General features: G+C 59.0%; 48 protein-coding genes, 3 tRNA genes and 2 riboswitches (2 of these 53 running past the window's edge). Of the genes, 27 read left to right on the top strand and 24 right to left on the bottom strand.

Going from position 1 to position 57,671, the window contains the following annotated elements:
• On the bottom strand, positions 1 to 1,615 hold the 5' end (the start) of the coding sequence (gene metH, locus GIW69_RS12745) for a methionine synthase (protein WP_236482986.1). 2,096 nt of this gene lie to the left of the window's left edge; 1,615 of the gene's 3,711 nt are visible here — the first part of the coding sequence; the start codon lies at positions 1,613 to 1,615; the stop codon falls past the left edge of the window.
• Positions 1,616 to 1,769: 154 nt separating this feature from the next.
• Between metH and GIW69_RS12740 the strand changes: the two genes are divergently transcribed.
• From GIW69_RS12740 to nfuA, 3 genes are all read left to right on the top strand, one after another.
• Positions 1,770 to 4,052, top strand: coding sequence for a fatty acid cis/trans isomerase (locus GIW69_RS12740; RefSeq protein ID WP_236482984.1), 2,283 nt, complete (start codon positions 1,770 to 1,772; stop codon positions 4,050 to 4,052).
• Positions 4,053 to 4,145: 93 nt separating this feature from the next.
• Positions 4,146 to 5,180, top strand: coding sequence for an acyltransferase family protein (locus GIW69_RS12735; protein WP_236482982.1), 1,035 nt, complete (start codon positions 4,146 to 4,148; stop codon positions 5,178 to 5,180).
• Positions 5,181 to 5,238: 58 nt separating this feature from the next.
• Entirely contained in the window at positions 5,239 to 5,823 is a 585-nt protein-coding gene (gene nfuA, locus GIW69_RS12730; protein WP_236482980.1) for a Fe-S biogenesis protein NfuA, read from the top strand.
• 104 nt (positions 5,824 to 5,927) lie between these two features.
• Here nfuA and cobM read toward each other — a convergent pair whose 3' ends face one another.
• The 4 genes from cobM to GIW69_RS12710 all read right to left on the bottom strand — a co-directional run bounded on the left by cobM (position 5,928) and on the right by GIW69_RS12710 (position 8,081).
• Positions 5,928 to 6,674: a precorrin-4 C(11)-methyltransferase gene (cobM, locus tag GIW69_RS12725; protein ID WP_236482979.1), complete on the bottom strand. Its 747-nt coding sequence runs from the start codon at positions 6,672 to 6,674 to the stop codon at positions 5,928 to 5,930.
• 80 nt (positions 6,675 to 6,754) lie between these two features.
• Positions 6,755 to 7,168: a cobalamin biosynthesis protein gene (locus GIW69_RS12720; protein WP_236482977.1), complete on the bottom strand. Its 414-nt coding sequence runs from the start codon at positions 7,166 to 7,168 to the stop codon at positions 6,755 to 6,757.
• Entirely contained in the window at positions 7,165 to 7,872 is a 708-nt protein-coding gene (locus tag GIW69_RS12715) for a CbtA family protein (protein WP_236482975.1), read from the bottom strand. Before GIW69_RS12715 ends, GIW69_RS12720 begins: the two co-directional genes overlap by 4 nt.
• Before the next feature lie 11 nt (positions 7,873 to 7,883).
• On the bottom strand, positions 7,884 to 8,081 hold the full coding sequence (locus GIW69_RS12710; RefSeq protein ID WP_236482973.1) for a CbtB domain-containing protein: 198 nt from the start codon (positions 8,079 to 8,081) through the stop codon (positions 7,884 to 7,886).
• 121 nt (positions 8,082 to 8,202) lie between these two features.
• Positions 8,203 to 8,423: riboswitch (cobalamin riboswitch) on the bottom strand.
• A 109-nt stretch (positions 8,424 to 8,532) separates the two neighbouring features.
• Positions 8,533 to 8,744: riboswitch (cobalamin riboswitch) on the top strand.
• A gap of 96 nt (positions 8,745 to 8,840) precedes the next feature.
• On the opposite strand from GIW69_RS12710, the gene cobW reads away from it, so the two are divergent.
• The 5 genes from cobW (at position 8,841) to GIW69_RS12685 (ending at position 17,477) form a co-directional block, all read left to right on the top strand.
• A complete protein-coding gene (cobW, locus tag GIW69_RS12705) occupies positions 8,841 to 9,914 on the top strand; it encodes a cobalamin biosynthesis protein CobW (protein WP_496570913.1) in 1,074 nt (357 codons plus the stop codon).
• 3 nt (positions 9,915 to 9,917) lie between these two features.
• A complete protein-coding gene (gene cobN, locus GIW69_RS12700; RefSeq protein WP_236482971.1) occupies positions 9,918 to 13,766 on the top strand; it encodes a cobaltochelatase subunit CobN in 3,849 nt (1,282 codons plus the stop codon).
• 78 nt (positions 13,767 to 13,844) lie between these two features.
• Positions 13,845 to 14,858, top strand: a complete 1,014-nt coding sequence (locus GIW69_RS12695; RefSeq protein WP_236482969.1) for an AAA family ATPase — start codon at positions 13,845 to 13,847, stop codon at positions 14,856 to 14,858.
• Between the two features lie 2 nt (positions 14,859 to 14,860).
• Complete coding sequence (locus GIW69_RS12690) at positions 14,861 to 15,523, top strand: VWA domain-containing protein (RefSeq protein WP_236483007.1); 663 nt, start codon at positions 14,861 to 14,863, stop codon at positions 15,521 to 15,523.
• A 394-nt stretch (positions 15,524 to 15,917) separates the two neighbouring features.
• Entirely contained in the window at positions 15,918 to 17,477 is a 1,560-nt protein-coding gene (locus GIW69_RS12685) for a TerC family protein (protein ID WP_236482967.1), read from the top strand.
• 96 nt (positions 17,478 to 17,573) lie between these two features.
• Here GIW69_RS12685 and GIW69_RS12680 read toward each other — a convergent pair whose 3' ends face one another.
• A complete protein-coding gene (locus GIW69_RS12680; protein WP_236482965.1) occupies positions 17,574 to 18,005 on the bottom strand; it encodes a thioredoxin family protein in 432 nt (143 codons plus the stop codon).
• A gap of 609 nt (positions 18,006 to 18,614) precedes the next feature.
• Between GIW69_RS12680 and GIW69_RS12670 the strand changes: the two genes are divergently transcribed.
• From GIW69_RS12670 to GIW69_RS12635, 8 genes are all read left to right on the top strand, one after another.
• A complete protein-coding gene (locus GIW69_RS12670) occupies positions 18,615 to 19,463 on the top strand; it encodes a transporter substrate-binding protein (protein WP_236482963.1) in 849 nt (282 codons plus the stop codon).
• 50 nt (positions 19,464 to 19,513) lie between these two features.
• Positions 19,514 to 20,176, top strand: coding sequence for an amino acid ABC transporter permease (locus tag GIW69_RS12665; protein WP_236482961.1), 663 nt, complete (start codon positions 19,514 to 19,516; stop codon positions 20,174 to 20,176).
• A 9-nt stretch (positions 20,177 to 20,185) separates the two neighbouring features.
• Complete coding sequence (locus GIW69_RS12660) at positions 20,186 to 20,848, top strand: amino acid ABC transporter permease (RefSeq protein WP_236482959.1); 663 nt, start codon at positions 20,186 to 20,188, stop codon at positions 20,846 to 20,848.
• On the top strand, positions 20,845 to 21,642 hold the full coding sequence (locus tag GIW69_RS12655) for an amino acid ABC transporter ATP-binding protein (RefSeq protein WP_236482957.1): 798 nt from the start codon (positions 20,845 to 20,847) through the stop codon (positions 21,640 to 21,642). The genes GIW69_RS12660 and GIW69_RS12655 overlap by 4 nt, the downstream gene beginning before the upstream one ends.
• Before the next feature lie 32 nt (positions 21,643 to 21,674).
• Entirely contained in the window at positions 21,675 to 22,064 is a 390-nt protein-coding gene (locus GIW69_RS12650; RefSeq protein ID WP_236482955.1) for a RidA family protein, read from the top strand.
• Positions 22,065 to 22,201: 137 nt separating this feature from the next.
• Positions 22,202 to 22,966, top strand: coding sequence for an IclR family transcriptional regulator (locus GIW69_RS12645; protein WP_236482953.1), 765 nt, complete (start codon positions 22,202 to 22,204; stop codon positions 22,964 to 22,966).
• Positions 22,967 to 23,005: 39 nt separating this feature from the next.
• Complete coding sequence (locus tag GIW69_RS12640) at positions 23,006 to 24,223, top strand: amino acid deaminase (protein ID WP_236482951.1); 1,218 nt, start codon at positions 23,006 to 23,008, stop codon at positions 24,221 to 24,223.
• A gap of 152 nt (positions 24,224 to 24,375) precedes the next feature.
• A complete protein-coding gene (locus GIW69_RS12635) occupies positions 24,376 to 25,308 on the top strand; it encodes a sugar kinase (RefSeq protein ID WP_236482949.1) in 933 nt (310 codons plus the stop codon).
• 126 nt (positions 25,309 to 25,434) lie between these two features.
• Here GIW69_RS12635 and GIW69_RS12630 read toward each other — a convergent pair whose 3' ends face one another.
• Positions 25,435 to 25,710 carry a peptidylprolyl isomerase gene (locus GIW69_RS12630; protein WP_236482947.1) on the bottom strand — a complete coding sequence of 92 codons (276 nt, stop codon included), beginning with the start codon at positions 25,708 to 25,710 and terminating at the stop codon, positions 25,435 to 25,437.
• A 52-nt stretch (positions 25,711 to 25,762) separates the two neighbouring features.
• Positions 25,763 to 28,300, bottom strand: coding sequence for a PAS domain S-box protein (locus GIW69_RS12625; RefSeq protein ID WP_236482945.1), 2,538 nt, complete (start codon positions 28,298 to 28,300; stop codon positions 25,763 to 25,765).
• Between the two features lie 131 nt (positions 28,301 to 28,431).
• Here GIW69_RS12625 and GIW69_RS12620 point away from each other — a divergent pair, with 131 nt between their 5' ends.
• Entirely contained in the window at positions 28,432 to 29,544 is a 1,113-nt protein-coding gene (locus GIW69_RS12620) for a PilT/PilU family type 4a pilus ATPase (RefSeq protein ID WP_236483005.1), read from the top strand.
• 125 nt (positions 29,545 to 29,669) lie between these two features.
• Entirely contained in the window at positions 29,670 to 33,455 is a 3,786-nt protein-coding gene (locus GIW69_RS12615) for a hypothetical protein (protein ID WP_236482943.1), read from the top strand.
• 10 nt (positions 33,456 to 33,465) lie between these two features.
• Here the strand turns inward: GIW69_RS12615 and GIW69_RS12610 are convergent, their stop codons facing one another.
• The 10 genes from GIW69_RS12610 to GIW69_RS12565 all read right to left on the bottom strand — a co-directional run bounded on the left by GIW69_RS12610 (position 33,466) and on the right by GIW69_RS12565 (position 46,526).
• Complete coding sequence (locus GIW69_RS12610) at positions 33,466 to 35,421, bottom strand: acetoacetate--CoA ligase (protein WP_236482941.1); 1,956 nt, start codon at positions 35,419 to 35,421, stop codon at positions 33,466 to 33,468.
• Positions 35,422 to 35,556: 135 nt separating this feature from the next.
• Entirely contained in the window at positions 35,557 to 36,330 is a 774-nt protein-coding gene (locus tag GIW69_RS12605; RefSeq protein WP_236482939.1) for a 3-hydroxybutyrate dehydrogenase, read from the bottom strand.
• A gap of 7 nt (positions 36,331 to 36,337) precedes the next feature.
• Positions 36,338 to 37,729, bottom strand: coding sequence for a GntP family permease (locus GIW69_RS12600; protein ID WP_236482937.1), 1,392 nt, complete (start codon positions 37,727 to 37,729; stop codon positions 36,338 to 36,340).
• Positions 37,730 to 38,008: 279 nt separating this feature from the next.
• Entirely contained in the window at positions 38,009 to 39,424 is a 1,416-nt protein-coding gene (locus GIW69_RS12595; RefSeq protein ID WP_236482935.1) for a sigma 54-interacting transcriptional regulator, read from the bottom strand.
• Between the two features lie 153 nt (positions 39,425 to 39,577).
• Positions 39,578 to 41,152, bottom strand: coding sequence for an ABC transporter ATP-binding protein (locus GIW69_RS12590; RefSeq protein ID WP_236482933.1), 1,575 nt, complete (start codon positions 41,150 to 41,152; stop codon positions 39,578 to 39,580).
• Between the two features lie 11 nt (positions 41,153 to 41,163).
• The gene (locus GIW69_RS12585; RefSeq protein ID WP_236482931.1) at positions 41,164 to 42,186 is read right to left on the bottom strand and encodes an ABC transporter permease; all 1,023 of its coding nucleotides are present in this window, start codon (positions 42,184 to 42,186) and stop codon (positions 41,164 to 41,166) included.
• Positions 42,186 to 43,244, bottom strand: coding sequence for a microcin C ABC transporter permease YejB (locus GIW69_RS12580; RefSeq protein WP_236482929.1), 1,059 nt, complete (start codon positions 43,242 to 43,244; stop codon positions 42,186 to 42,188). The genes GIW69_RS12585 and GIW69_RS12580 overlap by 1 nt, the downstream gene beginning before the upstream one ends.
• Positions 43,244 to 45,112 carry an extracellular solute-binding protein gene (locus tag GIW69_RS12575; RefSeq protein WP_236482928.1) on the bottom strand — a complete coding sequence of 623 codons (1,869 nt, stop codon included), beginning with the start codon at positions 45,110 to 45,112 and terminating at the stop codon, positions 43,244 to 43,246. The genes GIW69_RS12580 and GIW69_RS12575 overlap by 1 nt, the downstream gene beginning before the upstream one ends.
• A 132-nt stretch (positions 45,113 to 45,244) precedes the next feature.
• Positions 45,245 to 45,526 carry a peptidylprolyl isomerase gene (locus tag GIW69_RS12570; RefSeq protein WP_160058220.1) on the bottom strand — a complete coding sequence of 94 codons (282 nt, stop codon included), beginning with the start codon at positions 45,524 to 45,526 and terminating at the stop codon, positions 45,245 to 45,247.
• Between the two features lie 121 nt (positions 45,527 to 45,647).
• Entirely contained in the window at positions 45,648 to 46,526 is an 879-nt protein-coding gene (locus GIW69_RS12565) for an esterase/lipase family protein (RefSeq protein WP_236483003.1), read from the bottom strand.
• 335 nt (positions 46,527 to 46,861) lie between these two features.
• Between GIW69_RS12565 and GIW69_RS12560 the strand changes: the two genes are divergently transcribed.
• A complete protein-coding gene (locus GIW69_RS12560; protein WP_236482926.1) occupies positions 46,862 to 47,956 on the top strand; it encodes a hypothetical protein in 1,095 nt (364 codons plus the stop codon).
• 24 nt (positions 47,957 to 47,980) lie between these two features.
• Here the strand turns inward: GIW69_RS12560 and GIW69_RS12555 are convergent, their stop codons facing one another.
• A complete protein-coding gene (locus tag GIW69_RS12555) occupies positions 47,981 to 49,057 on the bottom strand; it encodes a 3-deoxy-7-phosphoheptulonate synthase (protein ID WP_236482924.1) in 1,077 nt (358 codons plus the stop codon).
• A 337-nt stretch (positions 49,058 to 49,394) separates the two neighbouring features.
• Positions 49,395 to 49,523, bottom strand: coding sequence for a hypothetical protein (locus GIW69_RS26220; RefSeq protein WP_268945509.1), 129 nt, complete (start codon positions 49,521 to 49,523; stop codon positions 49,395 to 49,397).
• A gap of 141 nt (positions 49,524 to 49,664) precedes the next feature.
• On the opposite strand from GIW69_RS26220, the gene GIW69_RS12550 reads away from it, so the two are divergent.
• From GIW69_RS12550 to GIW69_RS12515, 8 genes are all read left to right on the top strand, one after another.
• The gene (locus GIW69_RS12550) at positions 49,665 to 50,105 is read left to right on the top strand and encodes a GNAT family N-acetyltransferase (RefSeq protein WP_236482922.1); all 441 of its coding nucleotides are present in this window, start codon (positions 49,665 to 49,667) and stop codon (positions 50,103 to 50,105) included.
• A 127-nt stretch (positions 50,106 to 50,232) separates the two neighbouring features.
• Positions 50,233 to 50,874, top strand: a complete 642-nt coding sequence (gene gacA / locus GIW69_RS12545) for a response regulator transcription factor GacA (RefSeq protein WP_008015884.1) — start codon at positions 50,233 to 50,235, stop codon at positions 50,872 to 50,874.
• Positions 50,875 to 50,876: 2 nt separating this feature from the next.
• Complete coding sequence (gene uvrC / locus GIW69_RS12540) at positions 50,877 to 52,700, top strand: excinuclease ABC subunit UvrC (protein WP_236482920.1); 1,824 nt, start codon at positions 50,877 to 50,879, stop codon at positions 52,698 to 52,700.
• A gap of 32 nt (positions 52,701 to 52,732) precedes the next feature.
• On the top strand, positions 52,733 to 53,293 hold the full coding sequence (pgsA, locus tag GIW69_RS12535; protein ID WP_236482918.1) for a CDP-diacylglycerol--glycerol-3-phosphate 3-phosphatidyltransferase: 561 nt from the start codon (positions 52,733 to 52,735) through the stop codon (positions 53,291 to 53,293).
• Between the two features lie 59 nt (positions 53,294 to 53,352).
• A tRNA-Gly gene (locus tag GIW69_RS12530) sits at positions 53,353 to 53,428 on the top strand.
• Between the two features lie 267 nt (positions 53,429 to 53,695).
• Positions 53,696 to 53,995 (top strand): hypothetical protein, encoded by a 300-nt coding sequence (locus tag GIW69_RS12525; RefSeq protein ID WP_236482916.1) that lies wholly within the window; start codon positions 53,696 to 53,698, stop codon positions 53,993 to 53,995.
• 284 nt (positions 53,996 to 54,279) lie between these two features.
• Positions 54,280 to 54,353: transfer RNA gene (locus tag GIW69_RS12520), tRNA-Cys, on the top strand.
• 195 nt (positions 54,354 to 54,548) lie between these two features.
• Positions 54,549 to 54,635: transfer RNA gene (locus GIW69_RS12515), tRNA-Leu, on the top strand.
• A gap of 240 nt (positions 54,636 to 54,875) precedes the next feature.
• Here GIW69_RS12515 and GIW69_RS12510 read toward each other — a convergent pair.
• The 4 genes from GIW69_RS12510 to modB all read right to left on the bottom strand — a co-directional run.
• Positions 54,876 to 55,106: a hypothetical protein gene (locus GIW69_RS12510; protein ID WP_236482914.1), complete on the bottom strand. Its 231-nt coding sequence runs from the start codon at positions 55,104 to 55,106 to the stop codon at positions 54,876 to 54,878.
• Positions 55,107 to 55,313: 207 nt separating this feature from the next.
• On the bottom strand, positions 55,314 to 56,357 hold the full coding sequence (locus GIW69_RS12505; protein ID WP_236482912.1) for a DNA topoisomerase IB: 1,044 nt from the start codon (positions 56,355 to 56,357) through the stop codon (positions 55,314 to 55,316).
• Positions 56,358 to 56,429: 72 nt separating this feature from the next.
• Positions 56,430 to 57,509 carry a molybdenum ABC transporter ATP-binding protein gene (gene modC, locus GIW69_RS12500; RefSeq protein ID WP_236482910.1) on the bottom strand — a complete coding sequence of 360 codons (1,080 nt, stop codon included), beginning with the start codon at positions 57,507 to 57,509 and terminating at the stop codon, positions 56,430 to 56,432.
• Positions 57,510 to 57,512: 3 nt separating this feature from the next.
• Positions 57,513 to 57,671: the end of a molybdate ABC transporter permease subunit gene (gene modB, locus GIW69_RS12495; RefSeq protein WP_236482909.1), read on the bottom strand. The gene runs 522 nt beyond the window's last position; the window shows 159 of its 681 coding nt (coding positions 523–681); its start codon lies beyond the right edge, outside the window; the stop codon is at positions 57,513 to 57,515.

Genomic DNA, 57,671 nt, shown 5'->3' with positions numbered 1-57,671 from the left:
TGTGTTCTTCGATACCGGTGGCCACAGCGAAGATGTTCGGGTCGAAGATGATGTCTTCCGGCGGGAAGCCGACTTCATTGACCAGAATGTCGTAGGAGCGTTTGCAGATCTCTTTCTTGCGCGCTTCGGTGTCAGCCTGACCCGCTTCGTCGAACGCCATCACCACCACGGCGGCGCCGTAGCGCTTGCACAGCTTGGCGTGATGGATGAACTGCTCGACGCCTTCCTTCATGCTGATCGAGTTGACGATGCCCTTGCCCTGAATGCACTTGAGGCCGGCTTCGATCACTTCCCATTTGGAGGAGTCGATCATGATCGGTACGCGGGAGATGTCCGGCTCGCCGGCAATCAGATTGAGGAAGGTCACCATGGCCTTCTTCGAATCGAGCATGCCTTCGTCCATGTTGATGTCGATCACCTGGGCGCCGGCTTCGACCTGTTGCAAGGCGACTTCGAGGGCTTCGGTGTAGTTGTCTTCACGGATCAGGCGGGCAAACTTGGCAGAACCGGTGATGTTGGTGCGCTCGCCGACGTTGACGAACAGCGAGCTGCGATCGATGGTGAACGGCTCCAGACCCGACAGGCGACAAGCCTTTGGAATGTCCGGAATCTGCCGAGGCGCGTAACCGGCCACGGCTTTGGCGATGGCTTCGATGTGGCCCGGCGTGGTGCCGCAGCAGCCGCCGACGATGTTCAGGAATCCGCTTTGGGCGAATTCTTCGATGACCTTGGCGGTTTCCACCGGCAGCTCGTCGTACTCGCCGAATTCGTTCGGCAGGCCAGCGTTGGGGTGCGCGGAGACGTGGGTGCTGGCCTTGTTCGACAGCTCCTCCAGGTACGGACGCAACTCACTGGCGCCGAGCGCGCAGTTCAGGCCGACGGAAATCGGCTTGGCGTGGGCTACGGAGTTCCAGAATGCTTCGGTGGTCTGGCCCGACAGGGTGCGGCCGGAGGCGTCGGTGATGGTGCCGGAAATCATGATCGGCAGTTCGAGATGCAGCTCTTCGAATACGCCTTGCACGGCGAAGATCGCGGCTTTGGCATTGAGGGTGTCGAAGATGGTTTCGATCAAAATCAGGTCGGCACCGCCCTCGATCAGGCCTTTGGTGGCTTCGGTGTAGTTCTCCACCAACTCATCAAAGGTCACGTTGCGGTAGCCGGGGTTGTTGACGTCAGGCGACAGCGAGCAGGTGCGGCTGGTCGGGCCGAGGACGCCGGCGACAAAGCGCGGCTTGTCCGGGTTCTCCAAAGTCTTGGCGTCAGCCACCTTGCGCGCCAGGCGTGCGCCTTCTACGTTTAGTTCGTAGGCCAGTTCTTCCATGCCGTAATCGGCCATTGAAATCCGCGTGGCGTTGAAAGTGTTGGTTTCCAGTATGTCGGCGCCCGCGTCCAGGTAGGCCTTTTCGATGCCGCCGATCACGTCGGGACGGGTCAGAACCAACAAGTCGTTGTTGCCTTTGACGTCGCTCGGCCAGTCGGCGAAGCGCTTGCCGCGATAATCCTGCTCTTCGAGCTTGTAGCTCTGGATCATCGTGCCCATGCCGCCGTCGAGGATCAGGATGCGCTCTTTGAGTGCGTGCTTGAGGGCTTGGAGGCGGACGCTGCGATCGGACATTAGGACTACTCGAAAAAGACCATGACGAAGGGCCGGAATCATAGCAAACCTGTGCGCTTTTGGAGCATTCAGTGCTTTTGCATGAATATCGCTCATGTTGGTACGGACGTCATACCGGTAGAATCGCGCCGTTTTTATCATTGAGATCAGCGACATGTCGTATCGCGTCATCAGCATGGCTTTGCTGTTCTTAAGCTGGGGCGCCGTTGCGCAAGAGCCCGCGATCTCTTATAGCCGCGACATTCAACCGATCTTTACCGAAAAATGCGTGGTCTGCCACGCCTGTTACGACTCTGCCTGCCAGCTCAATTTGGGCAGTGGCGAAGGCGCTGGGCGGGGCGCGAGCAAAATGCCGGTGTACAACGGTGAGCGCAGCCAGGCGGCACCGACGACGCGTTTGTTCTATGACGCTTTCGGCAAGCGCGCCTGGCAGCAGAAAGGCTTTTATTCGGTGCTCGATGCCCAAGGCAGCCAGGCCGCGTTAATGGCGCGCATGCTCGAACTGGGCCACAAGACCCCGTTGCAGCCCAACGCCAAACTTCCCGCAGAGATCGTCCTTGGTTTGAATCGCCAGAACATGTGCGCGATGCCAGGCGAGTTCGAGGGTTACGCCGGCACTCATCCGAAAGAAGGCATGCCGCTGGCCGTCACCGGCCTGACCGATCAGCAATACCGGACGTTGCAGCGCTGGCTCGCGTCCGGCGCGCCTATTGACGAGCAAGGCCTGGCACCCAGCGCGCAGGAAGCGTTGCAAATCGTTCAGTGGGAAAATCTGCTCAATGCCCCGGGCGCCCGGCAAAGTCTGGTGGGTCGCTGGCTGTATGAGCACTGGTTTCTCGCGCACATTTATTTCAAGGACGGCGAGCCGGGGCATTTCTTCCAGTGGGTGCGTTCGCGCACGCCGACCGGCCAGCCGATCGAACTGATCAATACCCGCCGACCCAACGACGATCCCGGCACGCAGATTTACTATCGTCTGTGGCCGGTGCAAGGGGTGATCGTGCACAAGACCCACATCACTTATCCGCTCAGCGCGGCGAAGATGGCGCGGGTTAAAAGCCTCTTCTATAGCGGCAATTGGCAAGTCAATGCCTTGCCGGGCTACGGGCCACAAAGCCGTGCCAATCCGTTTGCCACGTTTGAAGCGATTCCCGCGCAGGCGCGTTATCAATTCATGCTCGATAACGCTGAGTACTTCGTCCGCACGTTCATTCGCGGGCCGGTGTGTCGAGGGCAGATCGCGACCGACGTGATTCGCGACAACTTCTGGGCGCTGTTTCAGGCGCCGGAGCATGATTTATACGTCACCGACCCGAACTACCGCGGCCAGACCACACCATTGCTGGCCATGCCTGGGCAGAACGACGATGTCGGCAGCGTGTTGAGTATCTGGCACAACTACCGCGACAAGCGGAATGAGTACGAAGCGCTGCGCCGCGACAGTTATGCCGATTTGCCTGCGCCGAGTTGGTCGACCTTGTGGGCCGGCAATGACAACGCCTTGTTGAGCATCTTCCGCCATTTCGACAGCGCCTCCGTGACCAAAGGCCTGATCGGCGAAGTGCCGCAAACGATGTGGCTGTTCGACTATCCGCTGCTGGAGCGCACGTATTATCAATTGGCGGTCAACTTCGATGTGTTCGGCAACGTCTCTCATCAGGCGCAAACGCGTTTGTATTTCGACTTGATCCGCAACGGCGCCGAGCAGAACTTTTTGCGCTTGATGCCTGCCGATTCTCGTGAAGGCTACCTGGATGACTGGTATCAGAGTGGCGGCAAATTCAAGATGTGGCTCGATTACGAGGCCATTGACGACGACAAGCCAACTGGGTTGAAGCTGGATGAAAAGGATCCGAAATACGATTTCGCCATGCAATTGTTGGGGCGTTACGGCGATCTCAACGCCCGGCCCGATCCGATCAACCGATGCGTGGACGCGTATTGCTCGCGACCGAACATCGACCCGGCCCTGCAAAATGCCGAGCAGGCGCTGAGCCGCCTGACTTCGCGGCCCGCCGCTGGCCTGAAGGTGGTCGATCAATTGCCAGAAGCCACGCTGCTGCGCATCGAAACCCGCAGCGGCAAACGCGAGGTGTACAGCCTGCTGCGCAACCGTGCACACAGCAACGTAGCGTTCCTGTTGGGAGAATCGCTGCGCTATCAACCGGGGCTCGACACCCTGACGATCTTCCCGGGCGTGCTCACCAGTTATCCGAATTTCATTTTCAACGTTCCGGCGGGCGAGGTGCCGGCATTTGTCGATGCCATGGAAAGCGCCCGTGATGCCGCGCAGTTCGAGAACATCGTCGAGCACTGGGGGATTCGCCGCAGTCATCCGCAGTTCTGGATGTATTTTCATGATTTGAGCCGGTATATCCACGAGACCGATCCAGTGGAAGAGGGCGTGCTGGATATGAACCGCTACGAGAATCTTTGATCGATTAAGCCCGGCGTGCTGTCCCTACCTGTAACGACACCGCCGCACCCTGCAGGGTGCGGCGGTGATTGAACGAGAGTTGGGAGGCAGTCGATGTTGATTTCGGTGCAGGCGTTGCGCGCGCTTGCCGCCTGGACGGTGGTCGGTCACCACTTCATGCAGATTTTCTTCGACTTCAAGTCGAGCGGCCCGGTCGGCCAAATGTTCATCGACAAGGGCGCGGTGGGTGTCGATATCTTTTTCGTCATCAGCGGTCTGGTGATTTTTCTGTCGACTCAGGAAAAACCGCCGGCCCCGGGACGATTTCTGCTGTATCGACTGTCGCGCATTGTTCCGGCGTACTGGCTTTACACACTGTTGATGGCGCTACTGGTGATATTTGCGCGTCCGATGCTGCCGGATCAGTCCCTGGACTGGGGGCACCTGATGATGTCGCTGCTGTTCATCCCAACGGAAAATCCCGGCGGCTACGGGTGGTATCCGACCTTGAACGTCGGCTGGACACTCAATTACGAAATTCTGTTTTATGTATTGTTTGCCTGGGCGCTGTTGTTCCGTCTACAGCTGAGATTGCTCGTGGTTGCGGCCTTGCTGTTTGCGGTCTCTCAGGCCTGGACGGGTTTTGGCTGGATCAGCGAATTCTACCGTTCCGACATCGTGTACGAATTTCTGCTCGGTATCGGTATTGGCATGCTGTATCGCAAAGGCTGGATCGGCGCGGGATTGTGGCTACCGTTGCTGGCAATCGTCGCTGCGCTTCTCGCGATCTATCACTTGCCGCCGGCGCCAAGGCTGCTGAGCTGGGGGTTGCCCAGCGCCGCGCTAGTGATGGCATGCATCGCGCTGGAGCGTTACGTCGAACGCAACCAGGTGCTCAAGCTGCTGGGGGACTGTTCGTACTCGGTGTATTTGATGCATGTGCTCGTGCTGTCGGCCGGTGGTTTTCTGGCCCGTCGCTATGGCATCGACCCTTACCTGATGTTTGCCGTTTGTGCGCTGACGATCGGGGTCGGTTCATGGTTGAGCTACGAATGGGTGGAAAAACGCAGCTATCGCTGGCTAAAAGCGCGAATTGATGGCGAATTATCTACTCAACCCATTGCGAGTCTTTCCCGACAAAAATACTAGGACTTTGTCCGGCGCGACGATTGGCGTAAACTGCGCCACAAGCCTGCGAGGAGTTTCCATGACCGCTATTACCATTACCGACGCCGCCCACGATTACCTGGCCGATCTGCTCTCCAAGCAGAACACCCCGGGCATCGGCATCCGCGTCTTCATCACCCAGCCTGGCACCCAGTACGCCGAAACCTGCATTGCCTACTGCAAGCCGGGCGAGGAAAAACCTGAAGACACGGCCCTGGGGCTCAAGAACTTCACTGCATACATCGATTCGTTCAGCGAAGCGTTTCTCGATGACGCAGTGGTCGATTACGCCACCGACCGCATGGGCGGCCAGCTGACCATCAAGGCGCCGAACGCCAAAGTACCGATGGTCAACGCCGACAGCCCGGTCAACGAGCGCATCAACTATTACCTGCAAACCGAAATCAACCCGGGGCTGGCCAGCCACGGCGGTCAGGTCAGCCTGATCGATGTGGTTGAAGACGGCATCGCCGTGTTGCAGTTCGGTGGAGGTTGCCAAGGCTGCGGCCAGGCCGACGTCACCTTGAAGGAAGGCATCGAGCGCACCTTGCTTGAGCGCATTCCGGAGCTCAAGGGCGTTCGCGACGTGACCGACCATACGCAGAAAGAAAACGCCTACTACTGAGTAAGGTGTTCACTGCGGACATAAAAAAACGGCGCCCCGTGAGCGCCGTTTTTTTATGGAGGGTAGTGGCGGACGCCTTCGCGAGCCTGCTCGCGAAAAGGGTCTTAAGGGCGATAAAGATGCGCATGCCCGGCGCGGTATAACGACGATTCACCAAACACATCACTGCCCAACACCCGACCCACCAGAATCAGCGCGGTACGCCGAAACCCCTTGGCCGCAACCTTTGCGGCGATATCCGCCAACGTCCCCACCACCCAATCCTGATCCGGCCACGTTGCGCGGTGAATCACCGCGATCGGGCAATCCGCGCCGTAATGTGGCAGCAATTCAGCCAGAATCTTCTCCAGATGATTGACCCCCAGATGAATCGCCATGGTCGCGCCATGCTGCGCCAGGCTACCCAGTTCTTCGCCCGCCGGCATCGCGGTCTTATCGGCATAGCGGGTCAGGATCACGCTTTGCGACACATCCGGCAGCGTCAGTTCTGCGCCCAGCAACGCTGCGCAGGCCGCCGTGGCAGTCACGCCGGGAATGATTTCAAACGGAATATCAAGTTCGCGCAGGCAGCGAATCTGCTCGCCGATTGCGCCGTAGAGACTGGGATCGCCGGAATGAACCCGCGCCACATCCTGTTGGTTAGCGTGGGCGATCTTGATCAGATCGATGATCTGTTCAAGGTGCAGTTCGGCGCTGTTGACCACAGTGTCAGCCTGGTGGCCTTCCAGCACTGCCGCCGGCACTAATGAGCCTGCGTAAATGATCACCGGACAATGACGGATCAGCCGCTGGCCTTTGACAGTGATCAGTTCCGGATCGCCGGGGCCGGCGCCGATGAAGTAGACGGTCATCGAATGTTCCTGTCAAAAAAGGGCAGGGCAACGCTTCAGATGAAGATTGCTCATGATCGAGTGCGGGGATTATCGGGATTTCAGGCAGCGCCGGCCAACGCCAATGTCGCCTGCGCGTATTTCTGCCGGGAAATCAGCAGTTTTGCCGGCGCCTGAATCAGTTGCTCGGCCATTGCCAGCGCGGCACTTTCCGCCACGCCATAACACCCGGTGCGCTCGAAAGCGATTTGCGAATGATGACTCAGCTGTTGCTGATACGCCGACAATTGTTCACTGCTGAAATACATCAAAGGTAATGCCAGTTGCGCGGCCAATTCCTGTAGCCCCGGCTCATCGCGCTTCAAATCGATACTGGCCAGCGCTTTGACCGTGTGAAGTTCGATGCGATGAGCTTGCAGGGCCTGGTCGAGCAAAGCGCGCAGTGTGCTGGCCGGGCAGCCTCGCTGGCAGCCCAGACCGACCACGAACGTTGGCACGGCGCCCGTATCCGTCATGCGTCGTATTGACCAGCGCTGTTGCGGCGGAACAACCAGGCGCTGATCAGGCCCAGAGCCAGCCAGAACGCGACGTTGGTCAACTGCGAAGCGATTTTGAACTGCGCCTCCAGCGCTTCCGGCGCCAGCATCGAATGGACTTCCGGGTGCGGTGCGCCGATCACATGCGGCACGGCAAGAATCGCCACGCCAAGGATTTTCATCAGCCAGTGGCGGCTGAACACAATCAAGGCCAGACCGACGGCAGTGGACGCGGCAGCCCCGATCCACCACATCTGCCGTGCAGCGAGATCAGCAGCGGCGGTGCCCGGCAATTCCGGCGGCAGGCCCAAAGTCGGCGCCAACACGAACGTGGCATAACCGGCCAGGCCCCAGAGCAAGCCTTGAGACGTTTTGGTCGGCGTGCGCAGCGTGTAGAGACCAGCCAGCATGAGGGCGAAACCGACGGCGACCACCAGATTGCCACCGGTGGTGGAAATCAAGCGCTGCCAGCCGTCTGCCGGTTCCCAGGCTTCGCTGTCGTGGCTGTGGCCGGTCATGGCGGCACCATCGTGTTGATGCGTTTCAACGGCGACGGGCTCGGATTTCTCAAAGGTTTCCGCCTGGAGAATCAGTGGTGAAACCCAGAAGCTTTGCAGCAGGGTCAGCAGCAGGGCGGCCAGGAGGCCGGTGAAACCTGCGGTTCGGGCAATGCGCTTGATCATGTCGTCAGGTCTCAGTGGCACGGAAACGCAGCGCTGTGGCGGGTATCGTGGGCGGCGTTGTGCACCGCTTCGATGTGCGAGAAACCGGCGAAGTACACCAGACCGGCACCGAGGATTGACGCGAATATCGCGGCGGTCAGACGTTGGCTCAGTGTGGCGGTGCTGGCGGAGCTTTTGTCCGTGCTGGCGGTGGTGCTGATGATCGACATGGCGCTTCCCTCTGAAATGTCAGCGGGTGAATCGAGCGCAAGAAACCTCCGCGAGCAGGCACGCAGAGGTCTCGAACAGCGCCCGCCCACCGCGGGTTTGTTGTGTTCAGCGGCAAAGAATGCGCGCTGTGTGTTGCGGGCCGGTCTCCGGGCTCACGAGGGGTTGGCGTCTGGCCGACCTGCAAGCGTCACCTTCCCATGCCATAGGCACAGTGGTTTTGACGCTTCGCTCGCTTACCGTTGCGGGGGCAGCACCGGACTGACATGGGCTTAGAGTAAAGCACATGATTCACCGGTTTCCCGTTTCACCCTGTGAAGGGCACCCGTAACAAGGCGTGTAGGAGATCATGACCCATGGATTAATGCAATCCGACTTCCCCAATCATCGTTCCCACGCAGAGCGTGGGAACGATGATGGTGTCGGGGAGATTGACCCGCCCCCACACGATGCGTAGCCTTGCGCTTTCGAGGTTCTTCGGCATTTGCCGAAGCTAAGAAGGGAACGCGGTCAATGCCGCGGCTGCCCCCGCAACTGTGAACGGTGATGTTCGTTGCCACGCCACTGCAACGCTCCGCAAGGAGTGCGCGGGAAGGCGCAGCGAATGCCAGGCCCAGCGCCTGAACACCGTCAGCCAGGAGACCTGCCTCGACACAGATTCTCACTACAACCGGGCGGGGTGATCCGGTGGCGAACACTCGCGCACGTCCTCACGTTGCGCCCTCGTCCCGTATGCCCGCCACCTTGCCAAAGGGCATCCGATGAAAACACTGGCCAAACTCCCCGTCACAATCGTCACCGGTTTCCTCGGCTCGGGCAAAACCACGTTGCTGCGCCACATGCTCGACAACGCGCAAGGTCGGCGCATCGCCGTGATCGTCAACGAGTTCGGCGAGCTGGGCATTGACGGGGAAATCCTCAAGCAATGCACCATCGGTTGCACCGAAGAAGAAGCCACCGGCCGCGTCTACGAACTGGCCAACGGCTGCCTGTGCTGCACGGTTCAGGAAGAATTCTTCCCGGTGATGCGTGAGCTGGTCGCCCGTCGTGGCGACCTCGACCACATCCTCATCGAAACTTCGGGCCTGGCCCTGCCGAAACCGCTGGTACAAGCCTTCCAGTGGCCGGAAATCCGCAGCGCCTGCACCGTCGACGCGGTAATCACCGTGGTCGACAGCCCGGCCGTGGCCGCCGGCACGTTTGCCGCATTTCCGGATCAGGTCGATGCCCAGCGCAAACTCGATCCGAACCTGGATCACGAGTCGCCGCTGCACGAGCTGTTCGCCGACCAACTGGCCAGCGCCGACCTGGTGATCCTCAACAAGGCCGACCAGACCCGCCCTGAAGACCTCGCCCGCGTACGCCTGGAAGTCGCCGAAGAGCTGCCGCCAGCGGTGAAAATCATCGAAGCGAGCAACGGTCGCGTGCCGCTGGACGTTTTGATCGGCCTCGGCGCCGGCTCTGAAGAGCACATCGACAGCCGCCACAGTCACCACGATCACCACCACGGTGAAGAGGGTGACGACCACGATGATCACGATCACGACGCCTTCGATTCAATCTCCATCGAGCTGCCGCAAGCCGACGAAAGCTTGCTGCTCGACGCACTGACGCAACTGGTGGTCAAGCACGGCATCCTGCGCGTCAAGGGTTTCGTGGCGATCCCCAACAAGCCAATGCGCCTGTTGATCCAGGGTGTGGGCACGCGTTTCGACAAGCACTTCGACCGTCAGTGGGGCGCCGATGAGGCGCGCATCACGCGTCTGGTGTTGATCGGCCAGGCACTCGACGCCGCGCAGCTCGAAGCGCAATTGCGCGCCGCGCTCAGCGTGTAACCCATGCACCTGCTCAGGACTCAGCCCGGCGGTTTCGTGTCGGATGACAACATTGCCGACCTTGGGCAAACCCCTGCCGAGCTGGTGATCCTGTGCAGCGGCGATTCCAGCCTCGCGCTGCTCGCCGAAGCGGCGCAGCAGTTGCCCGACGACTACCCGAGTTTTCGTCTGGCCAATCCGATGCAGGTGCAGAACCATGCTTCGGTCGACCTGTATGTCGACGAAGTACTGCGCCACGCCAAGGTGATTCTGATCTCGCTGCACGGCGGCATTGCCTATTGGCGTTACGGTGTCGAGCGTCTGGTCGAGCTGTCCGAGCGCGGTGTGCAAGTGATTCTGGTGCCGGGCGACGACCGTCCCGATCCGGAACTCAGCGACCTGAGCACCGTCACGGCCGACGACCGCGACCGTCTTTGGCAGTTTCTGCGGCAGGGCGGCATGGGCAACGCGCTGGACTTTTTCCATTGCCTGGCCAACCGCTGGCTGGCCCGTGACTACGCGTGGGCCGAACCGCAAACGCTGCCGCGCACGGCGATTTACCACCCAGACCAAAACACCGCCGCACTGAGCGACTGGCAAGCCGAATGGTTGCCCGGTCAACCGGTCGCGGCGGTGTTGTTTTATCGCTCGCATTTGCAGGCGGCGAACACGGCGTTCATCGATGTGTTCTGCCAGCGTCTGCAAGCGGCGGGGCTCAATCCGCTGCCGATTGCCGTTGCCAGTCTGAAGGAATCCGGCTGCCTGACCGTGGTTGAGGATTGGCTGGATGAGGTCGAGGCCGGTGTCATTCTCAATACCACCGGTTTCGCGCAATCCAGCCCGGAAGCGCCACACCTGCGGCCGTTCCGGCGCAACATTCCGGTGATTCAGGCGATCTGCGCCCAAGACAACGAACCCGGCTGGCGCGCCAGCGATCAAGGTCTTGGCCCTCGGGATCTGGCAATGCACATTGCCTTGCCCGAGCTGGACGGGCGCATCATCAGTCGGCCAATCAGCTTCAAGGATCTGGCCTGGCGCAGCGAGCGCAGTCAATCCGATGTGGTGTGCTATCGGGCAGCGCCAGAGCGCATGGATTTCGTCGCCGAACTCGCTCGACGCTGGGTTGAATTGGCACGCGTGCCGAACGCCGAAAAACGCATCGCGCTGATCCTCGCCAACTACCCGACCCGGGACGGACGCATCGGCAACGGTGTGGGCCTCGACACCCCGGCGGCGGCACTGAATATCCTGCGTGCGCTGCATGACGAAGGCTATCCACTACCCTCGCAATTGCCGGACAGCGGCACCGCGCTCATTCAGCAATTGCTCGGTGGGGTCAGCAATGATCTCGACACGATTGATCAGCGTCCGTGCGCGCAAAGCCTGGCGATGGATGAATACCTGGCGATGTTCAACGCCTTGCCCGAAGCCAATCGTTCGGCGGTGACCGAGCGCTGGGGCGAACCGCATAACGATCCGATGTGCCGCGAAGGGCGGATGATGATCGCCGGTCTGCGTTTCGGTCTGACCTTCGTCGGCATCCAGCCGGCGCGGGGATATCAGGTCGATCCGAGCGCGGTCTATCACGACCCGGATCTGGTGCCGCCTCACGCTTACCTGGCGTTTTATTTCTGGTTGCGCAACACCTTTGGCGCCCACGGCGTGATCCACGTCGGCAAGCACGGCAACCTCGAATGGCTGCCGGGCAAAGGCGTCGGGCTCTCGGAAAACTGCTGGCCGGACGCGCTGCTCGGGCCGCTGCCGAACATCTATCCGTTTATCGTCAACGACCCGGGTGAGGGCGCCCAGGCCAAGCGCCGCACCCAAGCGGTGATCATCGATCACTTGATGCCGCCGCTGACCCGTGCCGAAACCTACGGGCCACTGCGCAACCTTGAACTGTTGGCGGACGAATATTACGAAGCACAACTGCTCGATCCGCGCCGTGCCCGCGAATTGCAGCGCGACATCCTGCAACTGGTGCGCGACACGCAGATCGACCGCGAATTGCAGCTCGACGCCGCTTTGAACAGTGATGCCGACGCGGCGATCTGGCTGCCGCGTCTGGACACTTATCTGTGCGATTTGAAGGAGTCGCAGATTCGCGATGGCCTGCACATTTTTGGTGAATCGCCGGTCGGGCGTTTGCGCATCGACACCTTGCTGGCGTTGCTGCGCATTCCTCGCGGTGATGGCAAAGGCGCGCAATCAAGCCTGTTGCGGGCATTGGCCAAGGCGTTTGAACTGGGCTTTGATCCGCTGGACTGTACGTTGGCAGAACCCTGGGTCGGGTCGCGCCCGGCGCCGTTGCAGTCGGTCAGCGACGAAGTCTGGCGCACCGCCGGCGATACCCGCGAACGCCTGGAACTGTTCGCCACACAATTAATCACCCAAACCCTGCATGTCCCCTTTAGGAGCGAGCCTGCTCGCGAAGGCGCAGTGTCAGTCGACAGCCATTCATCTGACACACCGCTTTCGCGAGCAGGCTCGCTCCTACAGGAATCGGGTTGGGCTGATGTGCGCGCCATTATTGAAAGCCTGCGTGACGTCGTCGCACCACGCCTGGACGCCTGCGGCCCGGCAGAAATGCGCGGTTTGCTCGATGCCTTGAGCGGTCGCTTCGTACCGGCCGGGCCCAGCGGCGCACCGAGTCGCGGACGTCTTGATGTGCTGCCCACCGGGCGCAATTTCTATTCCGTGGACGTGCGTAACCTGCCGACCACCACCGCCTGGCGCATCGGTTTTCAGTCAGCAAACCTGATTCTTGAGCGGCATTTACAGGATCACGGCGACCATTTGCGTCAGCTCGGTTTGTCCGTGTGGGGCACAGCGACCATGCGCACCGGCGGTGATGACATCGCCCAAGCCATGGCGCTGATGGGGGTGCGTCCGGTGTGGGCAACGGGCAGTCAGCGTGTCGATGACTTCGAGATTCTGCCGCTAAGCCTGCTGGATCGCCCGCGCGTGGACGTCACGTTGCGGGTGTCCGGTTTTTTTCGCGATGCCTTCGCCAATCTGATCCGGTTGTTCGACGCCGCCGTGCAGGCCGTGGCGCTGCTGGATGAGCCGGATGACCTCAACCCGCTGGCGGCCAAAGTACGTGCCGAGCGCGAAGCATTGGTGAAGTCGGGACTCGACTCGGACACGGCCAAACGTCAGGCCGGTTGGCGCATCTTCGGTGCCAAGCCCGGCGCTTATGGGGCCGGTGTGCAAGGCGCTATCGACGGACGTTTGTGGCAGAGCCGCGAGGATCTCGCCGAGGTCTACCTGAACTGGGGCGCCTATGCGTATGGCGGCGCCGACGAAGGCACCGCCGCTCGTGAACAGTTCGTTCAACGCCTGAGCCAGGTGCAAGCGGTGCTGCAAAATCAGGACAATCGCGAGCATGATTTGCTCGATTCCAACGACTATTACCAATTCCAGGGTGGCATGCTCGCGGCGGTTGAAACCCTGCGCGGCGAGGGGGCGGCGAGCTACCACGGCGATCACAGTCAGCCGGATCTGCCGAAGATCCGTACGCTGAAGGAAGAATTGAACCGGGTGATTCGTTCTCGGGCGGCGAATCCGAAGTGGATCGACGGGGTCAAGCGTCACGGCTATAAAGGCGCGTTTGAACTAGCGGCGACAGTGGACAATCTGTTTGCTTTCGACGCGACCACGCAGTTAATCGACGATCACCAGTACGCATTGCTGGCCGATGCTTATTTGCTCGATCCGGCGACTCGGGATTTTGTTCGTGAGCATAATCCGCATGCGCTGCGCGATATGACCGAGCGAATGCTCGAAGCGCAGCAGCGCGGGATGTGGCAGGAACCGGGCGAGTATCGCGAGGCGCTGGAGAATCTGTTGCTGGACATAGAAGAAGACGATTGATGCATTGCACTGCAGGAGCGAGCCTGCTGGCGAACAGTGTCGATCAGCCGACAAAGCGACCATGACTGAGAATTGAAGATGACCGACACCCCACATTTCCCCCTCTCCGCCGTGGTCGGCGCCGATGACCTGAAACTTGCGCTCTACCTGACCGCCATCGACCCGAAGATCGGCGGCGTGCTCATTGAAGGCCCGCGCGGCATGGCCAAATCCACGCTGGCCCGTGGTTTGGCGGATCTGCTCGCCAGCGGTCAATTCGTCACGTTGCCGTTGGGGGCGACCGAAGAACGTCTGGTTGGCACCCTCGACCTCGACGCGGCGCTGAGCGACGGTCGCGCACAGTTTTCCCCTGGGGTGCTGGCGAAGGCTGACGGTGGGGTTCTATATGTCGATGAAGTCAACTTGCTCCCCGATCATTTGGTGGATCTGTTGCTCGATGTAGCGGCGAGCGGCACGAATCTGGTCGAGCGCGATGGCATTTCCCACCGCCACTCGGCGAAGTTCGTGCTGATTGGCACGATGAACCCGGAAGAGGGCGAGTTGCGCCCGCAATTGCTCGACCGTTTCGGGTTGAACGTCGCGCTCAGCGGTCACACCGTTCCCGCCGAGCGCGGGCAGATCATCCGTCGCCGACTGGATTTCGACAGCGATCCGCAGCTGTTTTGTGCGCAGTGGGAATCGCAACAACAGGCGCTGCGCGAACGTTGCCGCCATGCTCGCGACATTCTTGCCGACATTCCTCTTGATGATGCAGCGCTCGCGCTGATCACCGAGCGTTGCTTTGCTGCTGGCGTCGATGGGTTGCGCGCGGATCTGGTTTGGTTGCGTGCCGCCCGGGCTCATGCGGCGTGGCGTGGCGCACCGGCCATCGAAGAGGCCGACATCGACGCCGTGGCCGAGTTTGCCCTGCGCCATCGTCGTCGTGAACAGTCGCCATCGGCAGTGCAGCCACCGGCCCAAACGCCCGAGCATTCGCGACAGCCTTCCTCGCCAGAAACCGGCACAGGCCAGGGCCAGTGGGGTGATTTGCCGGCCCCCGCGCTCGCGACCGGCGCGCGCCGCGAAGTGCCGAGCTGGCCAAAAAAGCCGTAGGCATTCGCCCCCGATCCGATGCGGGGGCGAATGCCAGACCCCGTGCCGGACGGCTCGATAACGGTAAACAAGGCAAACGACAGGCGGCGCGCAGTGGTTCGGTGAACTGGCCGGGGACTTTGCTCAAAGGTCGGCCACGCCAGCGTTCCGATCTGCTGTTCCAGATGCGCACCCGTTCGTCCCATGAGCTGTGGCTGGTGATCGTCGATGCCTCGGCGTCCACGCGCCGCCATCAGGCGTTGAGTGACGCCAAGGGTTTGCTTGCGCAGTTATTCGACGATGCTTATCGCCAGCGAGCGCGGCTGGCGCTGTTAACGGCCAGCGGTGCGACGCCGAACTGGCAGATTCAAGGGTTGAAGGCCGCCAACGGTTTGCGTGTCTGGCTCGAAGGTTTGGGCGCTGGTGGTGGCACGCCGTTGCTGGCGGCACTGAGCCAGGCTGCGCAATGGCTAACGACGCGGCGCAAGCGTTTTCCGGCCGAGCAACAGCGTTTGTTGTTAATTACCGATGGGCGTTTGAAGGACCTGTCAGGGTTGTCTGCATTGGAGTGTCCGGGCCTGTTGATCGATATCGAGCGCGGGCCGATCCGTTTAGGGCGGGCGCGGCAATTGGCGGGGGTGCTCGAAGCCGATTACCGGCATATTGATGATGTGTGGCAGGTCTGAATTTTGTGCCGTGTGGCTGGCGCTCTTCGCGAGCAGGCTCGGCTCCTACGGTCGTTCACAATCGCCTTGTATGAGCCGGGCTTACCTGCGGAGAGGTCAGTCCCGACACCGCATTGCATGAAACCGTACAGATTTTGTAATGATTTGCAGCTGTAGCCCTGGCCACTACAGCCTGTACTCTCCAGGTTCTTTTTTCATTTCAGGACTTGCATGAACACCCTCGCGGAACCTCCCAGTTATCCGTTCACCTCGCGCCTTTGCGCGGTCTTGACGCACTCGCGACATCCGGTTTTCCGACTACCCACTCAACTTGCCAACGCAGCCTCAGGGCTTTCGCGTTGCACTTTGCCGTGTCCGGCAGCCTGAATCTACTGAATAGAGATCGAGACGTTTTATGGAATGGTTAGCAGATCCCACGGCCTGGCTGGGCCTGGCGACATTGATTGTGCTGGAACTGGTGCTGGGCATCGACAACCTGGTGTTCATCGCCATCCTCGCCGACAAGTTGCCGCCGGAACAGCGCGACCGCGCGCGGATCATCGGCCTTAGCCTGGCGCTGATCATGCGCTTGGGCCTGTTGGCAAGTATTTCGTGGTTGGTCACCCTCACGCAGCCGCTGTTCGAGGTGTTTGACAAGAGCTTCTCCGGTCGTGACTTGATCATGCTGTTCGGCGGTGTGTTCCTGTTGTTCAAGGCCACCATGGAATTGCATGAACGCCTCGAAGGGCATGTCGGCGAACGCACGGCCAACACCACTTATGCGCTGTTCTGGCCGATCGTGGCGCAGATCGTCGTGCTCGATGCGGTGTTCTCCCTCGACGCGGTAATTACCGCCGTGGGCATGGTCGATGAACTGGCGGTGATGATGATCGCCGTGATCATTTCCATCGGCCTGATGATCGTCGCCAGCAAACCGCTGACCCGTTTTGTCAACGCGCACCCGACCGTGATCATGCTGTGTCTGGGTTTCTTGATGATGATCGGTTTCGCGCTGACCGCTGAAGGTTTGGGCTTCCACATTCCTAAAGGCTATCTGTACGCGGCCATCGGATTCTCGATCCTCATCGAAGTGTTCAACCAGATCGCCCGGGCCCGCCGCAAGCGCTCGATGCAGGGTTTGCGACCGATGCGTGAGCGTACGGCACACGCGGTGATGCGTCTGCTGGGTGGTCGCAGACTGGCGGCGGAGGAGGTCGGCGAGGAAATTTCCGACCTGCTGGACAACGGTGATGCGCCGAGCGCGGAGCTGTTCGACCGTCGCGAGCGGGTAATGATCAGCGGTGTGCTGCAACTGGCCGAACGTCCGATTCGCGCACTGATGACCGTGCGTGCCGATGTCGATCACATCGATTTGGCGGATGGCCCGGAGGCCATTCGTACGCGGTTGATGCACTCGTCCTACTCGCGCCTGCCGCTGATTCGCAACGGTGCCGTGGATGAGCCGCTGGGCTTCGTGCACAAAAAAGAGTTGCTCAAGGAATATCTGGCGGGTGAAGAACCGAATCTTGAGCACCTCGCGCGCAAGACCGTCAACCTGCTCGACAGCTATTCAATCCTCAATGCGCTGGAACAGATGCGCGCCGCGTCGACCCATATCGCATTCGTGGTCAACGAATTCGGTGATTTCGTCGGCATCCTGACCATGACCGACATCCTCGAATCGATCGCCGGTGAATTGCCGGACGCCAGCGAAATCGAAGGCCCGGACGTGATTGAGGAGCAGGGCGGGTTCATGGTCAATGGCGCGTTGAACCTGACCCGTATCCGTCAGCACACCGGGTTCGGCGCTCAACCGACCGAGGATTACCAGACGCTGGCCGGATTGGTCATGAGCCTGTTGGATCGCCTGCCGATGAGAGGCGATCGCCTGGAACATGAGGGCTGGCACATGACCGTCGTCGCCGTCGAGGAGCGCCGCGTAACCCGCGTGCTGCTCAAGCGCGACGCTACCTGAAACAGCGTAGGAGCTGTCGAGTGAAACCAGGCTGCGATCTTTTGATCTTGAAAACCAAAAATCAAAAGATCGCCGCCTCGTTTCACTCGGCGGTTCCTACAGGAAAAATAGTGGCCGGCTGCGGTGGACGGTGCACAGCCGACGCAGGGTGCGACGCAGCCACATCAGGTCATGGCGTGGCTGGCTGAGCACAGCCGGCGCTTTGACCCTGCCAACGTGTTTGGCGAAGTCGCGTTCGAGCTTCTGGCGATTGCCGATGCCCTTGAGTACTTTTCGCAGTTTCCCATCTTTATAGAACAGCACTGTCGGCGTGCCTGTGACCTCAGGGTGTCGCGGAGTATCGCGGGTATTGAGCATGTAAATGTTGGCCCGGAGCCGATAGGGCTCGGCAACCTCGCGGAACATCGGCCCGGCCGTTTCGCATGCAGGACAGTGCTCGTTGGCAAAGTAAAGAATCACCGGGCGCCAGGTTTTCAGGGCTTTGCGGTAAACGGAATCCAGTGTTGTCGGGGACGACGTCGGTTTCATTTCGCACTTCCTGTATAGGCCTGCAAAGGTTTATGAACGTTAAAAGCATGAGCAGGGCCGGTCTACTGTCAGAAATTACAGGTGACTTTTTTCCTACATTGGTATCGCACTCGACTGACTAAAACGCAGGAATTCCCTCATGGAAAGCTCGGAAACGTGCACGGATTCCCGTGTGTTAAGTTTTTCGTTACTGATTGATGGAGGGATTCATGGCAAGGGTATTACGAGGCGATGGTGAATCGTCTGGAGGATCTTGAGTTGATCGCACTCTGCAAGGAACGAGAAAACGATCCGACAGTAATGGTCTCTATAGATGATTTATGAGTTGGAATTTCCCGTCTGTGTCTTCCTGCTTACCATCGCACCTAAATGATTCACCCCGCCCCGATTGAGTACTTGGCACCCGTACCCGTAGCCGTTGGTAGCGGATCGTTTCAGATCGCTTCGCGATCACTAATGGTCGATAAAGCTCCATCCCTCTGATTCCAAACAAATTTAAATCCGAAGCAGATTCCTCCTGAATCCTGTGGCACACTTTCTGCTGTCTATTCCGCTGTTACATACCACGTTCCGGTATAGCGGAATACACATCATTCTGGAGTGCTTGCCATGCATCGCCGACCTACCTTGTTCAAAGCATGTGTTTTTGTTCTCGCGGCTTCGTCCGCTGTGATGGGTACGGCCCATGCGGCCGACAGCAAGCTCGACAGCGTGCTGGCCCGTGGAAAATTGATTGTGGGTACCGGCAGCACCAATGCGCCGTGGCACTTTCAGGGGGCTGACGGCAAGTTGCAGGGGTTTGATATCGACATCGGCAAGATCGTCGCCAAGGGGTTGTTCAATGACCCGAGCAAGGTCGAGTTCGTGGTGCAGTCGTCCGATGCGCGGATTCCCAATCTGCTGACCGACAAGGTCGACATGAGCTGCCAGTTCATCACTGTCACCGCCAGCCGTGCACAGCAAGTCGCGTTCACGCTGCCGTACTACCGCGAAGGCGTCGGCCTGCTGCTGCCGAACAACAGCAAGTACAAGGAAATCGAAGACCTGCAAGCCGCCGGTGATGATGTCACCGTTGCCGTGCTGCAAAACGTGTACGCCGAGGAGTTGGTGCATCAGGCGCTGCCCAAAGCCAAAGTCGATCAGTACGACAGCGTCGACCTGATGTATCAGGCCGTGAACTCCGGCCGCGCCGATGCTGCCGCCACCGACCAGTCTTCGGTTAAATACTTGATGGTGCAGAACCCGGGGCGCTATCGCAGCCCGTCCTACGCCTGGAGCCCGCAAACCTATGCATGCGCGGTCAAGCGTGGCGATCAGGACTGGCTGAATTTCGTCAACACGGCGCTGCACGAGGCCATGACCGGCGTGGAATTCCCGACCTATCAGGCGTCGTTCAAACAATGGTTCGGCGTTGAACTGCCGTCCCCAGCCATCGGTTTCCCTGTCGAATTCAAATGATCCCGTGAGAGTGGGGCGATTCGGTCGCCCCGCTCAAGGTACTGCCGACCATGAATTATCAGTTGAACTTTGCCGCCGTCTGGCGCGATTTCGACACGCTGCTGGCGGGGCTCGGTCTGGGTCTGCAGCTGGCGTTGCTGTCGATCGCCATCGGTTGCGTGATCGGCCTGCTGATGGCGTTTGCCTTGTTGTCGAAGCATCGCGCCTTGCGGGTGCTGGCATCGGTGTACGTTACGGTGATCCGTAACACGCCGATTCTGGTGTTGATTCTGTTGATCTACTTCGCCTTGCCGAGTCTGGGGATTCGGCTGGACAAAATTCCATCGTTCATCATCACGTTGTCTCTGTATGCCGGCGCTTACCTGACCGAAGTGTTCCGTGGCGGATTGCTGAGCATTCCGAAAGGCCAGCGTGAAGCGGGTCTGGCCATCGGCTTGGGTGAGTGGCAAGTGAAAGCCTATGTGACCGTGCCGGTGATGCTGCGCAACGTGTTGCCGGCGCTGTCGAACAATTTCATTTCGCTGTTTAAGGACACCTCGCTGGCGGCGGCAATTGCCGTGCCTGAGCTGACCTATTACGCGCGCAAGATCAACGTGGAAAGCTACCGGGTAATTGAAACCTGGCTGGTCACCACGGCGCTCTATGTCGCGGCCTGTTACCTCATTGCCATGCTGCTGCGTTACCTCGAGCAGCGTCTGGCGATCCGCCGATAGGAGGCTGCGATGTACGAATCTCCCAGTTGGTTGCATGAGTTGTGGGTGGCGCGGGAAGTCCTGTTCCAGGGCTTTCTGACCAGTGTTCAAGTATCGGCGCTGGCGATTCTGTTCGGCACGGTGCTCGGTGTCGTTACCGGTCTGGTGCTGACCTATGGCAAGTTCTGGATGCGCGCGCCGTTTCGTCTTTACGTTGACGTGATTCGCGGCACGCCGGTGTTTGTGCTGGTGCTCGCGTGCTTTTACATGGCACCGGCGCTGGGCTGGCAGATCAGCGCGTTTCAGGCGGGAGCATTGGGACTGACACTGTTTTGCGGTTCTCACGTTGCTGAAATCGTGCGTGGTGCGTTGCAGGCATTGCCGCGTGGGCAAATGGAAGCGGGCAAGGCGATTGGCCTGACGTTCTATCAGTCGCTTGGCTACGTGCTATTGCCCCAGGCGTTGCGGCAGATCCTGCCGACCTGGGTCAATTCGTCGACCGAAATCGTCAAGGCCTCGACTCTGCTGTCGGTGATCGGCGTGGCCGAGTTGCTGCTCAGCACGCAGCAGATCATCGCCCGGACGTTTATGACTCTGGAGTTTTATCTGTTCGCCGGTTTTCTGTTCTTCGTCATCAACTACGGCATCGAATTACTCGGCCGGCACATTGAAAAGCGGGTGGCTTTGCCATGACTCAAGCACCAGTTTCGAACATCATCAACGGCCAGCCGCTGCTGGACATCCGTGGTCTGCACAAGCAGTACGGCGAAGTCGAAGTGCTCAAGGGTGTCGACCTGAGCATGCAACGCGGCAACGTCGTCACGCTGATTGGTTCCAGCGGCTCGGGCAAAACCACGCTGTTGCGTTGCGTCAACATGCTCGAAGAGTTTCAGGGCGGGCAGATCCTGCTCGACGGTGAATCCATCGGCTACGACGAAACCAACGGCAAACGCGTGCGCCACGCCGAAAAAGTCATTGCTCGTCATCGTGCGATGACCGGGATGGCGTTCCAGCAATTTAATCTGTTCCCGCATCTCAGCGCGTTGCAGAACGTCACTTTGGGTTTGCTCAAAGTGAAGAAGATGCGCAAGGACGAGGCCGTGGCGCTCGCCGAAAAATGGCTGGAACGCGTCGGCCTGCTGGAGCGGCGCAATCACTTTCCCGGTCAGTTGTCCGGTGGGCAGCAACAGCGCGTGGCAATTGCCCGGGCCATTGCGATGAACCCGAGCCTGATGCTGTTCGACGAAGTCACTTCGGCGCTCGACCCGGAACTGGTGGGCGAAGTGCTCAACGTGATCAAGGGTCTGGCCGACGAGGGCATGACCATGTTGCTGGTGACCCACGAAATGCGCTTCGCGTTTGAGGTCTCAGACAAAATCGTTTTCATGAATCAGGGGCGCATCGAAGAGCAGGGGCCTCCCAAGGAGCTGTTTGAGCGTCCGCAATCGCCGCGGCTGGCGGAGTTTCTCAAAAGCACGCGGTTCTGAATTTTTCACTTTTTTCATCTGGAGAAACACCCATGAGCATTACCCGTTACGGCACCGGCAGCACTGCCGCAGGCGGCCAGCCTCGTCCATTTGCTCGCGCAGTCGAAGCGGATGGCTGGTTGCACGTGTCCGGTCAGGTGCCGGCAGTGGACGGCGAGATTATTGTTGGCGGCATCGTCGAGCAGACCCACCAGACCATGAAGAATCTGATCGCGATTCTCGAAGAAGCCGGTTATGGGCTGGAAGATGTGGTGCGTGCCGGGGTGTGGCTGGAGGATCCGCGTGATTTCAGTAGCTTCAACAAGGTCTTTGGCGAGTATTTCAAGCCGGAACACGCCCCGGCCCGGGCCTGTGTGCAGGCGAACATGATGGTCGATTGCAAGGTTGAGATCGACTGCATCGCCTACAAGAAAAAGGCCTGATGCAGGTAATGATCGTTCCCACGCTCTGCGTCAGATTCGCGAGCGGAACGCGGAGCGTCCCTGGCGGCATTCCCACGCGGAGCATGGGAACGATCGATAGCGGTAAAGCCCCGGCACTTTAATGGGAATCCAATGAAATGACCGAAGACACCATCAAACGCCGGGCCCGTGGTCTGGATCGGGCGTTCGATATCCTCGATTTCCTCAAGGAAATCGGCCAGCCCCTGCGCCCGAACGACATTGCCAGCGGCATCGGTAGCCCCAAATCCACCGTCTACGAATTGGTAGCGTCGTTGCTCGAACGCAGGATTCTCGAACCGGTGGGCAAAGACGGGCATGTCTATCTGGGCCGTCAGTTGTACTTTCTCGGTCAGGCGCATTTGCGTCACTTCGACCTGACTCGCGAGGCCGATCACGCCTTGCAGGAGATCGTCAGCCAGACCCATGAAACGGCACAGATGTGCCTGCTCAACGGGCGTAAATACACCGTGGCGTTGATGAAGGAAGGTGAGCGGCATTTCCGCATTTCATCCGACATCGGCGAAAATGCGCCCATTCCATGGACGGCGTCCGGTCGGTTGCTGCTCGCGCATTTGAGCGACCAACAGATCATCGACCTGATCGACGAGAACGATTACATCCTGCCCGACGGTGAACGCCTGCCGCTTGAAACGTTTCTGGGGCAGATTCGTCAAGCCGGCATCGATGGCTTTTTCTCCTTCGACAGCGTTGCCGACACCTTCACCCATTGCTTCGCCGCCCCGGTCAAAGACCCCAACGGCATCGCCATTTGCACGTTGTGCATCGTCGCCCCGCGTGCCGATGCGAAAAATAATTACGACGACTATCGCCGGGTCTTGATCGAGAGCGCCAACAGCCTTGCCCGACGTATCAACGAATAATCGCGGGCGCTTGCGGGCGCGCGCATGAGGAGTTCGACCATGTCTACTGCCATCAACACCGCTGCCGTTGAAAAAGGCGATGCCGCCATCGGCGCCCAACTGGTTCGCGACGTCAGCCTGCCGGCGCTGGTACTGCACCGTGAAGCGCTGGAGCACAACATCCGCTGGATGCAGAAATTCGTCAGCGACAGCGGCGCCGAACTCGCACCCCACGGCAAGACCAGCATGACGCCGGCGCTGTTCCGTCGTCAGCTTGACGCCGGCGCCTGGGGCATCACGCTGGCCTGCGCGACCCAGACCCGCGCGGCTTACGCCCACGGAGTACGCCGGGTGCTGATGGCCAACCAACTGGTCGGCACGCCGAACATGGCATTGATTGCCGACCTGCTCAGCGACCCGACCTTCGAATTCCACTGCATGGTCGATCACCCGGACAACGTCGCCGAGCTTGGCGCTTATTTCGCGTCCCGTGGCGTGCGGCTGAACGTGATGATCGAGTACGGCGTGGTCGGTGGCCGTTGCGGTTGCCGCAGTGAAGACGAAGTCATCGAATTGGCAAAAGCCATCGCCGCCCAGCCGGCGCTGGCCCTGACCGGTATCGAAGGGTACGAAGGCGTGATCCACGGCGATCAAGCGGTCAGCGGCATTCGTGAATTCGCCGCTTCTCTGGTGCGTCTCGCCGTGCGGTTGCAGGACAGCGGCGCCTTCGCCATCGGCAAACCGATCATCACGGCATCCGGTTCGGCCTGGTACGACCTGATCGCTGAATCATTCGAAGCGCAAAACGCCGCTGGGCGTTTCCTCAGTGTGCTGCGTCCGGGCAGTTACGTGGCCCACGACCATGGCATCTACAAAGAAGCGCAATGCTGCGTGCTCGACCGTCGCAGCGATTTGCACGAAGGTCTGCGGCCTGCGCTGGAAGTCTGGGCGCACGTGCAGTCGCTGCCGGAGCCGGGTTTTGCGGTGATTGCACTGGGCAAACGCGACGTGGCGTACGACGCCGGTCTGCCGGTGCCGCTGCTGCGCTACAGAGCGGGCGTGGTGCCGGCGCTGGGCGATGACGTCGGCGCGTGCACGGTCACGGCGGTGATGGATCAGCATGCGTTCATGACCGTGGCCGCAGGTGTCGATTTGCGTGTCGGCGACATCATCGCCTTCGGCACTTCGCACCCGTGCCTGACGTTCGATAAGTGGCGGGTGGGGCTGCTGGTGGATGAGCAGTTGTCGGTGATCGAGCGCATGGAAACCTGTTTCTAGGCGTTAACCGAGTAGCGCCTATCGCTGGCAAGTCAGCTCCCACCGGGATCGTGTTTTTTACAGATATTGTGTTTCAACATTGAATCCTGTGGGAGCTGGCTTGCCAGCGATGAGGCCGGTTCAGACACGAAGAATTCACAGAGAAACACTTCATGAACACCCTCAGCCCACTGGGCCCCGACACCCCGCGCATCGCTCTGATCGGCGAATGCATGATCGAGCTACAGCACCGCGCGGACGGCAGTCTGCAACAGAGCTTCGGCGGCGATACGTTGAACACGGCTGTGTACCTGTCCCGCGCGATGGGCGACACCGCGCAAGTCGATTACGTCACAGCGTTGGGCGATGACAGCTTCAGCGATGCCATGTGCCGCAGTTGGGCAGAAGAAGGCATCGGCCTGGAGCGGGTGCAACGTTTGCCTGGTCGCTTGCCGGGTTTGTATTGCATACAAACCGACGCGGCAGGTGAGCGCCGCTTTCTTTACTGGCGCAACGAAGCGGCGGTGCGCGACTGCTTCACCACACCGGCCGCGACGCCGATCCTCGCTGCGCTGCCCGACTACGACGTGATCTATTTCAGCGGTATTACGCTGGCGGTACTGGGCGTGAAGGGTCGCGAGATTCTGATCCAGACCTTGATCGACGCCCGCGAGCGCGATGCACGTATCGTCTTCGATAACAACTACCGGCCACGGCTGTGGGCATCGGTCGACGAAGCCCGGGCGGCGTATCGCACTGTCTTGCCGTATGTGGATCTGGCTTTGCTGACGGTGGATGACGAGCAGGCGCTGTTTCATTTCGCTGACTGCGACGCGGTGTTCGAGGCGTATGCGCAGATCGGCACGCCGGAAGTGGTGCTCAAGCGCGGCGCCGAGGCCTGTCTGATCCGCTGTGAGGGCGAGTCATTTGAAGTGCCCGCGCACACGGTTGAAAAGGTTGTGGACACCACGGCGGCGGGGGATTCGTTCAGTGCGGCGTATCTGGCGAGTCGGCTAAGTGGTGGCAGTCCGGCAGAAGCCGCTCAGGCCGGGCATCTGTTGGCCAGTCGGGTTATCCAGATGCCTGGGGCGCTGATTCCAAGATAGGCGTTGGATGGCCGGTTGCTGCGCAATCGGTTCGCGGGCAAGCCCGGCCCCTACAGGATTCGTGTCGGGCACCTCGAATCCTGTGGCAGCTGGCTTGCCAGCGATGGGGCCCGAAGGCCAACCGCCTCAATCGCGGAAAAACACCTGCACCAAGTGATAACCGAACTTGCTTTTGATCGGCCCATGCACCGTCCGCAACGGCTTTTTGAAGATCACGGCATCAATCACGCCCACCATTTGCCCCGGCCGCACTTCCCCCAGATCGCCGCCGCGTTTGCCCGACGGGCACGTCGAATATTTCTTGGCCAGCACGTCAAACGCTTCGCCCTTGGCGATGCGTTGCTTGAGTTGTTCGGCCTCTTCGGCGGTTTTCACCAGAATGTGGCGGGCTTGGGCTTTCATCGAGCAAATACCTGATAGCGGGGTGACGGCGGGGCGGGGATTATGCCTTAACTCACCGTGTGTGGTTGATCATCGTACGAATCTTGTTGGCCAGCAGTTCAATGGAAAAGGGCTTGGCAACCATATCCATGCCGTCCTCGAGAAAGCCCTGACGCTCGGCGGCTTTCTGCGCGTAACCGGTCATGAACAACACTTTCAGGCCCGGCCGATGCTGACGTGCGATCTCCGCCAGTTGCCGGCCGTTCATGCCCGGCAGTCCGACGTCGGTCACCAACAGATCAACGCGCAACGCGGATTCGAGCAGGGGCAGGGCGTGGGTGGCATCCTGCGCTTCGTACGCCTGGTAACCCAGATTCTTGAGCAGATCGAGCACAAGCATGCGCACTGCCGGATCGTCCTCGACCACCACCACGCTTTCGCCTTCCATCGCACTCGGGGCCTGGCGGGACGGCGCGATGTCCGGCTGACACAACTCCTGCGTATGCAGGCGCGGCAGGTACAACCGCACGCACGTACCTTGATCCGGCAAGCTATCGAGACTGACATGTCCACCCGATTGCTGCGCGAAGCCGTAAATCATCGACAAACCCAGCCCCGTGCCCTGGCCGATCGGTTTGGTGGTGAAAAAAGGATCGAACGCCTTGGCCCGTACCGACGGTGTCATGCCGCTGCCGTTATCGCTGACGGCCAGCATCAAGTATTCGCCAGCTTCCACGGGCACCAGGCTGGTGATGTCGCTGCGGTCCAGATAAACATTCGCGGTTTCGATCAGCAGTTCGCCACCGTCGGGCATCGCATCGCGCGCGTTGATCACCAGGTTGAGCACGGCGTTCTCCAGTTGGCTAACGTCAGTGCTCACCGGCCACGCGACTTCGACAAGGCGCAGTTGCAGGTCGATCTCATCGCCCTTGGTGCGGCGGATCAAGTCCTCCAGCGAATGGATCAGTGCATTGACGTCAAGGGTCTTGCGATCCAGTGATTGACGCCGGGAGAAGGCCAGCAACCGATGAGTAAGGGCCGCTGCACGGTTGGCCGACGACACCGCCGCTTCGGTAAACCGTCCGATCTCATCGGCACGACCGTCGGCGATATAGCGCTGCATCAAATCAAGGCTGCCGATGATCCCGGTGAGCATGTTGTTGAAGTCGTGGGCGATGCCGCCGGTGAGCTGACCGACCGCTTCCATTTTCTGCGCATGGCGCAACGCATCTTCGGCACGTTCGCGTTCGAACATCTCGTTTTGCAGGCGTTGATTGGCCTGCGCGAGCTGCTCGGTGCGCGCGCTGACCCGCTCTTCAAGTGTTTCATTGAGGTTGCGCAAGGCTTCTTCGGTTTTCTTACGCTCGGTTTCGTCGATCACGAAGATGTAAAAACCATTGACCGCGCCGTCCGCGCCATGACGCGGCAAGTAGTTCATCAGCGCGTGGCGGGTGCTGCCATCGCGATGCGGGACGGACAAGCTGAACGAGCAAGGTCGCCCGGCAAGCGCTTCAGCAATGTACGGCAGGCGCAAGAAGTATCCTTCATCGCCGAGTACCTCACGGATTGAACGCCCATAAAGCTCTTGGGGCGTCTGGCCGTACCAGTCCAGATAAGCGGCGTTGTTCAGGCGAAAACGTTCTTCGCGATCAACGTAGCTGATGAGGATTGGCATGGCGTTGATGATCAACTGCAATTCGGTCTGGCTTTGGCGCAGCGCCTGCTCGGTGTGCTTGCGCTCAGTCAGATCCAGCGCCGCGCCGAGGAAGCGCACCGGCCGCCCATGGTGATCCTTGTAGCAGCGCCCACGGGCAAACACCCAGCGCAACTGTCCGTCGGCTTGCAGCAAGCGATATTCCTCGGCGTATTCGGTGCCTTGGCTGATGCAATGCTTGATGCTGCGGGTGACCATCGCCCGGTCTTCCGGGTGTACGCCGTGCAGGTATTCACTGATGGGCAACTGACCTGCAGATGCCGGGTCGACACCGTGCAACTGGGCGAAGTGCGCATCGGCAATGAACCGATCCTCACCGATGTCCCAGTCCCAGGTGCCGACAGCGTCGGTGGCGGCCAGCGCCAATTGCAGACGTTCTTCGGTTTGCTGTTGCGCCTTCAAGCTGGCTTCGGAGCGCCGCTGCAATTCCAGGGCGAAGCGTCGGCGCTCATTGGTTTCGATGGCCGTGACCAAAATGCCGGCGACGTCTGCGTTTTCATTGCGGATCGGGCTGTAGGTCAGATCGAGCCAGAAGTCGGATTCCTGGCCGTCGCGTTGAAAGGTAAAGCGTTGCTCGCTGTAAGTGCGCACCTGACCTTGTAGGACGGCGCTGTAAATAGGGTCGGTAAAGTCGCGAAGTTCCGGCCATATCTTGTGTGTTGGTTGTCCGAAACCGTGCGGATGCTTGTTGTCGGCAAGCAGCGCAAAGCCGTTGTTGTAGATTTGCGTCAACTCTGGGCCCCAGAGCAGCAACATCGGCATGGGCGAGTGAAGCACGATGTCGACCGCCGTGCGCAGGCTTTGCGGCCAGGTGCCAGCGGCGCCCAAAGGGCTGCGGCTCCAGTCCGTGCGGGCAATCAGCGTTTGGGCATCATCGGTGATCGGTACAGCACTCATTACATAAATCCTGAATTTCGGTCGGTGAGGCGGCGTCTACTATTGTTCAAAGCGGTAGACGCATGATGGCCCGTCGCGTCACGGCAACGGGCCATTTCTGTTCATTCAATGCTTCGCGGATGTTTTTTGCCATGGAAATCGATGCACTGCTCATACGCCTTGCCAGCGAACACGGCTCCGATCTGTTTCTTGCCACGGGCGCGCCACCCAGCGCACGCATCAACGGCGTTCTCACGGCGTTCAGCGACGAGCCATTCAAGCCTGGCGAAGTCGCTGCGATTGCCGCTTTCCTGATGGACGCCGAGCAGCGTCGGGAGTTCGACCGGGATCTGGAAATGAACCTGGCGATTTCCCGAACGGGCGTCGGCCGTTTCCGGCTCAACATCTTCAAACAACGCAACGACGTGTCGATTGTGATCCGCAACGTCAAACTCGACATCCCGCGTTTCGAGGACTTGAAACTGCCGCCGGTCTTGCTCAAGTCGGTGATGCTCAAGCAAGGGCTGATTCTGTTTGTCGGTGCCACCGACTCCGGCAAGTCGACCTCGCTGGCCGCGCTGATTGATCACCGCAATCGCCACAGCAGCGGGCACATCATCACCATCGAAGACCCCGTGGAATACATTCATCGGCACAGGCGCTCAATCATCAACCAGCGCGAAGTCGGGGTCGACACGCGCAGCTTTCACGCCGCGTTGAAAAACACCTTGCGTCAGGCGCCGGACGTAGTGCTGATCGGCGAAATACGTGACCGCGAAACCATGGAACATGCCCTGGCGTTTGCCGATACGGGCCACTTGGTGCTATCGACCCTGCATGCCAATAACGCCAATCAGGCACTGGATCGAATCCTCAATATGTTCCCGGAGGAGCGTCGCCCGCAGCTACTGCACGCACTGGGCAACAACCTGAAGGCGTTCATCTCGCAACGGCTGGTGCGTACGCTGGATGGCAAGCGGCGGGCAGCTGTGGAAGTCATGCTTGGCACGCCGACCATCGGCGATCTGATCCGGCGCAACGAGCTGGGCGAACTCAAGGGCATCATGGAAAAGTCTCGCGAGATCGGCATGCAAACCTTTGATGAAGCGCTTTTTGAACTGGTGGTTGAAGGCGCCATCGGTGAGGAGGAAGCATTGAAACATGCCGACTCGGTCAATAACTTGAAGTTGCGACTGAAGTTACAGCTCGATAACAATTCGCCGGACAACGCTTCGTCAGGTGATTGGGGGTTAGTGGACTCATAAGTTGCCGTTGTTCTAAGTGCAGTAACGCTGTCTCATAGATTGCTGCTGGCGAAGGTTTCAACCAAGTGTTCATTATTCACTCGTGTTGAAGCCGCCCGGCAAGTCAATGAATTGAGATTTAAACCATGAGCTCTACCCTTGCAGCAAAAGCCTTTCAGTCAACTTCTATCAGCCAGCAATTGCGTTTGAATGCACAGAAGTCAGACGCCATCGAACGACAAATGATTGTGCGCGAATTGAAAGCCGCAACAGCAAATCGCCCGGACGATCAACTTATCAATTGGGAGGAACATGACCTCGAATTACAAGCGGGCTCATCGTTGCACCAGGTTCATACACCCGGTCAGATCCTGCTGAACGAATTGTTGGCGACGGTTGCCGGCCAGAGCATGCTGACCCAGGAAAGTATTCAAAACCGTGGGCTGGCCTGTGTCAGTCACACTGGGGAATTCGAAGTGCTTGGCGCGGCGGGCTGGATCGACGTCGCCGCGTATTTCAGTTACGGCTCGGTCTATCCCGCTCGTTTGGCGGTATTGGTCGATATCGCCAAAGAGACCGGCGAAACACTGTGGTCGGTCAATGCCATTGATATACAGCAGTGGTTGAAGTTTCACGGCTTTGTGATTCCTCGGACAATCGCTGAGGGACGAAACATGATTGAGTTCATGCAGTGCGTTTTTCCGCAGGCCGATCGGTTCGGTAACTATTGGGGTCAGTTGTTTGCCGATGAGCAGGCATTGATTGTGTTGTCTGCAGAACAGCGTCAAGCCATCCGTCGTGTAACCACGACACTGTTACCGTTAAATAAAAAGTTGCTGGATGTTCTGTGTGTTGAAACAGCCGTGGCTATTATTACCCACGATAATGCCCGTGAGCGGTTACAACATTTAATCGAACATCCAGTTGCTCAGGGTTACGCCAGAAAATACCTTGCAGCATTGGACTGGTATGGCGCCGCAACCGAGGCCGACCTGTCGCCCCAGGAACTTGGGCAGGTGTTGATCACTGCCATTTTGCTGGATTTGAACCCCTTTATCGGCCAGGCCAAGGGCCGCACAAGTGTCGGCAGCTTCGACCTGTATTCGCCCACGTATGTCGAACGCCCCGCGTCAGTCGTGCGCGAAGATTTGCAAGCCTATTGCGTGGCCAATCAATGGGTATCACTCGGCGTCGCACCGTTGGCGACGCACCTGTTGCTGGCACGGATAGCCCCGGAGTTTCTGGTGAGGCAAGTGCCCACCGACCTGCTGCTCGGATCGGTGGGTTGGGTGGCATTCTGTAAAGCTGTCGCATTGGTAGATGCAGTGTCGTCGGGCGTTTCGCGTTTCATGACCTACGCGCAGATCATGGCTTACGCCGAGCTGGAGCCGGTCAGCCCGTCGCTCTCGCATATGCATGGCATGGCAATGATTGATCCGATCGTTGATTGGGCGCTGATCAATGGCGTGGAAACGAGGCAGGCACTGGCCGAAGACGAAAAAGCGGCCACCGAGCGCGCCATCGCGGCGTATCTGGCACATGCACAAAGCCTCAATCAGGTCGCAAGCGTATATGCCAGAGCGATACCGGATCGCCGGGCAATCGCGCTGGCAGCACTGAAAGATGAGGTTCCGGCCTGTGACATGCTGGAAGAGAAAGTGCTGTTTCAGAAACCCGGTCTCTACGCCTCGCCGTCGGCAATGTCGATGGTCGATCTGCACATGTCCGGCGATCTGACCGGGCAGCAGTGGGATTTCCGCCCCGTATGGCCTGACAGCACAACGCCGGATCTGAATGGCTCGATCAGCGGCCAAAACCGCCCCACGCTTCACGACCCTTCGGTCAAAAGCCTGTATACCCGCTATCCAGCCGTAAAGTGGCTCAAGGCCAACGACGATGAATTCCACCGTCAATTGCGCGAATACCTGGGTAATCTCGACAACGCGCTCACCACCAGTTTGAAGTTGGCGATTGCGCAAATGATTGCCTATGACCTGGAAGCATTTCTCAAAAGCGACATCACTTTTTTCACGCTGCGCGGCTCTGCAGCTGTCGTGCGCTCGACGCCGATCGGCGGGCCGTTGATCAGAGAGGAAATGGTCGAAAGCCAGCAAGGGCGAGACGCGGCAACCGGGCGATATGGCATCGTGATGTGTGCGACATACCGAGGCGTCGTTACCTGCTACGAGTTGTTCACGCTGCGTGGCGAAGCACGAAAAAACAGCGCGCTTGGGCAACTGATCGGACAGTCGGGAAAACTGCATGAGCCGTCGCGGATAGACTTCGACGGTGACGTGACGGTCAATGGCGCGCCGACGCCTCTGGAGCGGTTGCCGATCAATCTCAAGTGCTACACCCATGGCATCGCCGACCGTTTTTCGAGCGCGACAAGCATGGCCGTCATCGAGAAACTGGGCGTACTGCCGGCCCCGTCGACGCCATCGGTGGTACATCAAAGCGTTTATCGAAACGTCATGGATCCACAGGTTGCGCGCATGGCGCACTTCATCGTCAAACACCGACCCTTGATGAAATTTGATGAGCTCAAAGTTGCGGCTACCGATCCCACCGAGCTTGAACTTGAGCGCGACCGGGGCGAACGTACTGCAACCTACATCGTTGACCTTGCCGTGCCCTTCAAAAAATGCATCGAGGATATCGCGACAGGCGAACACGACCGGGTCGTCGACGGCGTTTACGGTTGTGTGATGGACGGTATTGCGTTGGCCGGTACGTTTGCCGGGGCGGCGGGCAAGGCGCTGAGCATTACTACAAAAACGGTGTCGACAATGTCCAAAGCCGCCAGCCTGGCCAGGCTCGCGATCGGTACGAGTCTGTCCGTTTTCAATCCTCTGGATGACATTCCAGCGGTGCTTCAAGGTGCGGGAAAAATGGTTTACAAGGGCGGATTGCGCTTTGGGCAACAGGCTCAGGACATGCTCGCCCTGGCCCGTTCCCAGCTGGATCACCTCAATGGCGGCCGTAAATCCTTGATCACTGCCGCTGACAGTGCGCACATCGGTCAGGGCAAGTGGACGCCTCACGGCAGCGCTGTCGATACGATGACCGTGCTGGCGGCGCGACGGGATTTTCAGTGGTATGCGCTGGATCGACACGGCAAACCGTGGGGCAAGACGCTGAACAATTTTACGTTTGTGTCGCCGGCGCGTTTTCCTCGGCCCGACAAGACGTTACCGGTCAGCTATACGCGAACGTTGATTGAACGTTGTCTGCCGGTGGCGCAAACGAAGATCGACAACGCAATCAGCGCCATGACACGTCACGATTTCGCCGAAGAGCGCAGATTCGTCATTCGGATGCTGATGGGCAGCAGCAGCGCCGATGTAACCGATCGCCTGCTCAAATACCTGAAACTCGTGAAAACCGATTTCGCCGGACTGTCCCTCAGCAACTTTTTGCTGGATCCGTTCAAGGACTCGGGCAGCATTGCCGCCTTCAACGTCGACCTCTATACCCAATGGAAAGCCAACGGCAATGACGTGGCGTTCATCGAAGTGTTTACGCCAAACCTCAACAGCCATTTCATGAGCCATGGGCTGAATAATGGGGTGGTGGCCGACGACCTGATTCATGAACTGTTCCATGGGATAACCAAGGAGTCCGATGTGGGCTATGCCAGTGATGCTCAGGTGGGTGGCGCCCAAGGGCAGAAGCTCGACGTTGCGCCATTGCTGAATCTGGCGACGGGATTTCTGCACATCACGGATGACGGCGCCACTCCGAACTACCATGCCAGTTCAAAAACCTTTGAAAACGCCGATTCCCTGGCGGTCACCGCGACGTTGTTGAGTCAGCTGTTTACCGACAAAAATGCTTATCTCGAAAACATGACGATCATGAGCCAGGCTGTTTCCGCCAACCGTAATCGCGCGATCACCTCGCCCGTGGTGATCACGCTCAACAAGGTTTGATCCAAACGCGCTAAACCGTGAGCTCCGGGCGGTCGCGATACTGTTCCAGCGCTTGCGGATTGGCGAGGGCGTCGGTGTTTTTCACCTTTTCCCCATGCACCACGTTGCGCACGGCGAGTTCGACGATTTTGCCGCTGAGGGTGCGCGGGATGTCCGTTACCGTGAGGATCTTCGCCGGCACATGCCGTGGCGTGGTGTTGGCGCGAATCACGTCACGGATGCGTTGCGCGAGGGTTTCGCTCAGTTCGACGCCTTCGCGCAACTTAACGAACAGCACCACGCGCACGTCATCCTGCCAGTGCTGACCGATGGCCACGCTATCGAGTACCTCGGCGACTTTTTCCACTTGGCGATAAATTTCCGCCGTGCCGATGCGCACACCGCCGGGGTTAAGCACGGCGTCCGAGCGGCCGTGGATCAGCATCGCGCCGTGGGGCAATTGTTCGGCGTAGTCGCCCTGGGCCCAGACACCCGGGAACAGGCTGAAATACGATTTGCGCAGTTTTTCGCCGTCGGGATCATTCCATAAGCCGACGGGCATCGCCGGGAAGTGACGCGTGCACACCAACTCGCCCTTTTCGCCGATCACCGGTTGGCCTGCATCGTTCCAGACTTCAACGGCCATCCCCAGGCTCTTGCCCATGTTTTCGCCACGACGCACCGGCGACATCGGGTTGCCGTTGACGAAGCAGGAAACGATGTCGGTGCCGCCGGACATCGACGCCAGGCAAACATCAGCTTTGAAGTCGCGATAGACAAAGTCGTAACTCTGCGGCGACAAGGCCGAACCGGTACACAGCAGGGTTTTCAGGCTGCTCAAGTCATGGCTGTCGCGAGGTTTGACGCCGCTGCTTTCCAGAGTCGCGAGGTATTTCGGACTGGTGCCGAACACGCTTACGCGCTCATCGTCGATCAGATCCAGCAAGCGCTCGTTGTCTGGATGAAACGGCGAACCGTCGTACAACACGATCGCGCTACCCACGGCCAGCGCCGAGACCAGCCAATTCCACATCATCCAGCCGCACGTCGTGTAATAGAACAAACGCTCGCCCGGGCCGAGATCAACGTGCAGGCCATGCTCCTTGACGTGCTGCAGCAAAACGCCGCCGGTGCTGTGGATGATGCACTTCGGCACGCCGGTGGTGCCGCTCGAATACAGCACGTACAGCGGATGGGCGAAGGGCACCGGGACAAAAAACGGTTCATCGCCGGGCTTGTAGAAGTCGTCCCACAGGCTGACGTCGGCATCGGTATGAAATGCAGCGGGCTGAACCCGGGGCTGTGCATAGGGCACGATGATCAGTTGTTGCAGTGACGGCAGTCGTTCAAGAATTTCGTTGATCTTGGCAATCTGGTCGATGTCCTTGCCGGCATAACGGTAACCGGCGCAGGTGATCAGCACTTTCGGTTCGATCTGGCCGAAACGGTCGATGACGCCCTGGGTGCCAAAGTCTGGGGAGGAACAGGACCAGACCGCGCCAAGACTGGTGGTGGCCAGCATTGCCACCAGGGTTTGCCACGTGTTGGGCATGCACGCGGCGACGCGATCACCGATACCGACGCCCGCTGCTTGAAGACTGGCCTGGAAACCGGCGACCTGCTGCGCAAGCTCGGCCCACGTCAATTGTTCGCGCTGACCGTTTTCGGCTACGGCGACCACGGCAACGGCGTCGTCGCGACGGCGCAGTAGATGTTCCGCAAAATTCAGCGTGGCCCCGGGAAACCATTCGGCGCTGGGCATTTGCGTGCCTTCACGCAAGACCGCATCGGGTTGGGTGTGGAAACGAATGTCGAAGAAATCGACGATGGCCTGCCAGAAAACGTCGCGTTGTTCGACGCTCCATTGGTGCAGGGCAGGGTAATCACCGAGATCCAGCGGGTGACGCTGATTGACGAAGCGCCGGAAGCTGTCCATGCGTGATTGTTCGATGCGTTCGGCATCGGGTTGCCAGAGGATGTCGGACATGGAATGGCCTCGTTGTCTTATAAGTGCACAGATAACCTGTAGGAGCGAGCCTGCTCGCGAAGCCGTCGGCACATTCGACACTCTAATCGACTGATACGCAGTCTTCGCGAGCAGGCTCGCTCCCACCGAGGATTTTTATTGTGCCAGCCAGCCGCCATCAATATTCCACGCCGCGCCACGCACTTGGCTACCGGCCTCGCTGCATAAAAACTGTACCAGTTCGCCCAGATGCGCCGGCGTGACGAACTCGAGCGACGGCTGTTTCTCGGCCAGCAAATCGTGCTGCGCCTGCTGCGGATCGATGCCACTGGCAATGCGATCATCGATCTGCTTTTGCACCAGCGGCGTCAGCACCCAGCCTGGGCAGATTGCATTGCAGGTGACATTGCTGGTAGCGGTTTCCAGGCCGACCACTTTGGTCAGCCCGATGACACCATGCTTGGCGGCGACGTAGGCCGCTTTGCCGGTCGAACCGACCTGGCCATGCACCGAAGCGATGTTGATGATCCGTCCCCAGCCCTTGGCTTTCATGCCTGGCAGGCTCAACCGCGTGCTGTGAAAAACCGAAGACAGGTTGATCGCAATGATCGAATCCCAACGCTCCACCGGAAAATCTTCAACGGCGGCAACGTGCTGGATGCCGGCGTTGTTGACCAGGATATCGACGCCACCGAATTCACGCTCGGCGTAGGTGATCATCTCGGCGATTTGCGCCGGGTCGCTGACGTCGGCGGGGTGGTGGCCGACCTTGCCGCCGAACTGTTGCACTTGCTTGATCACGGCGGACGCATCGCCGAAGCCATTGAGGATCAGGTTGGCGCCAGCCTTGGCCAGGCCGAGCGCGATGCCCAAGCCGATGCCGCTGGTGGAGCCGGTGACCAATGCGGTCTTGCCCGAAAGAGTCGTCATGAATACCTCACACAATGCCGGTGGCGTAGAAAGTAGCGATGACCACGAAAACCGCGAGGGTCTTGATCAGCGTAATACAGAAAATATCTTTGTAAGCTTCGCGATGGGTCAGGCCGGTGACCGCGAGCAGGGTAATGACGGCGCCGTTGTGCGGCAGGGTGTCCATGCCGCCGCTGGCCATGGCGGCCACGCGGTGCAGCACTTCCAATGGAATGTTGGCGGCGTTCGCCGCGTTGATGAACTGCTCGGACATCGCCGCCAGTGCGATGCTCATGCCGCCCGATGCGGAACCGGTGATGCCGGCCAGCAGCGTGACGGTGATCGCTTCATTGACCAGCGGATCGGGAATGCCTTTGAGCCAGTCGGCCAGGACCAGAAAACCCGGCAAGGAGGCGATCACCGCGCCGAAGCCGTACTCCGACGCCGTGTTCATCGCCGCCAGCAACGCGCCGCTGACGGCACTTTTGCTGCCCTCCGCGAGCTTGCTGCGAATCGCCCGGAAACCGAACGCCAGCACCATGAGGATGCCGACCAGCAGCGCTGCCTGAACAGCCCAGATGGCCGTGAGCTTGGCGATTTCCGTGGTAACCGGCGTGGTCATGCCCGGCAGCGCGAGGCTGTGGGTCTTGCCGTACCACTGCGGAATCCACTGGGTGAACAGCAAGTTCATGATGCCCACGGCCAGCAACGGCGAGAGGGCGATCCACGGGTTGGGCAGCGTGAGGTCTTCGGCGGTTTCCGGCTCGTTGCGCAGTTCGGTGCCGTAGCCTTCGCCCGCACGCTGCGCCTTATTGCGCTGGCGCTGGAGGAACAGCATGCCGGCGCAAAACACGAAGATCGTACCGATCACGCCCAGCCAGGGCGCCGCCCAGGCGGTGGTGTTGAAAAAAGTGCTGGGGATGATGTTCTGGATCTGTGGCGTGCCGGGCAGGGCGTCCATGGTGAACGAGAATGCACCGAGCGCAATCGTCGCCGGAATCAACCGTTTGGGAATGTTGCTCTGGCGGAACATCTCGGCGGCGAACGGATAAACCGCGAATACCACCACAAACAGCGACACGCCGCCGTAAGTGAGCAGGGCGCAGACAAGGACGATCACCAGCATCGCTTGGCGCGTACCGAGCAGGCGAATCGCCGCCGCAACGATTGAACGTGAGAAACCCGACAGCTCAATCAGCTTGCCGAACACGGCGCCGAGCAGGAACACCGGAAAGTACAGTTTGATGAAACCGACCATTTTCTCCATGAATACGCCCGTGAAGGCGGGCGCGACAGCGGAAGGGTCGGTAAGCAGCACAGCGCCGAGGGCGGCAATCGGGGCAAACAGGATGACGCTGTAGCCGCGATAGGCGGCGAGCATCAACAGCGCGAGGGCTGCCAAGGCAATGATCACACTCATGGTGTGTCTCCAGAGATTGTTATTTTTGTGATGGAACGGGTGTAGGCGGGAGGGATAGCGAGATGCGTGCCAAGTGTTTAAGTGATTGATTTATATAGTGTTAGTTTAGTGCTGCGAGTTTTGCAGTAATAATATGTCTCTTATTTGAGATTTTTTGCGGATGAAAAGATCGCAGCCTGCGACAGCTCCTGCAAAGTAAACGCGAATCCACCTGCGCTGCCGAAGGCTGCGGTCTTTTGACCTTAAAAAATGTTTCTATAAGTCGGGATTGGAGTCTCGCTATTGAGACTCAGCAATCCCCAATGCCACCATTTTCTTGTAGAGCGTCGACCGCCCAAGCCCCAACCGCTGCGCCGCTTCGATCACTTTCCCCCCACATTGCGCAAGCGTCGCCTGAATCAATTGCCGGTCAAAGCGTTCCCGCGCCTCGCTGAAAGTCTCGTGCGCCACGGGCTCAGACATTGGCACAGGCAACCGTTCCACCGGCAAAAACGTCCCGATCGCCGCGCGTATATCCTCCGCCGTCAGCATCACGTCATCACTGAGCAGCGCGGCGCGCTCCAGGACGTTGCGCAGTTCGCGAATATTCCCCGGCCAGGCGTGCTGCCCCAGCAGATCCAGTGCTGGCCGAGCCAGTTCATGCTGGCTGCGCAGTTCTTCGAGGATCGCTTCACTGAGCGCCGGCAGATCGTCCAGGCGCTCACGCAATGGCGGCACCTGGATCGGCAATACATTGAGTCGGTAGTACAAATCGGCGCGGAATTCGCCACGCTTGATCGCCGCTTCAAGGTCGGTGGACGTGGCGGCGATGACCCGCACATCGCTCTGGATCACTTCGTTGGAGCCCACCGGTTCGAACTCTTTCTCCTGCAACACCCGCAGCAACTTGCTCTGCAACGGCAGGGGCATGTCGCCGATTTCGTCGAGAAACAACGTGCCGCCCTGAGCGATTTGCAGCTTGCCGGTGCGGCCCTTGCGGTCGGCGCCGGTAAACGCGCCCGGTGCCGTGCCGAAAAATTCTGCTTCCAGCAACGCCTCGGGAATGGCGGCGCTGTTGATGCTGACGAACGCCTTGTGCGCTCGGGGCGACGCGCCATGGATGGCCTGGGCGAGCAGTTCTTTGCCGGTGCCGGTCTCGCCGAGCAGCAACACTGGAGAGTCGGCGCTGGCGCTACGGCGAGCGCGGCGTTTGACTTCCAGGCTCGCGGCGCTGGTGCCGATGAAGTGCGCGAAGTTGTATTTGGTCTGGCGAGCGCGCAACAGGGAGCGGGTCGAGGCCAATTCTTCCTGCATGCTCAGGTAACGCTTGAGCATGGGTGACAGGGAGCGCAACTCGTCGAACAGGGCGAAGCCGATGGCGCCGATCACGGCGCCGGCGTCGTCATGAATCGGCAGGCGCATCACCACCAGTGGCTCTTTGGGGGTGTCCTGCATATCCAGCAGGATCGGCCGGCCAGTGCGCACGACTTCGCGCAACAGGCTGCCGGGGATGACGCTTTCGCAAGGCTTGCCGATGGCGCCTGCGGCGTTATCCAGGCCAAAACGCCGGGCATAGCGCTCGTTCATCCAGACGATATTGGCGTCGCGATCGACAATGACCGTGCCTTCACTCGATTGCTCGATGATCTCGAACAGCGAACGGATCGCCAGCGTGCGAACCCGTTGGTAGTCCTTGAGGCTTTCGGTGGTGTTCATTGGCAAGCATCCAGGGTCGAATTCAAGGTCAAAAGATCGTCCGAACGCGGCCCGAGCCTGCGGCAGCTCCTACAGGGAAGAGGAGGTCCCTGTGGAAGCCGGGCTTGCCCGCGAAGGCCGCGACACGGTTTTGAATCATTACGCGCAGTATGCCTACCCCGGATGCGCCGCCGCCAACAGCTCTTTGGTGTACGGGTGCTGCGGCGCCTCGAATACGTTGTGGCTGGCACCTTGTTCGACCACTTTGCCGTCTTTGATCACAATCATGTCGTGGGCCAGGGCGCGCACCACGGCCAGGTCGTGGCTGATGAACAGGTAGGTCAGCCCGTGTTTTTCCTGAAGCTGGCGGAGCAGGGCGACCACTTGTTTCTGCACCGTGCGATCGAGCGCCGAGGTCGGTTCATCAAGCAGGATCAGCGCCGGTTTCAACACCAGGGCTCGGGCGATGGCGATGCGTTGACGCTGGCCACCGGAAAACTCGTGGGGATAGCGGTGTCGGCTGTCAGGGTCAAGACCGACTTCCTTCAGGACTTGAATCACTTGGGCGTTGCATTCTTCGGTCGTGCATTGAAAGTGCACTTCCAGGCCTTCGCTGATGATTTGCGCGACCGACATCCTCGGGCTGAGGCTGCCGAACGGATCCTGAAACACCACCTGCATCTGCCGCCGCCATGGGCGCAATTGCTTCTGGTTGAGGCCATCCAATGGTTCGCCCTGAAAGCGGATACTGCCTTCGGAGTCGAGCAAGCGCAGGATTGCTTGGCCCAGCGTCGACTTGCCCGAACCGGACTCGCCGACGATCCCAAGGGTCTTGCCACGCTGGATATTCAGGCTGATGCCGTCTACTGCCCGCAGTAATTGCTTGCGCTGGAACAAGCCGCCACCGACTACGAAATCCACGCGTAAATTGTCAACTTCGAGCACGTTCTCACGATCGTCCCGAGGCAGTGCTTCGCCTTCCGGTTCGGCATTGAGCAGCACACAGCTATAAGGGTGCTTCGGTTCGGTGAACAGCGTTTCGCACGGCGCCTGTTCAACGATTTCACCGGACTTCATCACACACACACGCTGGGCGATGCTGCGCACCAGATTGAGGTCGTGACTGATCAGCAGCAACGACATGCCGAGGCGTTGCTGCAGGGATTTGAGCAGCAGCAGAATCTTGCGCTGCACGGTGACGTCCAGTGCGGTGGTTGGCTCGTCGGCAATCAACAATTCCGGTTCGCACGCCAGCGCCATGGCGATCATCACCCGTTGCCGCTGGCCGCCGGAAAGTTGATGAGGATAAGCCTTGAGGCGCTCTTTGGGTTTCTGGATGCCGACTAGTTCGAGCAGTTCGAGGGTACGTTCTTGTGCAGCTTTACCGCCGAGCCCGCGATGCAGGAGCAGCGTTTCGCCGATCTGCTTGGCGATGGTATGTAGCGGATTGAGCGACGTCATCGGCTCCTGGAAGATCATCGCGATGCGGTTGCCACGCAGTTCGCGCAACGCCTTTGGATCGGCGCCGACCAGTTCCTGGCCACGGTAACGGATGCTTCCCGTGGTCTGGCTCTCGCCCTCGGGCAGCAATTGCAGGATCGAATGCGCGGTCACCGATTTGCCGGATCCCGATTCGCCCACCAGCGCCAGACACTCGCCCGGATGAATGTCCAGGCACAGATTGCGCACCACGGGGTGACCGTTGAAGGCGACACTCAGGTCGCGGATTTCGATGAGGTTCTCGGTCATGGCTTGTCCGTTCATGAGCGCGGATCAAAGGCGTCGCGCAAGGCTTCGCCAATGAACACCAGTAAGGAAAGAATCAGCGCCAGGGTGAAGAACGCCGTCAGGCCGAGCCATGGCGCTTGAAGATTCTGCTTGCCCTGGCCAATCAGCTCGCCGAGCGAAGCACTGCCGGCGGGCATGCCGAAACCAAGGAAATCCAACGCGGTGAGGGTGGAAATGGCGCCGGTCAAAATGAACGGCAGATAACTCAATGTGGCGTTCATGGCGTTGGGCAAGATGTGCCGGAAAATCACTTTGCGGTCGGTCAGGCCCAATGCCCGCGCGGCTTTGACGTATTCGAGATTGCGGCCGCGCAGAAACTCGGCGCGCACGACATCCACCAGCGCCAGCCACGAAAACAGCGCCATGATCCCCAGCAGCCACCAGAAATTTGGCTCGACGAAGCCCGACAGGATGATCAGCAGATACAGCACCGGCAACCCTGACCAGACTTCCAGCAGGCGCTGACCGATCAGGTCGACCCAGCCGCCGTAATAGCCTTGCAATGCACCGGCGGCGATGCCGATCAGCGCGCTGACAAACGTCAGCATCAGGGCGAACAGAATCGACACCCGCGCGCCGAAAATGACCCGTGCCAGCACATCTCGCGCCTGATCATCAGTGCCCAGCCAGTTGACGGACGATGGCGGACTGGGCGCCGGTTTGTTGAGGTCGTAATTGGGCGTGTCATCGCTGAACGGAATCGGCGGGAACAGCATCCAGCCACCGGCCTTGCGAATCAGATTCTGCACATAATCGCTGCGGTAATCGGCCTGGAATGGTAACTCCCCGCCAAATTCCTGCTCGGTATGGCGCTTGAACACAGGGAAATACAATTCATCCTGAAAACTCACGACGAGCGGTTTGTCATTGGCGATCAGTTCGCCGCCGAGCGTCAGGGCGAACAGGCCAATAAACAGCCACAACGACCACCAGCCCCGACGGTTTTTCTTGAAGCGTTCGAAGCGGCGACGGCCCAGCGGCGAGAACTTGAACATCAGGCGTTCCTCGCAGCGAAATCGATGCGCGGATCGACCAGGGTGTAGCAAAGGTCACCGACCAGTTTTATCAGCAGGCCAAACAGCGTGAAGATGAACAGCGAGCCGAATACCACCGGATAGTCGCGGGAGACGGCGGCTTCGTAACTCATGCGGCCGAGACCGTCGAGGGAAAAGATCACTTCGATCAGCAGCGAACCGGCAAAGAACACGCTGATGAATGCCTGCGGAATCCCCGACACCACCAGCAACATCGCATTGCGGAACACATGGCCGTACAACACGCGACGTTCGCTCATACCCTTGGCGCGGGCAGTCACCACGTATTGGCGGGTGATTTCATTGAGGAACGAGTTCTTCGTGAGGATGGTCAGGGTGGCGAAGCCGCCGATCACCAGTGCGGTAACTGGCAGCACCAGATGCCAGAAATAGTCGGTGATCTTGCCAAGCGTCGAGAGGGATTCGAAGTTGTCCGAGACCAGACCTCGCACAGGAAACCAGTTCAGCGACGTGCCGCCGGCAAACACCACGATCAGAAACATCGCGAACAGAAACGCCGGCATCGCATAGCCGATGATGATCGCCGTGCTGCTCCAGATGTCGAAATGACTGCCGTGGTGCACGGCTTTGCGGATGCCCAGCGGGATCGAGACTAGATAGGTGATCAGCGTCGCCCAGAGACCGAGGGAAATGGTCACCGGCATTTTTTCCAGGATCAGATCCGTCACCGTGGCACCGCGAAAGAAACTCTTGCCGAAGTCCAGTTGCGCGTAATTCTTCAGCATCAGCCATAGGCGTTCGTGAGCCGGTTTGTCGAAGCCATACTGTTTTTCGATGTCCTTGATCAGTTGCGGATCGAGACCACGGCTCGCCCGCGACGTGCTCATGGTTTCACCGGATCCGCCGCCGACACTGGCGCCACCGATGCCTTGCAGGTGCGCGATGGCCTGCTCGACCGGGCCACCCGGTGCGGCCTGGATGATGACGAAGTTCACCAGCAGAATGATGACCAGCGTCGGGATGATCAGCAGCAGCCGCCGCAGTATGTAAGTCCACATCAACGCGGCCCTCCGGGTCTGCCACGGCTGATTTTTTCAGCCGTCATCTGTTGATTGGTCAACGGCGTACTGCTGATTTCCCACCAGGTCTCGATGGCTTCATCGTTGCTCGCTTGTTCGGCGGGCATGCCGAAGCGATTCCACCAGACAGTGGAGGTGCCTGGCGGGTAGTAGTTGGGAATCCAGTAGTAGTTCCATTGCAGCACCCGATCCAGGGCGTGGGCGTAGCGCAGCATGTCGGGCTGGGTCGAGGCGCGGATCAGGCCGTTGATCAATGTGTCGACCGCCGGGTTTTTCAGCACCATGTAATTGTTGGCACCGGGGTCATTGGCCGATGCCGAACCGAAATAGTTAAGCAACTCGCCCCCGGGAGAGGTGGTCACCGGGTATCCCGTGACGATCATGTCGTAATCGCGGCTCATCAGGCGATTGACGTACTGCGATGAATCGATGCGACGAATGTTCAAGTCGATGCCGATCTGCTTGAGGGTGCGTTTGTAGGGCAACAACAAACGATCCATGCCGTTCTGGCTGACCAGAAACGTGAAGCTCAAAGGCTCGCCCTGAGCGTTGACCAGTTGATCGCCCTCGGGCTTCCAGCCTGCCTGCCCGAGCAATGCCAGCGCTTGCAGTTGTTTGTCGCGAATCACGCCGCTGCCATCGGTTTTTGGCGCTTGGAAGACCTGGGTAAAAACTTCATCGGGAATTTGTCCGCGCAACGGTTCCAGAATCTTCAGTTCTTGCGCGTCGGGCAGGTTGCGGGCAGCCAGGTCGGAATTGGAGAAGTAGCTTTGCTGGCGGATGTACAGATTGCGCATCATCTGCCGATTGCTCCATTCAAAATCCCAGAGCATGGCCAGCGCCTGACGGACACGGCGATCTGCAAACACCGGTTTCTGCAAGTTGAACACGAAGCCTTGCGCCGATTGGGGCGCTTGCGTAGCCAGGTGGGCCTTTTGCAGGCGACCGTCGCTCAACGCCGGGCTGTCGTAGCCGATGGAATAGCCGGTGGCGGAAAATTCACGGTTGTAGTCGTAGGCGCCGCCGCGCAGTACCTGGCGGGCGACGTCGGTGTCGCCGAAGTACTCGATGCTGAAATGATCGAAGTTGTAGAGGCCGCGACTGACCGGCAAATCCTTGCCCCACCAGTCAGCATTGCGTTCGAAGGTGATGCTGCGCCCGGAGTCGACCTTGCCGACACGGTACGGGCCGCTGCCCAGCGGTGGTTCATAGCCGCCACCTCCGGCGAAATCGCGATGCTTCCACCAATGTTGCGGAAAGACTGGCAGGGTGGCGATGTCCAGTGGCAATGTGCGGTTTTCGTTGCTTTTGAAATCGAAGCGCACGGTCAACGGTGCTTCCACTTCAACGCCTTTGACGTCGGCAAATTGGGTGCGATAACGCAGGCTGCCCTGGGTCATCAGCAAATCATAGGTGTAACGCACGTCTTCGGCGGTGATGGGCTGGCCGTCTGCGAAGCGCGCCTTGGGGTTGAGATAGAAACGCAGGGACAGGCCGTCATCGGAGCGCTCCATTTTCTGTGCGACCAGGCCGTAAACCGTGTAGGGCTCGTCCATCGAACGCTGGGCAAGGGGCGAATAGAGCATGCCGTCAATCTGGCTGACGCCGATGCCTTTGTCGATGTAAGGCAGAACGTGATCGAAATGGCCGATCTCGACGGCCGAACGACGCATCGTGCCGCCCTTGGGTGCCTGCGGGTTGGCGTAGGCAAAGTTGCTGAAGCCGTCAGGATACTTGGCCGGTTCGCCATAAACGGTGAGGGCGTGTTGCGGTATGGCGTCAACACCAGTGGCGGTCAGGAAAAGGACCACGGCAGTGAACATCAATGTCGGGAAAGCGAATCGCATTATCAGCCTTAACGCTGCAGGATCGGTAAACGCAACTTGTGCGCGAGCGGCGCATCGGTCGCCAGCCGTACATATCCGAAATACAACGGCCCACCAAAAGGCGGGCCGTTGGCAAGCAAGCCGGACGAGGGATCAGTCCTGGCGGCTGGTGACTTCCAGCAAGTGGTAGCCGAACTGGGTTTTCACCGGGCCTTGCACGACATTGATTGGCGCGCTGAACACCACGGTGTCGAATTCCTTGACCATTTGGCCAGGGCCGAACGAACCCAGATCACCGCCCTGACGGCTGGACGGGCAGGTGGAATTGGCCTTGGCCACGTCGGCGAAATCGGCGCCGCCTTCGATCTGGGCCTTGAGTTCGTTGCACTTGTCTTCGCTGGAAACCAGGATGTGGCGGGCAGTGGCTTTAGCCATGGGGAAATTCTCCAATCTATTTCAGTAAAGTGCTGAGCCTACCGGAATCAGTGGGCGATTTCTCGGCAAAGTTCCGTTCGGCTATTCGGGCGAGACTCTGTGGCCTCATGTCATGTCTGCGCTAGAGGTCTGCCGCACACAGGCGGGCAGCGTGTTGTACATAAAGGTCGATAGAGTCTGGCATCACCGCACGTTGCGCTGGCGTCCTGCGCAGGCTGCCCAAGTGGTCGAAAGGGTAATCGGAACGGATAACAGTGCCCAGGTGCGAGCTGTAGCGGCCAACGAGGCCGTCATTCTGCTCGGCTTCCGTGGTGAAGTGTTCCGCCATCGCCCGACAAACCGCATGAATCGGGTCAAGTGTGAGCGGGAACGTCAGGAAACCCGTCTGCAACGTACCACTCCAGGAGTAATAACGTACGCCGTTGACGCGCTCTGCCCCATGTCCGCCCCATGTGGCAGGCAGGCCTTGCGGATATTTGTCGTTGAAAGCGCCGACCCCTTCGGTGGTCAGGGCATTGAGCGCCGCGACGGCGTTTTGCGGAAGGGTTCGGTTACCACCGAGTAAGGCGAGCAGGTCGGCGAAATGCGTCGCGACTTTCTGCGCGACCGCTTCGGGCAAGCGCCCTGGAATCAACGCCTGACGTAAAAAATCGGCGATTTCCGAACCGTGATTGGGGCCGCTGACCGATGTCACCGATGCGACTGTTTGTGGGGCAACGGCCGCTACATAGCGCGCGGCGAGGGCGCCTTGGCTGTGTCCTATCAAATTGACCCGTTCGGCGCCGGTTCTTCTGAGCAACGCATTGATCTGGTCACGTAGTTGCTCGCCTCGGACTTCATTGTCGTGAGTAGCTGACAAGTGCGGAACGAACACTCGGTGGCCCGCAGCTTTAAGTACCTCCTTGACGTCATGAAAAAGCTCGAAGGCGCCAATGCGCTCAAATCCAAACAAACCGTGCACCAACAGGATGGGGGAGTGGGTTGTTGCATTCCGTTGCATGTTCATACCTTTTCGCAGAAGTTCATCGGTGATCTCTGCGTGCCACTCTAAATCACTCATTTCACGAGCGGCGTATGAAAAGCCGCTTCCTTCGAGGGGAAAATGGACTAGTACATGTGCGAACTTTCCTTGGTGATTGAACGCTGTATCGGAATATTTGGACATCCAGCGCACACCCTTCATGTTTTTCCCGGCCGCTGCCTACGCGATGAGCTGACTTTGACCAAGCGCTGTAGGGCCTTGAACTGACATCTTTCCACTCGGCAAACGCGTTCAAATGATGACTGCCCGTGCATTTGCCGGGCGCCTAACGTTTCCAGGGAATGGAGCTACACATGACAATGCATGACGCACAGTTGATTTCGCGGACGGAATTGGCCACACCTGTTATCGAAGGCGTGGAGGGCAGCGTGATTGATCCGGCAATGGGGCGGGTTGTCGTGCGGGTCGCTCCCTATTCAGGCATGGCCTGTGGCGACAAGGTGGTCTTGATCTGGGCAGGCCTTGATGCCGAAGGCTTGGGTTATCGGCATGAGATGTCGCGCTTCGTCAGTGACGGGCAGGTCGCGAAAGACATTGTATTCGTGGTCAAGAATGTTCATCTCGCGGCACTTGACGGCGGCTCGCTTGAGCTCCGCTGGGCATTGACCTGTGCAGCTCGACCCGAACCTGAGATATCGACAGCGCTGGTGCTCGATGTCGGCGATGTAAACGACCATTTGCTGCCGGCGGTTATCGACGATGCCGTGGGCGGAACGCTGGATCCGGATCGAGTGCCATTGGGCGCGAGCGTCACGTTGCGACCTTATGCACGGATGAAGGCGGGCGACCGGATTTGCTGGTCATGGGAGGGCGTATCTTCAGCCGTTCCGTTTGAAGATTCGCTGACAGTCGAAGGGTTCGCGGTGGGTGAAACCTTGGGTGTCTGGGTGGCGCCAGAATACATACGTGCTCATATCAGCGGCGAAGTCAGCGTCACGTATCGAGTGGAACAAGCGGGTGAAACGCCACGCAGCTCCGAGCCGGCAAAAATACTGATCGCACCTTTGCAGCGCGGTACGTTGCGCGCACCCGATGTGCTGGAATTGCAGAACGGTGTTCTGAAGCTGGAAGATGCGCTGGATGGCGTGACGGTGGTGATCGATAACGCCCGGGCAGAAGCGGGAGAGCTGGTGTACCTGCAATGCAATGGCACGTTATTCAGCCATCATGATGAGCGGGAAATCACTGGGGAAAACGCGGGCGATGCTTTGGTGTTTATCGTTCCCTACCGGTTCTGGCGAGAGCATCAAGGCACCGAGGTGCGGATATTTTTCCAGGTCGAGCGGCTTGATGATACGAGTCAGGTGTCCGACGCGGTTATCGTACAAGTAGAGGCGCAGGTGTCGGTCGAATCGTCAGCTTGCAATGCGCAGCCCTCCGGGCTTTGAACATGCCGGAGGGCTGCGATAGCGTCAGCCGCGATCGTCTTTGCGGATGCGCTCGGCGGCGTTCAGCAACAGCCGCTGCGTCGCATTGAAACCCAGGCATCCGTCGGTGATGGATACGCCATATTGCAAGGAGGCGCCGAGAGGCTGGCAACCTTCAAGCAGATGGGACTCCAGCATCATGCCGATCAGTGAGTGATCACCTTGCAGGCGTTGTTCTAGGACGTCATTGAATACCGCCGGCTGACGCAACGGGTCTTTGCCGCTGTTGGCATGGCTGCAATCGACCATGATCCGGCTTGGGATTTTCAGGCGTGACAGTTCTGCCCGAATCTGTGCAACGCTGTCACGGTCGTAATTGGGCCCTTGATGACCCCCGCGCAGCACCACATGGGTATTGCGGTTGCCTTGGGTTTGAATGATCGCCGGATGCCCCTGACTGTCCACTCCGAAGTGCCGGTGGGGATGTGCCGCAGAACGCATCGCATCGACGGCGACGGCAACGCCGCCGTCGGTGCCATTCTTGAATCCGACCGGCATGCTCAAGCCGCTGGCCATTTCCCGATGGATTTGCGATTCAGTGGTGCGGGCACCAATGGCGACCCAGCCCAGCAGGTCGTCGAAATAGCCGGCGGCCATCGGTTGCAGCAGTTCAGTGGCGATCGGCAGGCCGAGGCGGATCATTTCCAGCATCAGTTCGCGCGACAGTGTCAGGCCGGCGGCCATGTCATCGCTGCCATCCAGGTGTGGATCGTAAGCCAGACCTTTCCAGCCAATGGTGGTGCGGGGTTTTTCAACGTAGGCACGCATAACCAGCAGCATTACATCGCTGACTTCATCAGCCAGACGGGCCAGTTCGCCAGCGTATTCAATGGCCGATTTCGGATCGTGGATGGAGCAGGGGCCGACGACGACCAGCAGACGCTGGTCTTCACCGTCGAGAATGGCGCGAATCGTTTCGCGGTGCGCGGTAACTTGTTGACTGAGGACATTGCTCAACGGCAGTTGTTGTTTCAACTGCAACGCGCTGGGCAAGCGCAGCGTCAGGGTTTCGTTGGCAGGATTCAGGCTGGACAGCGGTAGAACGGAGACGGACGAGTTCATGTTTTAAGTTCCTGGGCCGGCGGCGGGTGCGTCCCGCGCGCAAAGCCCTACTGGGGTGTTCGACAGTTGGCCGGATTGGCGTGAAGAGAGTGCTTGCCACCTGTGGGTGACCGATCGGAGGCGGCAGGCTGTCCCGAGCGGAGGCTGGTAAATCGCCAGGCGGTGAAACTGTCGTGACGGTAATAAGTGGCGTAGTTCATGTCGTTATTCCTCAAGGTGTCTGTTGTGGGGCTGAAAAAAACAGGGGCCAGAAAAAACAAAACCCCCGGTCGGGAGGCCGACCGGGGGTTGAGAATTCTCTGGTAGGCGACCCGTCAAATTGGGCGCCGTATGGGTATCAGGCGCGCCAGTGGCTAAACCAATACCCAAAATAAAAACTGACCGGAGCGCAGACGCCGTTCACCCGTGCAGCCGCGATCGAGCGCAGGGCGCTGATGGCAGGAAGCTTGGAAAGGGTGGTCAACATGTTCTGTCTCCAGTGAATGCGCCGAGCTTACTCGACGCAAGCGCGCGCCAGCAATCAGAAAATGCTATCGAGTGTTTTAAGTGCCAGCTATAAGGTAGGAGTTTAATACCTGTGACTGCTTCAGTAGGGAGATTGACTTCAGTGTTCCACCTGCTCAACGCATCTGTTGACGATCTGCCGTTCGCCCGAGAGCTGACGTGCCAAAACATGCTGCGATATTACATTAGCCATGAGTTGCTCTGGCAGGACGAAGCGTTCGATGTCGCCTGGTCGGGCCGAGACAATTGGCTGATTTTCGATGAGGGTGTGCGAATCGGTTTTTTCAGTCTGAGCCGGGATGCGAGAGCGTTGTACCTTCGCGAATTACAAATTATCGAAACATGCAGAAGACAGGGCGCCGGATCCTGGGCGATCGATCAAGTTGCCGTGATGGCTCGTGATCGGCGAAACCCGGCACTGCGCCTGACGGTGTTCAAAGATAATCCGGCACGGAGCCTGTATGAAAGAAAGGGCTTTCAAGTGCAGGGGGAGGATGCGTGTTTCCTGCGAATGGAACTCGATTTGAGTACGCCTGTGCTCTGAAACCCACGGCCCGCAAGCCCTCGATGACGAATTGAAACTTTTAATATGTCGCTTGCCGCTAGGTCTGTCGGGCACTTTTTGCTAAGGTGTCCGGCATCCCAATAAGACCATATCACGAGGTGTCTGCTTGATTAGGGTGCTGGTGGTCGATGACCACGATCTTGTTCGTACAGGCATTACACGGATGCTCGCCGATATCGACGGCTTGCAGGTGGTCGGCCAGGCCGAGTCCGGTGAAGAGTCCCTTCTCAAGGCCCGGGAACTGAAGCCGGACGTGGTTCTGATGGACGTCAAGATGCCCGGCATCGGCGGTCTTGAGGCCACGCGCAAACTCCTGCGCAGTCACCCCGACATCAAAGTGGTGGCGGTCACTGTCTGTGAAGAAGATCCGTTTCCTACACGATTGCTACAGGCGGGGGCGGCCGGGTATCTCACCAAAGGAGCCGGCTTGCCGGAAATGGTTCAGGCCATTCGCCTGGTTTTTGCCGGGCAGCGCTACATAAGCCCGCAAATTGCTCAGCAGTTGGCGATCAAATCCTTTCAGCCAACCAACGATTCGCCGTTTGACGCTTTGTCCGAACGCGAAATCCAGATTGCCCTGATGATTGTCGGCTGCCAGAAGGTGCAGATCATCTCCGACAAGTTGTGCTTGTCGCCGAAAACCGTGAACACCTACCGATACCGAATCTTCGAGAAGCTCTCGATCAGTAGCGATGTCGAGTTGACGCTTCTGGCTGTTCGTCACGGCATGGTCGACGCCAGCCTTTGACCATGACTGAAATATTCGATTCCAGCGCTTTTTTGTCGACCGTTAGCGGGCGCCCCGGCGTCTATCGCATGTTCGACAGTGAGGCGCGCCTGCTTTACGTCGGTAAGGCCAAGAATCTCAAAAAACGTCTGACCAGTTATTTCCGCAAGACCGGCCTCGCACCCAAGACCGCTGCCCTGGTCGGACGGATCGCCCAGGTCGAGACGACCATCACCGCCAACGAAACGGAAGCGCTGCTGCTTGAACAGACGCTGATCAAGGAATGGCGTCCGCCGTACAACATTTTGCTGCGCGACGATAAATCCTATCCCTACGTGTTTCTGTCCGACGGGCAATTTCCGCGACTGAGCATTCATCGCGGCGCCAAAAAAGCCAAAGGCAAATATTTCGGCCCATACCCGAGCGCCGGGGCGATTCGCGAAAGCCTCAGCCTTTTGCAAAAGACTTTTTTCGTCCGCCAGTGCGAGGACAGTTACTACAAAAACCGCACCCGGCCATGCCTGCAGTATCAGATCAAGCGTTGTAAGGCACCTTGTGTCGGTCTGGTCGAGCCGCAGGTGTATGCCGAAGATGTCCGTCACTCCGTGATGTTTCTCGAAGGACGCAGTCATGCGCTGACGAATGAGCTGTCCAGCGCGATGGAAGAAGCAGCGATCAATCTTGAGTTCGAGCGGGCCGCCGAGCTGCGCGATCAGGTGGCCTTGCTGCGCAGGGTTCAGGATCAGCAAAGCATGGAGGGCGGAACCGGGGATATCGATGTTATCGCCGCGTTCGTCAACCCGGGCGGTGCATGTGTGCATTTGATCAGCGTGCGCGGCGGACGCGTGCTGGGCAGCAAGAATTTTTTCCCGCAGGTCGGTATTGAAGAAGACGTTTCAGAAGTGATGGCGGCGTTTTTGGGACAATATTTCATCAGCAGTCCCGAGCGCGACCTGCCCAGCGAACTGATCGTAAACGTAGTGCACGAGGATTTTCCGACCCTGATCGCCGCCATTCACGAGTTGCGTGGGCGTGAGCTGGCCATCAGTCACCGAGTGCGGGGCACGCGGGCACGCTGGCAGCAACTGGCCGTCACCAATGCCGAACAGGCGCTCGGCGCCCGGCTTGCCAACCGGCAACATGTCGCGGCGCGCTTCGATGCATTGGCCGAGGTGTTGAACCTGGACGAGCCGCCCCAGCGTCTGGAGTGCTACGACATCAGCCACTCTAGCGGTGAAGCGACTGTGGCGTCGTGCGTCGTGTTCGGGCCGGAAGGCGCGATCAAATCGGATTATCGGCGCTACAACATTGAAGGCGTAACGCCGGGCGATGATTACGCCGCCATGCATCAGGCGCTCACTCGTCGATTCAGCAAACTGAAAGAAGGCGAGGGCAAGTTGCCGGACATTTTGCTGGTGGACGGTGGCAAGGGGCAATTGTCCATGGCCCGTGACGTACTCAACGAATTGGCCGTTCCGGATTTGATCTTGCTCGGTGTTGCCAAGGGCGCGACGCGAAAGGCCGGGTTCGAAACGTTGTATCTAAATGATGCGGCTCATGAGTTCACGTTGCGTGGCGATTCACCCGCGTTGCATCTGATTCAGCAAATCCGTGATGAAGCCCACCGCTTCGCAATCACCGGACACCGCGCGCGACGCGGCAAAACCCGCCGTACATCAACGCTGGAAGGCGTTGCAGGTGTTGGTCCGACACGCCGTCGGGATTTGTTGAAACATTTTGGTGGATTGCAGGAGCTCTCTCGTGCAAGCATCGAAGAGATCGCCAAAGCACCGGGGATCAGTAAAAAGCTCGCCGAGTCGATTTATGCGAACCTGCATAGCGAGTAGAATGCCACCTCACCTCGTAGCCAGTTGTGCCGATGAATATCCCGAACCTGATTACCGTACTACGCGTTCTGCTCATCCCGATCTTCATTCTGCTGTTCTACCTGCCTTACCAGTGGAGTTACCTGGCATCCAGCTCGGTCTTCGCTTTTGCGGCGGCGACTGACTGGCTGGATGGTTATCTGGCTCGTCGTCTGGAACAAAGCACACCATTCGGGGCGTTTCTCGATCCTGTCGCTGACAAACTGATGGTAGCGGTGGCGCTGGTGCTGCTGGTGCAAGAGCACGGCAATCTATGGTTGACCTTGCCTGCCGCGGTCATCATCGGTCGCGAAATTGTCATTTCGGCTTTGCGCGAATGGATGGCTGAGATCGGCGCCCGTGCCCACGTAGCGGTATCGAATCTCGGCAAATGGAAGACCGCCGCGCAAATGCTGGCGCTGGTCATCCTGCTGGCCAACCCTTATGCCTTCACTTTCTGGGTATTGTTGGGTTACGCGCTGTTGCTGATCTCGGCAGGGCTGACGCTCTGGTCCATGGTTCAATACCTGCGTGCGGCCTGGCCACATTTGAAAACGGATGTAGAAAAAAAATAAAACTTTTTGAATCAAAGGGTTGACGGCGCTTCTGGATTCTATAGAATGCGCCACACCAAGCGGGAATAGCTCAGTTGGTAGAGCACGACCTTGCCAAGGTCGGGGTCGCGAGTTCGAGTCTCGTTTCCCGCTCCAAATTAAGGATCCAGGCGCTCATTATTGAAGTCTGCAAGCCTATGAAAAAATCGACCTTCGGGTCGTTTTTTTTTGCCTGTAAAAAAGTCGGTGATTGGGTTTAGATGCGGAGGCACGCGTTAATAAAGCCAATGCTGTAGGGAAACAGCATTCTGTCTTGTAGGGTTTTTCCTTTGATGCTGATTCGAACGCTGATAGCCAGATCACTTCAAACAGTCTGTGTTTATAGTCGTCCCCCGCATTCCAGTGAGGGAGGACATCAGGATCATGAGTAGCAAAGCGGGCGATACGCCGCCGGAAAAACAGTCCCTGAGCACCTTGAGACGCCATCGCCGAGCATCGGGCAAGCGCTTGCGATTGTTGTTGCGTGAGTATGGGATTTCACCAACTGGTTTCGCAGAGTTCCTGGTGGTTACTCCGGCCTGTATAACCAACTGGTTTGTGCGCGGCGTACCTCGACACCGCTTGGGCGAATTCTCAAGGTTATTGAGCGTTAACGAACGGTGGCTGGCGATCGGGGAGGGGATTCGTCACCCCTGTTTCGATCCTCCCGTGCGTAAAAACTGACAACCTGGCGCATTCAAAGGCCAGTCCAGGCCAGCTTGAATCGGTTCCTGAAAGGATTTCACCCAGGTATTACGGTGTCGCCGGCACATCACTGGATCGAATCGAAACATTGTTGTTATCTGGGGGTTGCCACACCTTTGGATCTAGTCCATAATCTCGCCCATCGAAAGCGCTGAAGGGTTAAAAACTTCAACGAATTCAACAGGATAGGTGATGCGAAAGCGCACTGCTTCTGATCAGGTTTGTACCCATTTGTTGTTGTGCTACTGACGACAGATGTTTGAGGCCGAGTAGCAAAATGGTTATGCAGTGGATTGCAAATCCACCTACGCCGGTTCGATTCCGACCTCGGCCTCCACTTTTAGAAAGCTCCGTAGATCCATGATTTACGGAGCTTTTTTATTTGCCTGACGTTGAAAGATTTAGTCTTGAAAACGATCTATACAAACTTGCTTCGCGGGGATGTGATGTATATATTTCCCGCTCGGCTGCATCAGGTTGAAGTCAGTGGAGCACATGCTCTGCGAACCAAACCTCGCAACACCGCGCTACCGCCCGAATGGCGAAACTGGTAGACGCATGGGACTTAAAATCCCCCGCTCGTAAGGGCGTGCCGGTTCGATTCCGGCTTCGGGCACCATGAATATCAAGGGCTTGCATGAGATACCTCGTGCAAGCCCTTTTCTTTTCACTCCGCAAAATCCCCCCGTCGCGCTGTAACTCCCCGCCAGCGAGCATGAATTGAACTGCTGGTGTGCAAACCCTCATGGTAGACGTTCAGTCCTGCAATCGCAGTCGATCATTCGATTTACTCGGTTCGCCAGCTCGATATTCCATAAAAAGGCACCGCATCCGAACATTCCAAGGCAATCACGGCTTCCTATCTGAACCGTGGCAGTGGTCGCTCGACGGGTTTTAGTGCCGACAGCGTGCTGCGGATCAGCGGCGTGTCCTTCTCGATATCGCTCAGGCGGTCACGGATGCGTAGCGCGGTTGGATGGCCGCCTTGATGGTCAACCCAATCGGCGATTTCCTTACACGCCGCCGCGAGACGGGCCTGACGGGAATCGAGCAGGGTGAGAAGGGTGGTGATGGACTCTTTTTCGGACATGAAACACCTCCGTTCAAGAACCGGTGGAAGTTGGCGGCGCGCTACAGGGAGCCTACCGCCCTTGGGGGGTGGAACAAATATTGAGTATAGACCCGCAAACGAAAGGCATCTGTCGAAGGATATTCAGGCTGTTTCACCGCAACGGATGCGTATCCGTCAACTATAGAAGCCTTGTGTAAACGTGCAATACATCGACCGGTCATCCTGTCAGCATTCACAAACGTCCGTCACTTCATCCATGCGCTCAAGAAACATCGCCAGGGCGACCTCTTCGCTGCGCAGCCCCTTGCGTAGGCGAGGTCGAGGCAATTCAGCCAATGCGCCGAGCATGAAATGCTCAACCACCGCCGGGTGGATGTAGCACTTTCGGCAGACTGCCGGAGTGTTACCCAGTGTCTTGGCGACGTTCTTGACCATGTCGACCACATGGCGCTTGGCCTCGGCTTCCGATTCCCATTGCCGCTCGCGCAGCACTGATAACGCCAGTGCGGTGCCGGCCCAGGTGCGGTAATCCTTGGCGGTAAAATCGGCGCCGGTCAGGGTTTGCAGATAGGCGTTGACGTCGTGGGAACTGACGGTATGCCGCTCGCCGTTTTCGTCCAGATACTGAAACAGATTCTGCCCGGGGATTTCCAGGCAGCGCTTGACGATACGTGCGAGGCGTCGATCCTTGACGGTGATTTGATGTTCGATGCCACTCTTGCCGCGAAACTGGAATTGAATCGCGCTGCCGTTGACCTCGACGTGCCGGCTGCGCAGGGTGGTCAGACCATAGGAACGATTGTCCCGGGCGTATTGCGAATTGCCGACGCGAATCAGGGTTGCGTCGAGCAGAGTGATCACGGTGGCCATGACTTTGTCGCGACTGAAACCGGGGGCTGCCAACAGCGCCTCCAGTTGCTTGCGCAACTTGGGCAGCGCCGAGCCGAACTCGCGCAGTCGGGAGTATTTGTCGGCATCGCGCACTTCGCGCCAGCGCACGTGATAGCGGTATTGCTTGCGGCCTCGGGCGTCGCGACCGGTGGCTTGAAGGTGACCCCGCGGATCGGCGCAGATCCACACGTCAGTGTAGGCCGGCGGAACAGCGAGAGTGTTAATGCGCTTTATTTCATCAGCGTCTGTGATGCGCTGGCCAGCGGTATCGAAATAGCAGAAACGGCCGCGCAGCTTTTTGCGGGTGATGCCCGGTTGCGTGTCGTCGACGTAGTGAAGATCCGGCGGCAATACGTCTGGCAGCGCGGTGTCGGGCATGGCGGCGTCCTTAATGGCTAAGCGGTTGTGTTAAACCGATTGACCGCACGCTGACGCCGTCGTGCCCGGAATTTACGCCAGAACCGCCACCGCTTTGATCTGCGCCCACAGTCGTTGGCCGGTGTGGATACCAAGTTGATCCCGGGAAAACCGGGTGATGCGCGCCAACAACGGTGTACCGGCGGCATCCAGACGGATCAGCACGTGGGCGGCATTGTCGGCGGGTTGCTCGCTGACCACGGTAACGGGCAGTCGATTGAGAATGCTGCTGTGTTCGCTGTTTTGCAGGCTGAGACTTATGTCGCGCGCCTGTACCTTGCAGCGCAGCGCCTGGCCCGTGGCCATGGCCGCGTGCGCAACACGAATGCTCACGTACGAATTGGGCAACTGCAAGGTCAGTAATTGGTAGTCCTGATCGTAGCCAATGACCTGGCCTTCGATGACAACACCGGCGTCGTCGCCCAGAGCCAGCGGCAAATCGAGGCGCGCCAGGGTTTCGCCGATCGGGCCGCTGGCCAGCGCCTTGCCGTCACTGAGCAACACTAGATGATCGGCCAGACGCGCCACTTCGTCTTGCGCATGACTGACGTACAGCACCGGAATATCCAGTTCGTCATGCAGGCGTTGCAGGTAGGGCAGGATTTCACTTTTGCGCTGGCTATCGAGTGCGGCGAGGGGTTCATCCATCAGCAGCAATTTCGGGCTGGTGAGCAATGCCCGGGCGATGCCGATGCGCTGACGTTCGCCACCGGACAAGTGCTGCGGATGGCGCTCAAGCAAATGGCCGATCCCCAGCAGTTCGGTGGCGTGTGCCATATCGACCCGACGCTGGTTCCTTGGAATACGCTTGAGGCCAAATTCAAGGTTCGCCAGCACCGAGAGATGCGGGAAGAGACTCGCCTCCTGAAACACATAGCCCAGCGCGCGCTTATGCGGCGGTACGAACACGCCGGCCTGGCTGTCCTGCCAGATTTCGTCATTGATCCGAATGAAACCCTGTTCGGCACGTTCAAGCCCGGCGATGCAGCGCAAACAAGTGGTCTTGCCCGAGCCCGACTGGCCGAACAGCGCGGTGACTCCGCGTCCGGGCAAATGAAGGTCGACATCAAGGCTGAAGCCGGGGTAGTCGATTTTGAGGCGCGCATCAATCATTCATCAGCTCCAGCCTGCGCGGGTCTTGCGGCTCGAATACAACGCCAGCAACACCAGAAACGAAAACACCAGCATTGCCCCGGCCAGCCAATGGGCTTGCGCGTATTCCATGGCTTCGACGTGGTCGTAGATTTGCACCGAGACCACCCGTGTCTTGTCGGG

It is taken from the genome of Pseudomonas syringae (genome assembly GCF_021605415.1).
Classification (GTDB): domain Bacteria; phylum Pseudomonadota; class Gammaproteobacteria; order Pseudomonadales; family Pseudomonadaceae; genus Aquipseudomonas; species Aquipseudomonas syringae_S.
The sequence above is the reverse complement of the archived record's forward strand: the minus strand, read 5'-3'. Positions and strand labels throughout refer to the sequence as shown.

Coding starts and splice junctions, on each gene's coding strand:
- GIW69_RS12740 (WP_236482984.1), top strand. CDS start 1,770: ATGTCGTATCGCGTCATCAGCATGGCTTTGCTGTTCTTAAGCTGGGGC.
- GIW69_RS12735 (WP_236482982.1), top strand. CDS start 4,146: ATGTTGATTTCGGTGCAGGCGTTGCGCGCGCTTGCCGCCTGGACGGTG.
- nfuA (WP_236482980.1), top strand. CDS start 5,239: ATGACCGCTATTACCATTACCGACGCCGCCCACGATTACCTGGCCGAT.
- cobM (WP_236482979.1), bottom strand. CDS start 6,674: ATGACCGTCTACTTCATCGGCGCCGGCCCCGGCGATCCGGAACTGATC.
- GIW69_RS12720 (WP_236482977.1), bottom strand. CDS start 7,168: ATGACGGATACGGGCGCCGTGCCAACGTTCGTGGTCGGTCTGGGCTGC.
- GIW69_RS12715 (WP_236482975.1), bottom strand. CDS start 7,872: ATGATCAAGCGCATTGCCCGAACCGCAGGTTTCACCGGCCTCCTGGCC.
- GIW69_RS12710 (WP_236482973.1), bottom strand. CDS start 8,081: ATGTCGATCATCAGCACCACCGCCAGCACGGACAAAAGCTCCGCCAGC.
- cobW (WP_496570913.1), top strand. CDS start 8,841: ATGAAAACACTGGCCAAACTCCCCGTCACAATCGTCACCGGTTTCCTC.
- cobN (WP_236482971.1), top strand. CDS start 9,918: ATGCACCTGCTCAGGACTCAGCCCGGCGGTTTCGTGTCGGATGACAAC.
- GIW69_RS12695 (WP_236482969.1), top strand. CDS start 13,845: ATGACCGACACCCCACATTTCCCCCTCTCCGCCGTGGTCGGCGCCGAT.
- GIW69_RS12685 (WP_236482967.1), top strand. CDS start 15,918: ATGGAATGGTTAGCAGATCCCACGGCCTGGCTGGGCCTGGCGACATTG.
- GIW69_RS12680 (WP_236482965.1), bottom strand. CDS start 18,005: ATGAAACCGACGTCGTCCCCGACAACACTGGATTCCGTTTACCGCAAA.
- GIW69_RS12670 (WP_236482963.1), top strand. CDS start 18,615: ATGCATCGCCGACCTACCTTGTTCAAAGCATGTGTTTTTGTTCTCGCG.
- GIW69_RS12665 (WP_236482961.1), top strand. CDS start 19,514: ATGAATTATCAGTTGAACTTTGCCGCCGTCTGGCGCGATTTCGACACG.
- GIW69_RS12660 (WP_236482959.1), top strand. CDS start 20,186: ATGTACGAATCTCCCAGTTGGTTGCATGAGTTGTGGGTGGCGCGGGAA.
- GIW69_RS12655 (WP_236482957.1), top strand. CDS start 20,845: ATGACTCAAGCACCAGTTTCGAACATCATCAACGGCCAGCCGCTGCTG.
- GIW69_RS12650 (WP_236482955.1), top strand. CDS start 21,675: ATGAGCATTACCCGTTACGGCACCGGCAGCACTGCCGCAGGCGGCCAG.
- GIW69_RS12645 (WP_236482953.1), top strand. CDS start 22,202: ATGACCGAAGACACCATCAAACGCCGGGCCCGTGGTCTGGATCGGGCG.
- GIW69_RS12640 (WP_236482951.1), top strand. CDS start 23,006: ATGTCTACTGCCATCAACACCGCTGCCGTTGAAAAAGGCGATGCCGCC.
- GIW69_RS12635 (WP_236482949.1), top strand. CDS start 24,376: ATGAACACCCTCAGCCCACTGGGCCCCGACACCCCGCGCATCGCTCTG.
- GIW69_RS12630 (WP_236482947.1), bottom strand. CDS start 25,710: ATGAAAGCCCAAGCCCGCCACATTCTGGTGAAAACCGCCGAAGAGGCC.
- GIW69_RS12625 (WP_236482945.1), bottom strand. CDS start 28,300: ATGAGTGCTGTACCGATCACCGATGATGCCCAAACGCTGATTGCCCGC.
- GIW69_RS12620 (WP_236483005.1), top strand. CDS start 28,432: ATGGAAATCGATGCACTGCTCATACGCCTTGCCAGCGAACACGGCTCC.
- GIW69_RS12615 (WP_236482943.1), top strand. CDS start 29,670: ATGAGCTCTACCCTTGCAGCAAAAGCCTTTCAGTCAACTTCTATCAGC.
- GIW69_RS12610 (WP_236482941.1), bottom strand. CDS start 35,421: ATGTCCGACATCCTCTGGCAACCCGATGCCGAACGCATCGAACAATCA.
- GIW69_RS12605 (WP_236482939.1), bottom strand. CDS start 36,330: ATGACGACTCTTTCGGGCAAGACCGCATTGGTCACCGGCTCCACCAGC.
- GIW69_RS12600 (WP_236482937.1), bottom strand. CDS start 37,729: ATGAGTGTGATCATTGCCTTGGCAGCCCTCGCGCTGTTGATGCTCGCC.
- GIW69_RS12595 (WP_236482935.1), bottom strand. CDS start 39,424: ATGAACACCACCGAAAGCCTCAAGGACTACCAACGGGTTCGCACGCTG.
- GIW69_RS12590 (WP_236482933.1), bottom strand. CDS start 41,152: ATGACCGAGAACCTCATCGAAATCCGCGACCTGAGTGTCGCCTTCAAC.
- GIW69_RS12585 (WP_236482931.1), bottom strand. CDS start 42,186: ATGTTCAAGTTCTCGCCGCTGGGCCGTCGCCGCTTCGAACGCTTCAAG.
- GIW69_RS12580 (WP_236482929.1), bottom strand. CDS start 43,244: ATGTGGACTTACATACTGCGGCGGCTGCTGCTGATCATCCCGACGCTG.
- GIW69_RS12575 (WP_236482928.1), bottom strand. CDS start 45,112: ATGCGATTCGCTTTCCCGACATTGATGTTCACTGCCGTGGTCCTTTTC.
- GIW69_RS12570 (WP_160058220.1), bottom strand. CDS start 45,526: ATGGCTAAAGCCACTGCCCGCCACATCCTGGTTTCCAGCGAAGACAAG.
- GIW69_RS12565 (WP_236483003.1), bottom strand. CDS start 46,526: ATGCAACGGAATGCAACAACCCACTCCCCCATCCTGTTGGTGCACGGT.
- GIW69_RS12560 (WP_236482926.1), top strand. CDS start 46,862: ATGACAATGCATGACGCACAGTTGATTTCGCGGACGGAATTGGCCACA.
- GIW69_RS12555 (WP_236482924.1), bottom strand. CDS start 49,057: ATGAACTCGTCCGTCTCCGTTCTACCGCTGTCCAGCCTGAATCCTGCC.
- GIW69_RS26220 (WP_268945509.1), bottom strand. CDS start 49,523: ATGTTGACCACCCTTTCCAAGCTTCCTGCCATCAGCGCCCTGCGCTCG.
- uvrC (WP_236482920.1), top strand. CDS start 50,877: ATGACTGAAATATTCGATTCCAGCGCTTTTTTGTCGACCGTTAGCGGG.
- pgsA (WP_236482918.1), top strand. CDS start 52,733: ATGAATATCCCGAACCTGATTACCGTACTACGCGTTCTGCTCATCCCG.
- GIW69_RS12525 (WP_236482916.1), top strand. CDS start 53,696: ATGAGTAGCAAAGCGGGCGATACGCCGCCGGAAAAACAGTCCCTGAGC.
- GIW69_RS12510 (WP_236482914.1), bottom strand. CDS start 55,106: ATGTCCGAAAAAGAGTCCATCACCACCCTTCTCACCCTGCTCGATTCC.
- GIW69_RS12505 (WP_236482912.1), bottom strand. CDS start 56,357: ATGCCCGACACCGCGCTGCCAGACGTATTGCCGCCGGATCTTCACTAC.
- modC (WP_236482910.1), bottom strand. CDS start 57,509: ATGATTGATGCGCGCCTCAAAATCGACTACCCCGGCTTCAGCCTTGAT.